The 57,671-nt window shown below is 68.5% G+C and carries 44 protein-coding genes and 1 tRNA gene (1 of these 45 cut by a window edge); 34 read left to right on the top strand and 11 right to left on the bottom strand.

Annotated elements, in window-relative coordinates:
- The 3 genes in view from KRR26_RS22560 to KRR26_RS22550 are tightly spaced (at most 10 nt apart) and all read left to right on the top strand, a layout consistent with a single transcriptional unit that may run on beyond the window.
- Window positions 1-240, top strand: partial view of a VCBS repeat-containing protein gene (locus tag KRR26_RS22560; RefSeq protein ID WP_407931731.1) — the 3' portion only. The gene continues 1,128 nt to the left of window position 1, outside the view; 240 of the gene's 1,368 nt are visible here — the last part of the coding sequence; its start codon lies beyond the left edge, outside the window; it ends in the stop codon at window positions 238-240.
- Window positions 237-1,610 carry an ABC transporter substrate-binding protein gene (locus KRR26_RS22555; RefSeq protein ID WP_217080778.1) on the top strand — a complete coding sequence of 458 codons (1,374 nt, stop codon included), beginning with the start codon at window positions 237-239 and terminating at the stop codon, window positions 1,608-1,610. The genes KRR26_RS22560 and KRR26_RS22555 overlap by 4 nt, the downstream gene beginning before the upstream one ends.
- Window positions 1,611-1,620: 10 nt before the next feature.
- Window positions 1,621-3,273, top strand: a complete 1,653-nt coding sequence (locus KRR26_RS22550) for an ATP-binding protein (protein ID WP_120210731.1) — start codon at window positions 1,621-1,623, stop codon at window positions 3,271-3,273.
- A 48-nt stretch (window positions 3,274-3,321) separates the two neighbouring features.
- On the opposite strand, the gene KRR26_RS22545 is transcribed toward KRR26_RS22550, so the two are convergent.
- Both KRR26_RS22545 and hpf read right to left on the bottom strand, forming a co-directional pair.
- Window positions 3,322-5,373: an MXAN_5187 family protein gene (locus KRR26_RS22545; protein WP_217080777.1), complete on the bottom strand. Its 2,052-nt coding sequence runs from the start codon at window positions 5,371-5,373 to the stop codon at window positions 3,322-3,324.
- Window positions 5,374-5,506: 133 nt separating this feature from the next.
- The gene (gene hpf, locus KRR26_RS22540) at window positions 5,507-5,866 is read right to left on the bottom strand and encodes a ribosome hibernation-promoting factor, HPF/YfiA family (protein WP_120210704.1); all 360 of its coding nucleotides are present in this window, start codon (window positions 5,864-5,866) and stop codon (window positions 5,507-5,509) included.
- A gap of 159 nt (window positions 5,867-6,025) precedes the next feature.
- Between hpf and KRR26_RS22535 the strand changes: the two genes are divergently transcribed.
- Together KRR26_RS22535 and KRR26_RS22530 are read left to right on the top strand one after the other, a co-directional pair.
- Entirely contained in the window at window positions 6,026-6,388 is a 363-nt protein-coding gene (locus KRR26_RS22535) for a response regulator (protein ID WP_120210705.1), read from the top strand.
- Window positions 6,389-6,459: 71 nt separating this feature from the next.
- A complete protein-coding gene (locus KRR26_RS22530) occupies window positions 6,460-6,915 on the top strand; it encodes a hypothetical protein (RefSeq protein WP_120210706.1) in 456 nt (151 codons plus the stop codon).
- A 1-nt stretch (window position 6,916) separates the two neighbouring features.
- Here KRR26_RS22530 and KRR26_RS22525 read toward each other — a convergent pair whose 3' ends face one another.
- Both KRR26_RS22525 and KRR26_RS22520 read right to left on the bottom strand, forming a co-directional pair.
- Window positions 6,917-7,780 (bottom strand): N-acetylmuramoyl-L-alanine amidase-like domain-containing protein, encoded by an 864-nt coding sequence (locus tag KRR26_RS22525; protein ID WP_120210707.1) that lies wholly within the window; start codon window positions 7,778-7,780, stop codon window positions 6,917-6,919.
- Complete coding sequence (locus KRR26_RS22520) at window positions 7,777-8,763, bottom strand: HEAT repeat domain-containing protein (protein ID WP_217080776.1); 987 nt, start codon at window positions 8,761-8,763, stop codon at window positions 7,777-7,779. Before KRR26_RS22520 ends, KRR26_RS22525 begins: the two co-directional genes overlap by 4 nt.
- A 148-nt stretch (window positions 8,764-8,911) precedes the next feature.
- Here KRR26_RS22520 and KRR26_RS22515 point away from each other — a divergent pair, with 148 nt between their 5' ends.
- Together KRR26_RS22515 and KRR26_RS22510 are read left to right on the top strand one after the other, a co-directional pair.
- On the top strand, window positions 8,912-9,226 hold the full coding sequence (locus tag KRR26_RS22515; RefSeq protein WP_120210709.1) for a DUF4398 domain-containing protein: 315 nt from the start codon (window positions 8,912-8,914) through the stop codon (window positions 9,224-9,226).
- 17 nt (window positions 9,227-9,243) lie between these two features.
- Window positions 9,244-10,677: an OmpA family protein gene (locus tag KRR26_RS22510; RefSeq protein ID WP_120210710.1), complete on the top strand. Its 1,434-nt coding sequence runs from the start codon at window positions 9,244-9,246 to the stop codon at window positions 10,675-10,677.
- A 153-nt stretch (window positions 10,678-10,830) separates the two neighbouring features.
- Here KRR26_RS22510 and truD read toward each other — a convergent pair whose 3' ends face one another.
- From truD to KRR26_RS22495, 3 genes are read right to left on the bottom strand one after another with little or no spacing between them, the layout of a single operon-like run.
- A complete protein-coding gene (truD, locus tag KRR26_RS22505) occupies window positions 10,831-11,853 on the bottom strand; it encodes a tRNA pseudouridine(13) synthase TruD (RefSeq protein ID WP_217080775.1) in 1,023 nt (340 codons plus the stop codon).
- Window positions 11,850-13,181 (bottom strand): DUF4388 domain-containing protein, encoded by a 1,332-nt coding sequence (locus KRR26_RS22500; RefSeq protein WP_233577527.1) that lies wholly within the window; start codon window positions 13,179-13,181, stop codon window positions 11,850-11,852. The genes truD and KRR26_RS22500 overlap by 4 nt, the downstream gene beginning before the upstream one ends.
- A 7-nt stretch (window positions 13,182-13,188) precedes the next feature.
- The gene (locus KRR26_RS22495) at window positions 13,189-14,232 is read right to left on the bottom strand and encodes a DsbA family protein (protein WP_236069016.1); all 1,044 of its coding nucleotides are present in this window, start codon (window positions 14,230-14,232) and stop codon (window positions 13,189-13,191) included.
- A gap of 54 nt (window positions 14,233-14,286) precedes the next feature.
- Between KRR26_RS22495 and KRR26_RS22490 the strand changes: the two genes are divergently transcribed.
- The gene (locus tag KRR26_RS22490; protein WP_120210714.1) at window positions 14,287-15,348 is read left to right on the top strand and encodes an asparaginase; all 1,062 of its coding nucleotides are present in this window, start codon (window positions 14,287-14,289) and stop codon (window positions 15,346-15,348) included.
- 72 nt (window positions 15,349-15,420) lie between these two features.
- Window positions 15,421-16,332: a GGDEF domain-containing protein gene (locus tag KRR26_RS22485; protein ID WP_120210715.1), complete on the top strand. Its 912-nt coding sequence runs from the start codon at window positions 15,421-15,423 to the stop codon at window positions 16,330-16,332.
- 12 nt (window positions 16,333-16,344) lie between these two features.
- On the opposite strand, the gene KRR26_RS22480 is transcribed toward KRR26_RS22485, so the two are convergent.
- Window positions 16,345-17,925 (bottom strand): HEAT repeat domain-containing protein, encoded by a 1,581-nt coding sequence (locus tag KRR26_RS22480; protein WP_328707189.1) that lies wholly within the window; start codon window positions 17,923-17,925, stop codon window positions 16,345-16,347.
- Between the two features lie 132 nt (window positions 17,926-18,057).
- Here KRR26_RS22480 and rpsU point away from each other — a divergent pair, with 132 nt between their 5' ends.
- From rpsU to KRR26_RS22450, 6 genes are all read left to right on the top strand, one after another.
- Window positions 18,058-18,252 carry a 30S ribosomal protein S21 gene (gene rpsU / locus KRR26_RS22475; RefSeq protein WP_014395136.1) on the top strand — a complete coding sequence of 65 codons (195 nt, stop codon included), beginning with the start codon at window positions 18,058-18,060 and terminating at the stop codon, window positions 18,250-18,252.
- A gap of 105 nt (window positions 18,253-18,357) precedes the next feature.
- Complete coding sequence (locus KRR26_RS22470) at window positions 18,358-18,816, top strand: GatB/YqeY domain-containing protein (RefSeq protein WP_120210716.1); 459 nt, start codon at window positions 18,358-18,360, stop codon at window positions 18,814-18,816.
- A gap of 330 nt (window positions 18,817-19,146) precedes the next feature.
- Window positions 19,147-20,964 (top strand): DNA primase, encoded by a 1,818-nt coding sequence (gene dnaG, locus KRR26_RS22465; protein WP_217080774.1) that lies wholly within the window; start codon window positions 19,147-19,149, stop codon window positions 20,962-20,964.
- A 93-nt stretch (window positions 20,965-21,057) separates the two neighbouring features.
- Window positions 21,058-23,196: an RNA polymerase sigma factor RpoD gene (gene rpoD / locus KRR26_RS22460; RefSeq protein ID WP_120210718.1), complete on the top strand. Its 2,139-nt coding sequence runs from the start codon at window positions 21,058-21,060 to the stop codon at window positions 23,194-23,196.
- Window positions 23,197-23,277: 81 nt separating this feature from the next.
- Complete coding sequence (locus tag KRR26_RS22455) at window positions 23,278-23,634, top strand: MGMT family protein (RefSeq protein ID WP_217080773.1); 357 nt, start codon at window positions 23,278-23,280, stop codon at window positions 23,632-23,634.
- Window positions 23,635-23,689: 55 nt separating this feature from the next.
- Window positions 23,690-23,762, top strand: a tRNA-Ile gene (locus KRR26_RS22450).
- Between the two features lie 105 nt (window positions 23,763-23,867).
- Here KRR26_RS22450 and KRR26_RS22445 read toward each other — a convergent pair.
- The 3 genes from KRR26_RS22445 to KRR26_RS22435 form a co-directional block, all read right to left on the bottom strand.
- The gene (locus KRR26_RS22445; protein ID WP_217080772.1) at window positions 23,868-25,733 is read right to left on the bottom strand and encodes a hypothetical protein; all 1,866 of its coding nucleotides are present in this window, start codon (window positions 25,731-25,733) and stop codon (window positions 23,868-23,870) included.
- Between the two features lie 133 nt (window positions 25,734-25,866).
- Window positions 25,867-26,280, bottom strand: a complete 414-nt coding sequence (locus KRR26_RS22440; protein ID WP_120210721.1) for a nuclear transport factor 2 family protein — start codon at window positions 26,278-26,280, stop codon at window positions 25,867-25,869.
- Window positions 26,281-26,576: 296 nt separating this feature from the next.
- Entirely contained in the window at window positions 26,577-27,485 is a 909-nt protein-coding gene (locus KRR26_RS22435; protein WP_120210722.1) for a LysR family transcriptional regulator, read from the bottom strand.
- A gap of 67 nt (window positions 27,486-27,552) precedes the next feature.
- Here KRR26_RS22435 and KRR26_RS22430 point away from each other — a divergent pair, with 67 nt between their 5' ends.
- From KRR26_RS22430 to KRR26_RS22350, 19 genes are all read left to right on the top strand, one after another.
- On the top strand, window positions 27,553-28,497 hold the full coding sequence (locus KRR26_RS22430; protein WP_120210723.1) for a haloalkane dehalogenase: 945 nt from the start codon (window positions 27,553-27,555) through the stop codon (window positions 28,495-28,497).
- A gap of 1,266 nt (window positions 28,498-29,763) precedes the next feature.
- Complete coding sequence (locus tag KRR26_RS22425; RefSeq protein ID WP_217080771.1) at window positions 29,764-30,813, top strand: cytochrome-c peroxidase; 1,050 nt, start codon at window positions 29,764-29,766, stop codon at window positions 30,811-30,813.
- 27 nt (window positions 30,814-30,840) lie between these two features.
- Complete coding sequence (locus KRR26_RS22420) at window positions 30,841-35,175, top strand: beta strand repeat-containing protein (protein ID WP_217080770.1); 4,335 nt, start codon at window positions 30,841-30,843, stop codon at window positions 35,173-35,175.
- A gap of 35 nt (window positions 35,176-35,210) precedes the next feature.
- Window positions 35,211-40,643 (top strand): RHS repeat-associated core domain-containing protein, encoded by a 5,433-nt coding sequence (locus tag KRR26_RS22415; RefSeq protein ID WP_217080769.1) that lies wholly within the window; start codon window positions 35,211-35,213, stop codon window positions 40,641-40,643.
- 120 nt (window positions 40,644-40,763) lie between these two features.
- Entirely contained in the window at window positions 40,764-41,075 is a 312-nt protein-coding gene (locus KRR26_RS36960) for a hypothetical protein (protein ID WP_236069014.1), read from the top strand.
- Between the two features lie 5 nt (window positions 41,076-41,080).
- Entirely contained in the window at window positions 41,081-41,227 is a 147-nt protein-coding gene (locus KRR26_RS36955) for a hypothetical protein (RefSeq protein WP_236069012.1), read from the top strand.
- Window positions 41,228-41,503 carry a lysoplasmalogenase family protein gene (locus tag KRR26_RS36950; RefSeq protein WP_328707191.1) on the top strand — a complete coding sequence of 92 codons (276 nt, stop codon included), beginning with the start codon at window positions 41,228-41,230 and terminating at the stop codon, window positions 41,501-41,503.
- Window positions 41,504-42,937: 1,434 nt separating this feature from the next.
- Window positions 42,938-45,067, top strand: a complete 2,130-nt coding sequence (locus KRR26_RS22405; protein ID WP_217080768.1) for a tellurite resistance TerB family protein — start codon at window positions 42,938-42,940, stop codon at window positions 45,065-45,067.
- Window positions 45,064-46,404, top strand: coding sequence for an ATP-binding protein (locus KRR26_RS22400; RefSeq protein ID WP_217080767.1), 1,341 nt, complete (start codon window positions 45,064-45,066; stop codon window positions 46,402-46,404). Before KRR26_RS22405 ends, KRR26_RS22400 begins: the two co-directional genes overlap by 4 nt.
- Window positions 46,405-46,438: 34 nt before the next feature.
- Entirely contained in the window at window positions 46,439-48,637 is a 2,199-nt protein-coding gene (locus tag KRR26_RS22395; protein ID WP_217080766.1) for a DEAD/DEAH box helicase, read from the top strand.
- 28 nt (window positions 48,638-48,665) lie between these two features.
- Complete coding sequence (locus KRR26_RS22390) at window positions 48,666-50,900, top strand: hypothetical protein (RefSeq protein ID WP_217080765.1); 2,235 nt, start codon at window positions 48,666-48,668, stop codon at window positions 50,898-50,900.
- On the top strand, window positions 50,897-51,496 hold the full coding sequence (locus KRR26_RS22385) for a hypothetical protein (RefSeq protein WP_217080764.1): 600 nt from the start codon (window positions 50,897-50,899) through the stop codon (window positions 51,494-51,496). Before KRR26_RS22390 ends, KRR26_RS22385 begins: the two co-directional genes overlap by 4 nt.
- A gap of 11 nt (window positions 51,497-51,507) precedes the next feature.
- Window positions 51,508-51,858, top strand: a complete 351-nt coding sequence (gene hxsD / locus KRR26_RS22380; protein ID WP_233577530.1) for a His-Xaa-Ser system protein HxsD — start codon at window positions 51,508-51,510, stop codon at window positions 51,856-51,858.
- 14 nt (window positions 51,859-51,872) lie between these two features.
- Window positions 51,873-53,315 (top strand): His-Xaa-Ser system radical SAM maturase HxsB, encoded by a 1,443-nt coding sequence (hxsB, locus tag KRR26_RS22375; RefSeq protein WP_120210743.1) that lies wholly within the window; start codon window positions 51,873-51,875, stop codon window positions 53,313-53,315.
- Window positions 53,316-53,497: 182 nt separating this feature from the next.
- Window positions 53,498-54,481, top strand: a complete 984-nt coding sequence (gene hxsC / locus KRR26_RS22370; protein WP_236069008.1) for a His-Xaa-Ser system radical SAM maturase HxsC — start codon at window positions 53,498-53,500, stop codon at window positions 54,479-54,481.
- Between the two features lie 76 nt (window positions 54,482-54,557).
- The gene (locus KRR26_RS22365) at window positions 54,558-55,208 is read left to right on the top strand and encodes an alpha/beta fold hydrolase (RefSeq protein ID WP_328707188.1); all 651 of its coding nucleotides are present in this window, start codon (window positions 54,558-54,560) and stop codon (window positions 55,206-55,208) included.
- Between the two features lie 284 nt (window positions 55,209-55,492).
- The gene (locus KRR26_RS22360; RefSeq protein WP_217080762.1) at window positions 55,493-56,650 is read left to right on the top strand and encodes a cytochrome P450 family protein; all 1,158 of its coding nucleotides are present in this window, start codon (window positions 55,493-55,495) and stop codon (window positions 56,648-56,650) included.
- A gap of 41 nt (window positions 56,651-56,691) precedes the next feature.
- Complete coding sequence (locus tag KRR26_RS22355; protein WP_217080761.1) at window positions 56,692-57,066, top strand: antibiotic biosynthesis monooxygenase family protein; 375 nt, start codon at window positions 56,692-56,694, stop codon at window positions 57,064-57,066.
- Between the two features lie 205 nt (window positions 57,067-57,271).
- Complete coding sequence (locus KRR26_RS22350; protein ID WP_217080760.1) at window positions 57,272-57,637, top strand: HPF/RaiA family ribosome-associated protein; 366 nt, start codon at window positions 57,272-57,274, stop codon at window positions 57,635-57,637.
- Window positions 57,638-57,671 lie beyond the last annotated feature (34 nt).

Here is a 57,671-nt window from a genome sequence, read left to right as displayed (position 1 = left end):
GAGCTGATCACCACCTCGCCGCTGGTCCAACCCACTCCGGATGTGCTGCGCGTGGTGTCGCTGGCCCATGACGCGCCCCTCGGCCATGAGCCGCTCTGGCAGGGGGCCTTGCCCGCCGGGCGCGCGCTTCAGGTGGTGACGGCGGACCTGGACGGTGACAAGCGCCGGGCGGTCGTCGTCGGGCTCTGGAAGTCCGACGGCACCAGCGACCTGTTCCTCCTGCGCCAGGGGGCGCCATGAAGTCCCGCACGGCCCTCGTCTGCCTTGCCCTCCTCGCCCCCACGACCGCGTCGCTCGCGGCCAGTCGCCCGCGCTATGGCGGCGAGCTGCGCATGGCCCACGCGGGCCCAGCCGAGGTCGCGGAGCCCGCGCTCGCGGACACCCCCATCGAGGCGACACTGCTGGGACTCCTGTCCCGGCCGGTGTGCCATGTGACGCCCGACGGCGACGCGCGCCCCGCCCTCGCTCGGGCGCTGTCTCGGCCCGTGCCCCAGGCCGTCCGCGTGGAGCTGGCGACGCCCGCCACCGCCACGGCGCTCGCTCGCGCCTGGACGCGGCTGACGGGCGCGGACGCGCCCTCGCCCTACCGCGCCCTCCTCTATCCCCTGCGAGCCGAGGGCCGGCAGGTGACCGCGTCGGGCCACACCCTGGAGCTGGCGCTCGCGTTCCCCTGGCCGGACCTGGAGCGCGCGTTGTGCCATCCCGCGCTGGCACCGCTCTTGGGCACCGCGGCCAGTGGCCCCTTCACCGCCTCGGGCAAGGGCGCCCTGGCCGCGCAGCTCGCGTGGCCCGAGGGACGGCCCTACCTGGACAAGCTGGCGCTCACCGCCACGGACGAGCGCGGCCTCACGCGCATGTGGACCGCGAAGCAGGTGCAGGTGGAGCTGGGCGCGCCCGCCGAGAGCAACACCCAGGTCGGCCCGGCGCTGTACGCCACGTACCTGGCGTTCTCGCCGCGCAAGCTGCCGGTGGACTTCCGCCAGGCGTTCGAGAGCGCCATCGACCGTGACGACCTGACGCGCCTGTTCGTGCGGGGCCCCGCCGTTCCCATGCCGCACCTGCTGCCGCCAGCGCTGCTCGTCCAGCCCGCGAGGGTCCGGCCTACCGCGCCCGCACCCACGGCGGCGCGCACGGTGACGCTCGTCTATGACGCCGCGCTGGAGGACCAACGTGCGGTGGCCGAGCGCATCCAAGTGAAGCTGCACGACCGGGGCTACACCGTGGCGTTGGAGCCCCAGCCGCGCGCGGCGCTCCGCTCCCGCTGGGCCCGAGGTGACTTCGAGCTGATGCTGCACGCCGTGCTGTTGCCACCGGTGCCCGGCCCCGCGCTCGCGATCGTCCTCGACACGGCGGGCCGCAAGGACTTGCTCGGCGTGGAGTTGCCCGCGTTGGGCGCGCTGCCGGACGCCAGTGCGCGCGATGCCCGCGCACGAGAGCGAGCCTTGGCGCTGGCATCCTCCGTGCCGTTGTTGCCGTTGTACGCGCAAGGGCTCGCGGCGCGCGTGGCGCCCGAAGTCATGGGCCTCACGATGGACCCGCAGGGCCTGCCCTCGCTGGACGGCGCCTGGGTCCTGCCCGCCGATGGCACCGGCGCGTCGGGAAGGCCATGAGGAGCGCGGCATGCGGCTGAGGACCCGTCTGGCGTTGGCCTTCGCGCTGCTCGCCCTGGTGCCGCTCGCCGTGGTGGTGCCGCTCACGGTGTCGCGCCTGCGGGACACGCTGTCGCGCGAGCAGACGGCGCGCATGGGCGCGGCCACGACGTCCGCGCAGGAGTCCCTGGAGCGCTCGGCCACCACCGTGCGTCGCGCGGTCGAGGAGCTGGTGGAGAGCCCGGCCATGGAGGACCTGGCCCGCGAGGCCCGCGAGCACCCCATGCTCGCCATCCAGGCCGGTACCGCCGAGGCCCTGATGAAGAGCCGAGGCCTCACGGTGCTCACGCTCTTCGACCGGAGCGGCACGGTGCTCTCCTCGGGACACCTCCCCGCTCGGCGCGGAGACCCGGACCCCGCGCTCTTCACCGTGACGCGCGCCGCACCGGAGCGGCCTGTTCCAGTGCGCGTGGAGGTGCGCACCACGGCGGGACTGCGGCAGGCCCTGGCACTCGTCTCGGCGAGGCCGGTGGACTACGGCGATGCGCGCCTGTGGGCCGTGGGTGGAGTGCTGTTGGATGACGGGCTCGCACAGCACCTGTCGCGCCTCACGCAGGCGGAAGTGACGCTGCTCGCGGGGGACACCGCGCTGGCCCACGCAGGCAGCGCCGAGGCCCCCACGCTGGAGCGCGTGCTGCCGCTGGGCGACGCGGCCTCGGTGCGCCTCACCTTCAGCCGGGCGGCGGCGCGCGAGGCCGTACAAGGCGTCATGCGAGCATTCCTCCTCCTCGCGGCGCTGGGCATGGCCTTCGCCGCGCTGCTGGGTCTGCTCGTATCGCGGTGGATGACTCGCCCCGTGGAGGCGCTCACGTCGGGAGCGCGCCGGGTCGCGGAGGGCGCGCTGGACGTGCAGGTGACGACAGAGGCCACGGGCGAGTTGGGAGAGCTGGTCCGCGCGTTCAATCACATGACCTCCGAACTCCAGGCCACCACCGAGCGACTGATGGCGAGCGAACGCATCGCCGCATGGCAGGAGGTGGCGAGGCGGCTGGCGCATGAAATCAAGAACCCGCTCACGCCCATCCGCATGTCGCTGGAGACGCTGTTGGCCGCCCAGGCCTCGGCGCACCCCAGCTTCCCCACGCTCTTCAAGGAGAGCGCCGGCGTGGTGCTGGAAGAGGTGGATCGCCTGCGCCGCATCGTGGATGAGTTCAGCCACTTCGCGCGGCTGCCCAAGCCGCAGCTCACGCGAGTGGACCTGGGAGAACTGACCCAAAGCGTGCTGGCGCTGTACGCCTCGCCGCCCGAGGGCATTCAGTTGCTGCCCACGGTGCAGGAGGGCGTGGTGGCGAGAGCCGACCGCGATCAACTCACCCAGGTGCTGGTGAACCTGGTGAAGAACGCCGAGGAGGCCATGGCGCACAAAGGCGGCGCCCTGCGCGTGCGAGTGAAGGGCACGGACTCGGACGCGGTCATCGAGGTGGAAGACAGCGGCCCAGGAATCCCACCCGAACACCGCGCGCGCATCTTCGAGCCGTACTTCACCACCAAGGATGGCGGCACCGGCCTGGGGCTCGCCATCGCAGCGCGAATCCTCCAGGAGCACGGCGGGAAGCTGGAGGTCAGCGGAGAGCCCGGCCAGGGCGCACGCTTCACCGTGGTGCTGCCCCGCGCGAACAGCTGACACACAGCGAGGCTCGCGCACGCAGTCGGCGCGAGCCTCCGCTTCGCGTCAGTCCTTGACGGGCGTCGCCTTGAGCGCCGCCTTGCCTTCCTTCACGTAGACCTGGAACCGCACCGTCTTGCACGCGTACTTCTGGACGAGCTGTTCCTTGTTCTTGCGAAGCTTCTGCTGGAACTTGTCGTAGGTCAGACCGTCCGCCGGCTCACCGCAGCGCTCGCGCGTGGTGACGAACTCGCGGAACACTTCCTGGAAGTGCTGCTCCTCGGAGAGCGCGACCGCGGCCGCGCTGCCCGAAGGCGACATGCCCGGCAGCGGGATGGCGGCGCCGCGCGGCGGAGGCATCGGAATGGCCTCGGACGTCTGCGGCCGGACGCTCGCCTGGAGCAGCTCGCGCGGAATCGCGGCGACGCGAGTCGTCTCGGCGTTGCCCAGGGGCTCGGCCGACTGCGCCGCGGCCAGGGCGAACGGATCCGCCGCCTGCTGGAGGGAGTACGCCGCGGTGGGCTGGTCCTCGAAGGCGAACGCGCCCCGACGCGGAGCGGCCGTGGCAATCGCCTCGGCAGGCGGCAGCGCCATGGGGTCCGGCTCGAAGGGCATCGCGGGCTGCGCATGCTGCGGCTGCGCGTAGGCCGGCGACGGAGGCGCGGGGAACGGGAACGCATCCGCGCCCGCGAACGGATCCGCCACGGGCGGAGGCGCCGAGAACGGATCCCTCCCAGGAGGAGGCGCCGAGAACGGATCCATCGCCGGGGGCGGCGAGAACGGATCCGCCACGGGCGGAGGCGCCGAGAATGGATCATGCGCGGGCGGCGCGAACGCGCTCGGCGCCGGGGGCATGGCCGCGAACGGATCCGCCACGGGCGGAGGCGCCGGGAACGGGAACGGCTCGGCCGCGGCGAACGGCTGCGGCGCATGGGCAGGCGGCGGAGCCGAGAACGGGTCATGCGCGGGCGGCGCGAACGCGCTCGGCGGCGCGGCCACCGGAGCCGGCTCCATCGGAGGCGCGGACGCGGCCATGGGCTGTGCGGCCATCGCGGCGGACAAGCCCAGCGTGTCCCCCGAGCCCTGCGCATCATCCTGCTGCGCCGCGCGAGCGCTCCCCATCAGCAAGGTCCACACGAGAGCCAGGCCCAGGAGGCCGGCGAGGCCCGTCACCGCGCTCTGCTGATACGACGCCAGCGCGCCCAGGATGGTCTGCGTGCTGGCCACGGCGACGACCTCCAGGGTCGTCCCCTCCAGCGCACGCCGGGCCCCCACGAGCAGCGGCGCCTTGCCGCCCATCGCGTCGCCGCTGGTGAACGCGGGCAGCATCACCGGGCCCAACGCCTGGAGGTGCCCCGTGCTCAGCACGACATCCCGCGAGCCCACCGGCAGCTTCGCGAGCGAACCCTCCGCCGAGGCCTTCTCCTTGCCCACGCCGCCCAGGACCTTGTCGCCCTGCACGAGCGCCAGCGCAGCGACGCCCGTCACATCCGCCGCGCCCTGCAGCAGGGTGTCCGCCACCAGCGGCGCCCCGACCACGAGCGTCACGGCCGGAGCATTGCCCGACTCACCGCCCCACCGCAGCGGCACCGAGGCGAAGGCATGCGCGGCACCGAAGGCGTCCACCACCGTCGTGCCCGCCTTGGCGAGCGCGGCCACGTCCAGCGCCGCGGCATCCGTGGAGGCCTCGCCACCGGCGCGCGCGTGGAAGCGCGCGTCACCGGCCACCAGCGCGATGACCACGCCCGAGAGCTCCTTGGGGACCGCGGCCTCGGCGGCGGTGCGCACCGCCGCGAAGCGCTCGGCCGTCAGCGGCAGCAGCGCGGGCTCGGCGTCCTGGGTCTTGTTGCGGTCGCGGGGATTGTGGACCACCGGCGCGGGCGTCAGCGCCTGCACCGCGGCGGCGACGTCGGGGCTCGCGGCCAGCTTCAGCGCCAGGGACTGCACCTCCGCGCGGCGTGCCTCCACTCGGCGGGACACCTCCGCGGCGCCCGAGGCGGCCTGAGCCGCGGCGCCCTCGACCGCACGTGCGCGCAGTGGCTCCGACAAGAGCGGAAGATGTGCCAGTCCCAGTCCGAGGACCAGGAGCGCGAAGACGAGGAACTTGAGGCGGACCATCGCCGTCCTTTAGCCCGGGGTTGAAGGGTTCCGCTTATAGCGTCCACCGTTCCGCCCCAGCAAGGTTCCGGCCACTCGGGCCGTGAGGCCGGACGCCCGGGAGGCGTCCGGGATTTCACGGCCTAATCCCCCATCAGTACGTGGGGACGTTCGCCGCCAGGTCCTGGGGCAGCCCCTCGGACGGCGTGTCGCGGCGCCGGTCCACCGTGCGCTGGAGCGCTCGCTCCAACCGGTCACGCGTCGCGTCGATGGCCTGGAACAGCGTCTCACCCGCCTCCGTGACGTGCACGATGGGGAGGTTGGGCAGGCTCACCGTCGCCCGGCACTCTTTGTCCACGCCACCCTTGGGCCCATTGACGTCCACCAGCGAGATGTCGATCTCCGCCGCCTCGTCCTCCGCGAACCGCTCGAGATGGCTCACCAGATGCTCGTCGACATAGGCGCGAATCGAATCGGTCAGCTTCAGGTGCACTCCTCGCAGCAACACCTTCATGGCGTCACCTCCGGGGGCAAACATGGACAGCGCCCCCGGCGTCGGTGAGGGAGTCGCCCGCGCTCCCGTGCTCGCGGGGCGAGGGAACAACAAGGCCCTTGGCGTGTTGGCCCCGCGGCGCCGGACGTTTCCCCGCGACGCCGTGGGTTTTCAGAGCGCATGGGCTCCGAGCGAATCAAGGTGCTGGTGGTGGAGGACGACGGCGACAGCCGCGAACTGCTCGCGGAGTTGCTGGAGACCGACTTCGAGGTCCGCACCGCGGGCGACGGACTGGAGGGCCTGCGCGTCTTCGAGGCCGAGCCCGCCGACGTGGTGGTGACCGACGAGTCCTTGCCGGGCATGTGCGGCACCGAGCTGGCGCAGAAGGTGAAGGCGCACGCGCCGCGCGCCCGCGTCATCCTCGTGTCGGGCTACGCCGAGGTGAATGGCGCCGAGTTCTGTGACGTGGTGCTGCGCAAGCCCATCGACGTGGAGCGCCTGAGCGCCGAGGTGGGCAGCCTGGGAGACGCGGCTCGGCAGTGAGCACGCCGCCCCATCTCCCTTCTGGCGGCGCGCGGCCCCACATTCCAGGCATCCATCGGCCAGGAGGGCACATGAAGTACTGCGCCAGGTGCGGCTCGGAGTACGAGGACAGTGTCAGCCACTGCACGGACTGCCCCAACCACCCCGCCCTCGTCTCGGCCGAGGAGATGGAGCGGCGCGGCCTGCCCCTGCCCCATGACTTGGATCAACGCCGCTTCGTGCGCGCGGCCATCGCGGAGAACCCGCTTACCGCCGAGTCCTTCGTGGAGATGATGCACGAGCGCAACATCCCCGTGCTCGTGCGCCCGGGACGCTCGGGCGTGGTGGACGAGCTGACCACCGGCGCGCTGCTGCCCTGGTGGGAGATTCGCGTGCCCGCCGAGGAGCAGGCGCGCGCCGCGACGCTGATGGAACAGGAGCGCCGGCTGGAGGTCGACAGCCAGGACGAAGCCGCGGCCGCGGCGGAGGCCGAGGAGCGCGAGAGCGAAGAGCCGCCTCCCCCACCGCCGGCCCTGCCCGCGCACTGACTCAGCGGGCGCCCATCCCCACGCCCGCGGCGTCCGAGGGCGGGCGGCGCGGCTCGTAGAAGCTGACGCCCGTCACCTTCCACTTGTCGTACCGGGCGTTGCGCGCGAGGAACGTCTCCAGGTCCTCATCCACCACGCGGTTGTAGCCCCCGCGCGAGGCGTGGCGCAGGTACGTGCGGTGCCGCTTCTGCACCACGAAGCCCAGGTGGGAGATGCGCGTGGCCTTGAACGGCAGGTCCTCGCGCAGCACCACGAGCAACGTGCCCGAGGGCACATCCCGCGCATGCGCCAGCACCCGCGTAAGCGGCAGCATGTCGAGCGCGAACGTGCCCACCGGCTGGCGCTCTCGGGGCAGCAGCAGCTCACGCGACGACTTCGACTGCCACGTCTGCTTCGTGAGCGTCTTGGCGACGGACACCACATCCGAGCCGCCGTAGCGCCGCGTCACGTCCGTCAGGAAGCCTTTGTGGACGTTGTTGGGCAGCCACTGCGCCTCCATGAGGTGATTGCGGTCCTCGTAGGTCGGCACGGACGCGTAGCGGATCCGCTCGAGCAGCGACGCCACCTGGGCGTCGTCGCGCGCCAGGCTCATCGCCAGCGTCTCCTCGACGAAGGTGAGGCAATCCACCGCGTCCAGCCGGAACATCGGGTCGGGATCCACGCCCTGCCCCTCGCCCAGCGGCGAGTGGACGTAGGGCGTGTCGAGGAAGCGCTCACTCATGGACAACAGGCGCTCGGACAGCGGCGCATCGGCGCGCGCGGCGATGAGCGCGGCGCGCTGCGCGAGGGTAAGCCCCTCCCAACCGTTCTGCCGGGCGGGCGCCTGGGACAACAGCGCCGCGACCACCACGACCGCCGACATCATTTCGCCACACCCGCCTTGCGCAGGATGGCCTTGCGCTGGTCGTCCGCGAGTTGGAGCGTCTCCAGTTCCTTCTCGTAGTCGAGCTTGTCCGTCCCCTTCGCGTTCCACGAGGCCAGCACCAACCACTCGAGCATGGAGGCATCCCCACCCTGGTACAGGATGCGCGCGGCGGCCGCGGCCAGCGTGCGCTCCTTGTCCTCCAGCAGTGGCTGCAACGCGCGCGCGGACTTCTTCGCGGACACGCCCTCGTAGAGCTCCAGGCCCTGGCGCCGCACGAACTTGTCACTCGAGGCGAGCAGCCTGCCCGCGAAGGCCACGCCCTCGGGCGCATCCAGCCGGCACAGGCCCCGAGCCGCCGCGAAGCGCGTGCCCTCCGAGCCGCTGTCCAGGTACGCCTTCAGCGCGGGGATCTGCTTCTTGTCGCCCGTCTCACCCACGGAGGCCAGCATGGCGGCGCGGACCTCCAGGTCCGTCTCGTCCTTCGCCGCGGCCACCAGCACCCGCCCCATCTTCACGTTGCCGGACGCGCCGAGCGCCCGGGCCGCCTCGCGGCGCACGCCGCTGCTCTTGTCCTGCAGCAGCGGCAGCACCGGCTCCACCACCCGGCTGCGCACCCGCGCCAGGCCCTGCGCCGCGGACATCCGCACCGAGCCATCCGCGTCCGCCAGGAGCTGCACGAGCGCCCGCTCTCCCACCCGAGACCCCAGGCCCGAGAGCAGGGCCGCGAGGTTCCGGCGCGCGCGCTCGTCGACCACCCGGCGCATCTGCTCGGAGATCTCCGCGGCCGCGTAGTCCTCCTCGCGCAGGTAGTGGAGCCGGGACAGCGCCGCGGCCACCGTCCCACCTCGGATGACCTGGGCCACCACCTCGTCGGCCTCCATGCGGTGCTCGGCCTTCTTCACCGCGGTGGACGTGGCGCCCAAGGTGGGAGAGGCCCCCAGCAGCGCGAGCAGGACGAGGATGGAACGGGCGGAGGGGCGCACGGGACGGGGACGATGGCAAGCATGGGGGCATCCGTCAAAGAGTCGGACTCCGCCGAGCCTTCCCGCCTGCTCGGGTCTGCCCGATTCTTGACCCCCCGGGGGGCGATTGATACGACCGACCCTGACTCCTTCTGCGAGGCCCCACCCTATGAAGAGGCTGTCGGTCCTGTTGACGGTAGCGGGTGCGCTGGCCGCATGCGGCCCGGTGAAGACCACCGCGAACCTCCTCGACGCCGAGGTGCAGATTCAAGCCGCGCGCACGGCCGGCGCGGAGAAGGAGGCGCCCTACGAGTGGACCGCCGCCAATCTCTACCTGCAGAAGGCGCGCGAAGAGGTGGGCTACTCGGACTACCAGGCCGGCGTGGACTTCGCGGTGAAGGCCGCCCGCTTCGCCAACGAGGCGCGCGAAAAGTCCATGGCCGCGGCCGGCACCGACGCACCCGCCCGTCCCCAGAACCCGTGACGCCCGAGCGCCCCCCGATGAAGCGTCTGTCCCTTGCAGCGCTGCTCCTCTTGCTGTCCTCCGCGTGTGTCAGCGGAAACAAGATTCGCGCGGACACCCAGGTGCTCCAGGCGGACGTCGAGCGCGCCCGGCGCAGCGGCGCCCTGCGATGCGCCCCCACGGAGCTGGCCACCGCCGAGGCGAACCTCGACTTCGCCCGTGGCGAGCTGAGCCAGGGGGACAGCACCCGCGCCGCCCAGCACGTTCGCACCGCGGACGTGTCCATCAAGCGCGCGCTGGAGCTGTCCAAGAACTGCGGCCCGCGCCAGGTGCTGGTGCGAGACCGCCCCGAGCCGCAGCCCACGCCGCAGGCCCAGCCTCAGCAGCCGCAGGCCCAGCCTCAGCCCCAGCAGCCCTCGCAGGTCGTCGTCATCGAGGAGACGGACCGCGACGGCGACGGCGTGCTGGACAAGGACGACCCCTGCCCCGATCAGCCCGAGGACAAGGACGGCTTCCAGGACGAGGACGGCTGCCCCGAGCTGGACAACGACAACGACGGCATCCCGGACACGGAAGACAAGTGCCCGCTCAACCCCGGCGTCGCCGAGAACCACGGCTGCCCGATGGAAGCCCCGAAGGACCGCGACGGCGACGGCATCTTCGACAACGTCGACAAGTGCCCCGACCAGGCCGAGGACAAGGACGGCTTCCAGGATGAGGACGGCTGCCCGGACCTGGACAACGACGGCGACGGCATCGTCGACAGCTCGGACAAGTGCCCCAACGAGGCCGGTCCGCTCCAGAACCTGGGCTGCCCCATCGTCGACAAGGACGGCGACGGCATCAACGACGACAAGGACAAGTGCCCGGACGAGCCCGAGGACAAGGACGGCTTCCAGGACGAGGACGGCTGTCCGGATCTCGACAATGACAGCGACGGGCTGCCGGACGGCCAGGACAAGTGCCCGAACCAGGCGGGCCCCGCGGAGAATGGCGGCTGCCCGGACACGGACAAGGACAACGACGGCGTGGTGGACCGGCTGGATGCCTGCCCGGATCAGCCCGGCGTGAAGGAGGAGCGCGGCTGCGCCAAGCAGTACAAGCTCGTCGTCGTCACGCGGGACCGCATCGAGATCAAGAAGCAGATCCTCTTCGGCTCCGGGTCCGCGAAGATCATCGGCAAGCAGAGCCTCGCCATCCTGGACGACGTGGCCGCGGCGCTGCGTGACGCGCCCTACATCAAGAAGGTGCGCATCGAGGGCCACACCGACTCCATGGGCAACGACACGGCCAACCTGAAGCTGTCGCAGAAGCGCGCGGACGCGGTCATGGCGCAGCTGCTGCGCCGAGGCATCGACCCGGGTCGCGCGGAGGCCGTGGGCTTCGGCGAGACGAAGCCGATCGCCCCCAACAACACCAAGGCCGGCCGCGCGCAGAACCGCCGCACCGAGTTCAACATCGTCGACCAGTAGCCAGAGTCCGCCCCACGGCGGACCGTCTCACCCGCGCCTCCCGAGAGCCCTCTCTCGCGGAGGCGCTGTCACATCGACAGGTCAGCTGGCCTTCGCAGGCTGAAGAGGGTTCTCGAGGGCGCACGAGCCGCGGGGCGGCTCGAGCGTCGGCCTTCAGCCGTCCTTCAGCAACTCGTGAAGGACCTCGGTGGCGTAGGAGCCGCGGGGCAGCTCGAACGTCAGCCACATGTCTGCGCCCTCGGGCGTGAGCACGGGCGAGCCCAGGCGCACGCGGTAGGGCCGCCGGCTGCCCTCCGTCTCACCACCGCCACGCTGGAAGTCGCTCGCGGTGACGCCCTCCTCCGCGAGCAGGCGCGCCTCCCATTCGGCGACCTCGCCCTGCGCGGCCGTCATCTTCGGACCGAACAGCGGGCCGGCGGGGCTCACCTCGAACGAGGCCACGCGAGGGCCATCCACCTCCGGGGCCTCGCAGACAAACAGACCGCCCGTCTCCTCCTTGCGCAGCACGTCTCCGCGCAGGGCGGTGGCGAACGTCCCAGCCAGCAGGCGCAACACCAGCGCGCGGTTGAAGAGGCGAGACTGGAAGGCGGACAGGAAGAGCTTGCGCTGGAAACGGTCCGGCCGCTTGGGCAGACGCTGTCCCAGGATGAGCAGCTTGCCCTGGTCCGCGTTGTCGCCAGCCCGGCCGAAGCGCTGCTCCCCGAAGTAGTTGGGCACGCCCTGCGAGGACAGCCGCGCGAACGTCTCGCGCGCCGCGTCCAGGTCCTTCACGTCACGCACGCGCAGGCGGAAGCGGTTGCCACGCAGGTGCCCCGTCCTGAGCTTGTTGCCGTGCCGCCGCGCCTCCAACACGCGCACGCCCTCCAGCGAGAACTCGCCCAGCCGTGGCTCGGCGATGGCGGGCACGGACAGCCACTGGCGCGTGACGGCCTGGCGGTCCTTCATTCCCGCCACGCCCACGTCGTCCTCGCGAACGCCGAGCGCCTGGGACAACCCGCGCACCACCTCGCGCGTGTCGCGCCCGCGCTTCTCCACCCAGAGGTACAGGTGCGTGCCCTCTCCGGAGGGGAGGTAGGCGGGAAGCTCCTCCACCTCGAAGTCCTCAGGCGCCAGTTTGAAACCACCACCACAACCGGGAACGTCCGCGGTCAACCGCGGAAGACTGCTGTCCGTCACGATGCCTCAAGGGTCGCGAGAAGCTCTTTCACGCGCCGGGCGAGATCCTCATCCGCGCGGGACTCCAACAGCTCGCCGGCTTGGAAGAGGAGGAAGAACATCACGTCACTGAGGGCCTGCTTGAAGGACGCCAGCGGCTCACTGCCAAGCGCCGCGCGGTGGCGCTCAAACGCCTCCAGGAGCTGGGCCTCGGGCAGGCTGCCGTCCGCGGCGAAGGCCAGGCCTTGCAACACGGGCGAGGACGACAGCGCCTGGCCCGAGAGCGCCGCGTTGGCCGCGGCGATGAACTCGCGGTCCATGCCCTGCCGCGACACCTCGTCGCGAATCTCGCGGAAGATGAAGTTGAAGACCCGCGCCACGGGGCGCGCATCCACCGGAGCGGGCCGAGGCGTGGGCACCGGCCGCGCCGCCGGCACGGGCGCAACGGGGCGCTTCTCCACGGGCGCGGCCGTGGGTGGCGCCCCCGTAGGCTTGTCCGACAGCGCCGCGAAGCCACCTTCCAACAGACGGAAGACGACCTTGGTCGCGTCGAACTCGGACAGCTTCGCGGCGTGGCCCAGCTCCAGGATGGTGCGCCGCCCGTCCAGCAGGGCCAGCACCCGGTCCTCGTCCTCCTCCAGCTTGCCGTCCGAGGGGCGCTTGCGCGTGACGTACAGGCGCCCGTGGGGGATGCGCTTCCGGAAGTGCGCCATCTCGTCAATCTTCCGGATGCTGTCCATCAGCAGGCTCTGCGTGGAGAGCTGGATGGTGTGCCCTGTCTTCTCGTCCATCGGCTGATCGATGAGGAAGAAGGCGCCCTCGCGGCACAGCACGATGGCGTGGAAGATCTCGCTGACCTGATGCGTGACGCACTTGAACAGGTCATGCGCCTGCAGCACGCCCCGCTCCACCAGCGCGCGCCCCACCTTCGAGGGTGGCTGCTCGCGCAGCACCTGCTCGACGACGGCCCGCTCCACGTAGCCCAGGCGCACGAGCACCTCGCCCAGCCGGTCCGCCGGATCATCCGAGCTGGCGCCGCGAACCTCGCCCTCGCGAAACAGGACCGTTCGCTCGCCACCCGGCGTATGCACCCGGATGACGCCGCTCCAGCGCGACTGGCTCAGGAACGCGATGAGGTCCGACAGCGGGAAGCCCCCCGCGTCCCCCGCCAGCACCACGCGCGGCGTGGGGATGGAGCCCCCCTGCGGCGGCGTCCGGGAGAAGACGAGCAGGTCCGGCGTGGTGGGCAACAGCGCATAGGCCCCCGAGCGCCCCGACAACGGCGCCGGCCCCATGCGGTCCTCGGGAACCAGCTGCGAGGCCCCTTCGATGCGGAAGCGTTGCGTCATCCCCGCGTCAGTCAGCGGACCAGGCGTTGTTGTTGGTGCGCCACTCCAGCTCGTCCTCCAGGCTGTGGGCGAGCATCTCCGCCTCGTAGCCCAGGTCATAGAAGCGCCCGTTGAAGAACACGGACGGCGTGCCCGTGATCGCGGCCGAGCGCCCCTGGGCGCGGAACCCCTCCAGCTCCTGCTTGTACTGGTCCGTCTTCAGCACCGCGGCCAGCTTGGCGCCATCCAGGCCCAGCGACTTGGCCAGCGCGGGGAGCGACTCGGGCTTGAGGTTCTCCTGGTGCTCGAAGAGGGCGTCGTGCATCTCCCAGAACTTGCCCTGGTCGCGCGCCCACAGCGCCGCCTGCCCCGCGGGGATGGCGTTGGCGTGCATGGACAAGGGGAACGGCAGGTAGCAGAAGCGCACCTGCCCCGCGTTCTTCTTCGCGAAGCCCTCCAGAATGGGCCGGGCCTTGCCGCAGAACGGGCACTCGAAGTCGGAGAACTCGGCCACCGTCACCGGGGCCTTGGGGTCGCCCTGGCACATGCGCGGATCCACCTTCAGCTGGGCGCGCGGCTCGCGGAACGAGGCGTAGTACTTGGACAACGTGACGATGACCTCGGTGGCCGGACCGCCATCCGCCACCATGCGCGCGGCCAGCCGGGCCATGCGCTTGGCGTGCTTGCAGTTCGTGTGGCCCTTGAGGCAGGCGCCCAGGGTGTGGGGGCAGCCGCAGTAGCAGAACTCGTCGCTCATCACCGTGGCCAGCTCGCGCCTGGCGGCCGGCGACAGCGCCGAGAAGTCCATCCCCGGGATGCCGGTGAGCACCGCAGCGGGATCCGACGACGGAGTGGCCGCGGCGGGCGTGCCCGAAGTGGGCGTGGCGGTGCCGGTCGGAGACGTCGGCAGCGGCACCGAGGTGGCCAGGGACTCGCTCGGGGCGGGAGCGGGCGGCGGCGCGGCGGCGGACGGGGGGTTCTGGGTGCAGGCGGGGCCCGTCAGGACCATGGCGGCCAGCAGAGGAATGACACGCTTCCAGCAGGGGAGGAGCACGCCGCGGGTCTTAGCCATGCGCGCAAAGCTTGTAAAGGAAGGCAGGCTTTGGCAGGGGAGGGTCCCTTGCCCATGCCCAGAGTCCTGCTCCTTCACACCGGTGGAACCTTGGGGATGGCCGGAGGACGCCCGTCTGCCCTGCGTCCCGCGGCCTTCTTCAAGACGCTCCGCAAGCGCGCCCCAGAGCTGTTCCAGCTCGCCGACATCGAGCTGGAGCTGTTCTGCAACGTCGACAGCTCGGAGATGCAGCCCGAGCTGTGGAGCCGCATGGCCGCGCACCTCCACCAGCGCCTGTCCCACTTCGACGGGGCGGTGGTGACCCATGGCACGGACACGCTCGCGCACACGGCCAGCGCGCTGTCGTTCATGCTGCGCAACCCGCCCTGCCCCGTGGTGCTGACGGGCTCGCAGCGACCGCTGGGGGAGATCCGCTCGGACGCGCGGCTCAACCTCATCGACGCGGTCCTCTCCGCGCTCCAGGGTCCGCGCGAGGTGACCATCTGCTTCGACTCGCACCTCTACCGGGGCAACCGCACGCGCAAGGTGAAGGTGGCCGAGTACGACGCCTTCGAGAGCCCCAACTTCCCGGTGCTGGGCACGCTGGGCGTGGACGCCACCTTCGAACCGGGGCTCAAGGCCCGAGGCCCCTTCCGCCTCTTCGAGCGGCTCGACTCGCGCGTCTTCCTCCTCAAGGTGTACCCGGGGCTGGATCCGGCGCTGCCGCTGCAGCTCCTGCCGCACGTGAAGGGGTTCGTGGTGGAGGCGTATGGGGCGGGGAACTTCCCCATCGATCCGGAGCTCGGCCGTTCGCTGCGCCCGCTGTTCACCCAGGCCCGGGAGCGCGGGGTGCCGGTGCTGGTGGTGAGTCAGGCGCACCGCAACGGGGTGGACCTGTCGCTCTACGAGTCCGGCGCGGCGGCGCTGGCCGAGGGCGCGGTGGGGGCCGCGGACATGACCCCCTCGGCGGCCCTGGTGAAGCTGATGCAGGGGCTGGCCTACCACCCGAACTCGCCCGAGGCCCTCACCCGCTTCCTCCAGACGCCGGTGGCGGGCGAACTGACCGTCGGGCGCCTGACAGTTCCCCCACCCTCCCCGGCGCGGCGCCGGAACGCGCGGTCCGCGCGAGCGAAGTGACACGCCGGGTGGCGATCCATGAGGCGGCGAGCTTGCCGCCGCGAAATGGCGGCCCCTAAGATGGGAGACGCGATGTCCGAGGAGAAAACTTCCGTCCATTCCATTTCGGACCTGCTGGGCAGCGCCCAGCAGCAGAGCGCGTATCTGATCGTCATCAGCGCCAAGTCCGCGGCGGGCATTGGACGGATGTTCAAGCTGGATCGCTCGGAAGTGGTGCTTGGCCGCTCGGCCGAGGCCCAGTTCCAGGTCGAAGACGACGGAATCTCGCGCAAGCACGCCAAGGTGGTGGCCATCGGGGATGGCCGCTTCCAGTTGGTGGACCTGGGCAGCACCAACGGCACCTATCTCAACGGGCTGAAGGTCAGCGCGGCGCCGCTCTATGACGGGGACAAGATCCAGATCGGCTCGAACACCGTCCTGAAGTTCTCCATCCAGGACGCGCTGGAGGAGCAGTACCAGCGCAGCATCTACGAGTCCGCCACCCGCGACGGCCTCACCCGCCTCTACAACAAGAAGTACTTCATGGAGACGCTGCGCAAGGAGTTCGCGTACTGCCTGCGCCACCAGGTGCCGCTGTCGCTGGTGCTCTTCGACGTGGACCACTTCAAGCGCATCAACGACGTCTACGGCCACCCCGCCGGCGACTTCGTGCTGACGCGCATCGCGCAGCGGGTCAGCGACACGGTGCGCACCGAGGACCTCCTGGCCCGCTACGGCGGCGAGGAGTTCGCCCTCATGCTGCGCGAGTCCGCCGAGGACGCCGCGCTCGCGTGCGCCGAGCGCTGCCGCGTGGCGGTGGACCGCAGCGACTTCATGTTCAGCGGCACGCCCATCAAGGTGTCCATCAGCCTGGGCGTGGCCACGCTGCTCGACTCGGACTTCTCCCAGCCGGAGGACATCATCGGCGCCGCGGACAAGTACCTGTACCGGGCCAAGCACGCGGGCCGTAACCGCGTGGACGGCCGCAGCATCAGCGGCCCCTGAAGCCTCCACGCGCTACCGCGTGAACCCCAACCGGCGCAGCCCTTCGCGAGAGACGTGCTGGACGTGAGTGTCCGCGTCGTGGCTGACCGCCGCGGACAGCGCGGCGACCGCGAGCGGCCCCCCGATGTTGGCCAGCGCCTGCGCCGCGGCCACGCGCACTGCCACCACGGGGTCCTCGCGCAGGCACTCCGCCAGCGCCTTCACGTGAGGAGGGCGGCCAATGCGCTCCAGCGCCCGGGCGGCGGCGGCGCGAACCACCGGATGCTCCGAGCCCAGCAACTCCGCGGCATCATCCCCGTGCGTTGACTGACGAGGATCCGCCACCGCGTCCAGCGCCGCCGCCACCACTTCAGGCGCGGGGTCCTCCAGCGCGTGCGTCGCGGCCTGCGCCCCCTCGGCACTGCGCGGCATGGACGCCAGCGCGCGCACGGCCCCCGCCCGAACCTCGGAGGAGGGATCCGACAGGTAGCTCCCCAGCTTGCGGCTGTCGCGCGCGCTCTCGGGACAATCGCCCAGCAGGGCCACGGCCTCGCCGCGCACCGCCGGCGGCCGGGCCTTGTCCGAGGCCACCCCGTGCAGCAACGCCGCGCAGCCCTTGTCCCGCGCCAGGACCTCCAACCACGGGCGCGCGCTCTCTCCGGTCGTCGCGCCCTGGAGCTGCCTGGCCAGGTAGACCCGTCCCCCACTCCCATCAGACAGCGCGCGCGCCGCCAGCTCACGCGCGCGGCGGTCGTCATCCCCCAGCGCGGCCTCGAGTTCCTTGCGCGCCAGCGGCCCATAGATTCGCAGCGAGGCGAGCGCCCCACGCCGCACGCTCGCGTCCGCCGAGGTGAGCTGCGGCCGGAGCGCATCCAGTTCCTGCGAGTACACCGCGAACAGGCGATTGACGCGGGCCTCGTCCGCGGGCCGCGCCTCGCTCAAGAGCAACTGCCCCACGGAGGTCTGTCGCCGGGTGGCCACGGCCTTGAGGGACGCGGCCACGGTGGCATCCCCCGCCGCGGGCCGCCCCGCCATCGCCTCCAGCACCACTCGCGCGGGCGAGCGACTCAAGAAGACCCCCAGGTGCGCGAGCGCGGCCGGGCGCACGGACTCGTCCGTGGCGTACAACTCCAGCTCCAGCGCCTCGCGGATGGCGTCGCGGCGCGCCCACACCCGCGCGGCGGCGGCCGGCCCTCGCGAGCCCGCCTCTTTGAGGAAGTCCGCGGTGGACTGTCCCTGCTCGGCCGCGGCGCGCGCGGCGGTGAGGCACGCGTCGAGATCCGCTCCCGGAGAGGTGTCCACCACCCAGTCCGCCAACACGCGGCGCTCGGTGACGCCTCGGCTGCGCGCCTCCGCCTTCACCGCGCCCCAGCGCACGCGCCAGTCCGGATCCGTGCGCGCCGACGCCAGCACCCGGCGGTCCTCGCCCTGTGAACCGATGACGGACAGCCACGAGTCCACGCGCCCGCCCGTCATGCAGCGCGCATACGCCTGCGCCCGCAGCGCGCGGTCTGTCACGTGTCGCTGACAGGACACCCAGCAGGCCGCGGCACCCGTGCTGCCACGCTGCTGGCCGGCCGCCAGCAGCACCATCAGGAGGAGGGCGGGACTCACGAAGTGGACAGTGTAGCCCAGTGAACGCAGGGTTTTGGTCGTGCGTCCTTGCGTTTTGCGGGCCGCTGGGTAATACCCCCTGCCCTTTTCAGGAAGTCCTACATTCCAGCATCGGCGGAAGGAGGTGACAGTATGCCCGGTATTCGAGTCAAGGAAGGTGAGTCCATCGAGAGCGCCCTGAAGCGCTTCAAGAAGGCCACCGAGAAGGCCGGAATCCTCTCCGAGATCCGCAAGCGCGAGCACTACGAGAAGCCTTCCGTGAAGCGCAAGAAGAAGGCGCTCGCCGCCAAGAAGCGCGCCGTCAAGAAGGCCCGCAAGTCGTACTAAGCGCGCCTCGCGCCGAGGAGCCGGGGTTTCGTCAGTCGGAACCCTGGCTCCCGTCGCTCGCAGTTCCCGCCGTACCCTTTCCCGCCACCTCCGGGAGTCCCGAACATGGCCACCCTGAAAGAGCGCATCGACGCGGACCTGAAGGACGCGATGCGGTCCAAGAACGAACTGACCACCAGCGTCCTGCGGATGCTGAAGAGCTCCGTGAAGTACAAGGAAGTGGAGCCGGGTGCCTCGGCGCTCGACGACGCGGGCGTGCTCCAGGTCATCGCGGGCCTCATCAAGCAGCGCCGGGACTCCGTCGAGCAGTTCCGCGCCGGTGGCCGCCCCGAGTTGGCTGACAAGGAAGAGGCGGAGATTTCCGTTCTCCAGGGCTACCTGCCCCAGCAGCTCTCCCCCGACGAGCTGATCGCCGCCATCCAGGCCGCCATCGCTGAGGTGGGTGCGAAGGGCCCCAAGGACATGGGCGCCGTCATGAAGAACGTGAACCCCAAGGTCCAGGGTCGCGCCGAGGGCCGGGCCATCTCCGAGGCCGTCAAGGCGCAGCTCGCGAAGCTGTCCTGAGCGGACGCTTCTGTCCCGGGCACTGTGCGGAAACTCACGGTGCCCTCCCACCCGGTGGGGAGCGCCGAGCGGTTTTTTTGATCCGCCGCCCGTGCCCCATTAAGGGCTACCCGCGGGAGCATCGTCCGCCGCCCACCCAGGGGCCGGCGTGGCGGCTCCGCAGGAGTCCGTGAACGTGCCCATCCCCTCCTCCGCGTCCGCCCACCACGGGCCGCCCACCGCCCGAGCGGGGAGCGCCTGTGCGGGTGGAGGCTCTCCGGGGGACGTCAGGCCGGGCTGGAAGGATGCCTCCCAGGCGCCCTGGCCAGCGCGAGCCGCGGGGGGGAAGGCGTGATTCCCGAACACAAGATTCAAGAAGTCCTCGAGCGCGTCGACATCGTCACGCTCATCTCCCGGCACGTGGAGCTGAAGAAGGCCGGCCGCGAGTTCAAGGGCCGCTGCCCCTTCCACCAGGAGAAGACGCCGTCCTTCTACGTGGTGCCGGAGAAGCGGTTCTATTTCTGCCACGGCTGCCGGGCGAGCGGCGACGCGGTCTCCTTCGTCCAGCGCTACCTGGGCAAGACGTTCCTGGACGCGGTGCGCGACCTGGCCCGCGAGGTAGGCATTGACCTCGAGGCGGCGCAGGACCCCGGGATGCGCGAGCGCCAGGAGCTCAAGTCCGCCACGGACATGGCCGCCGAGCACTTCCGCGCGCTGCTCTGGCAGGAGGACGAGGGCCGCGCCGCCCGCGCCTACCTGCACAGCCGCGGCGTCTCCGACGAGGTGGCCCACGCGTTTGGTCTCGGCTGGGCGCCCCACGCCTGGAGTCTTCTGGCGGACCGCTTCCAGAAGCACGGCATGCTCGAGTGGGGCATGAAGGCGGGCCTCGTCCTCAAGCGCAACTCCGGCGACGGCTGCTTCGACTTCTTCCGCAGCCGCCTCATGGTGCCCATCCGCGCGCCAGAGGGCCGCCCCATCGCCTTTGGTGGCCGCGTGGTGGGCGTGGAGGACGGCGGGCCCAAGTACCTCAACTCGCGCGAGTCCCGGCTGTACAACAAGAGCGAGACGCTCTTCGGGATGGACCAGGCGCGTGACGAGCTGCGCAAGCGCAAGGCCGCGGTGCTCGTCGAGGGCTACTTCGACTGCATCGGGCTGCACCAGGTGGGCGTGAAGCACGCGCTGGCCCTGTGCTCCACCAACCTGACCGCGGGCCACCTCCAGGTGCTGCGCCGCGCCGAGGCACGCGACCTCGTGCTGCTCCTGGACGGAGACGCGGCGGGGCTCGCGGCCGTCGAGCGGCTGGCCGGCCCGCTGCTCGCCGCCGGCGCGCCCACCCGCGTCGCCTTGCTGCCCCAGGGAGACGACCCGGACACCTTCGCCCGCCGGGAGGGCGCCGAGGGCGTGGAGCGCCTCCTGGAGGCCGCCCAGCCCCTCACCACCTACCTCTTCGCCACCCTGCTGCCGCAAGGCCGCGCGGCCACCTTCGAGGAGAAGATGGCCGCGCTGGAGCGGCTCAAGCCCGTGGCCGTCCAGGTTCCCCCGGGGCTGGTGCGCTCCGCGCTGTTTGGCTCGCTGGCGGACCACTTCGGCTGGCAGCCGGCCCAGATTGAAACGTCGTTGCGCGCCAAGACACCTCCGCCCGCGCCCCCGGCCCCACCCGCCCACGAGGCCACGGCCCGCCCCGCGCCCCGCCCGGTCGCCGAGCGCCCTCCTCCCGAGAGCGAAGCGCTCTACGTGGCCGCCATCCTGCGCGAGCCTCGCCTGCTCGCCCGCGACACGTTCCGCGTGTGTGACGAACTTTCCCACATGGGGCTGCGCGTGGTGCTGGCTCACGCCACCTCGGGACGCGGGACGAGCGACGCGTTGTTCGAGACCAGTGAGCTGGTGAAGAAGGCCATCGACGCGGCATGGCGGCGGCTCTCCGAGGGAGGACTCGCCCTGGAGAGCGAGTTCATCCTTGTCTGCCGAGACATCATGCTGCGGCGGATCGCCGAGCGGCTCGTTTATATAAAGCGTGCGACAGAGCAGACGCCGGGGGCGTTTGATTTGACGGAGGAGACTCGCCAGCTCCTGGCCGAGCGCATCGAGCTGCTGGCTCTCAAGAAGCGCATCGAGGACGAGTTGCGCCCATCCGGAGCGGGAACAAAGGCCCCAATGCAACCGGTTTGAGTTCGCGTTTGTAAGAAACCTCGACTTTGCGGTAGATCGGCCGGCTCGCCCCAGGCCTCAAGCATCTGATTTTCCTCAAGGAGAAGTACCCGAATGCCGACGCAGAAGCCCTCCAAGGGGTCCGTGAAGCCCACCAAGAAGAAGGTGGATCCGGTGATCCGCAAGAAGAAGGCTCCGGACGCTCCGGCGGCGGCGGTGGCGAAGGGTGCCAAGGCGGGCGCCGAGGAGAAGGAGGCCGTCGCGAAGGAGGCCGCTGCCGCTACCGCTGAGGCCACCGAGAAGACGAAGAAGAAGAAGGGCGTGGCGGCGATCGCCGACGACGTGGACCCCGAGGAGGCCGCCGAGGAGGCCGCCGCCGCCGTCGAGGTGGACCCGGACGCCGTCGAGGACGACGTCGAGGAGGACCCCGTCGCCGAGCGCAAGGAAGTGAAGGACCTCTTGGCCGCTGGGCGCGAGAAGGGGTTCCTCACCTACGACGAGGTCAATGACGCCCTGCCTGCGGACATCGTGTCGTCGGATCAGATCGACGACGTGATGAGCATGTTCGGCGACAACGACATCGAGATTGTCGACGCGCAGAAGGCCGCGCAGTCCAACGAGATCAAGCCCACCGTCGCCGTCGAGGAAGAGAAGGAAGAGGCCGACGAGGACGAGAAGGACGAGGACGACGAGCCGGGTGGCAAGTCCAACGACCCCGTCCGCCTGTACCTGCGCAAGATGGGCAGCGTCAGCCTGCTCACGCGCGAGGGCGAAGTGGAGATCGCCAAGCGCATCGAGGAGGGCGAGAAGGAAGTCCTCCGCGCGCTGCTCGCCTGCCGCGTCGCCGTGGCGGACATCCTCGACATTGGCAACCGGCTGAAGACGGGCAAGCTGCGCGTGCGCGACGTCATCAAGGACGCGCCCGAGGAGACCAACGCCGAGGGTGGCGAGGAGCCGACCGAGGAGGGCGTGGACGGTGAGGGCGCTCCGGCGCAGCTCGCGCAGAGCGAACTGAACAAGATCGAGCAGATCTGCAAGCAGATCGAGCGCTTCCGCAAGTTCGCCAAGGACTGCGAGGTGCTGGAGGAAGAGCTCGCCTCGAAGAAGAAGCTCACCGAGGTGCGCAAGAAGGAGCTGAAGCAGGAGGTGAAGGACCTTCGGACCAAGATGATGGAGGTCCTGGAGGAGATGCGGCTCAACAAGAAGCAGGTGGACCGCATCGTCATCAACCTGAAGGCGCTCATCGAGCGCGTCGACAAGGCCGAGGACGAGATCCGTGACCTGGAGCGCCGCTACGGCGTGTCCGTCAAGGAGCTGCGTCCCCAGCTCAAGGAGTCGCGCGAGAACCCCACCATCGCCAAGAAGCTCCAGAAGCAGCTCAACTTCACCCCTGAGCAGTTGGAGATGCTCGACCGCGACGTGCGCACCGCGGTGCGGAAGATCAAGCGCGTGGAGGAGGAGGCCAACCTTCCCCACGAGGCGCTGCGCCGCAACTACGACGCCATCCGCCTGGGCGAGAAGCGCGCCGAGCGCGCCAAGAGCGAGCTGGTGGAGGCGAACCTGCGCCTCGTGGTGTCCATCGCGAAGAAGTACACGAACCGTGGCCTCCAGTTCCTGGACCTCATCCAGGAGGGCAACATCGGCCTCATGAAGGCCGTGGACAAGTTCGAGTACAAGCGCGGCTACAAGTTCTCGACGTACGCCACCTGGTGGATTCGTCAGGCCATCACCCGCGCCATCGCGGATCAGGCCCGCACCATCCGCATCCCGGTGCACATGATCGAGACCATCAACAAGCTCATCCGCACCAGCCGCTACCTCGTGCAGGAGATTGGCCGCGAGCCGACGCCCGAGGAGATCGCGGAGAAGATGGAGCTGCCGCTCGACAAGGTCCGCAAGGTCCTGAAGATCGCCAAGGAGCCCATCTCCCTCGAGACGCCGATTGGCGAGGAAGAGGACAGCCACCTGGGCGACTTCATCGAGGACAAGAGCCTCGTGTCGCCGGCGGACGCGGTCATCAACATGAACCTGGCGGAGCAGACCCGCAAGGTGCTGGCCACGCTGACGCCGCGCGAGGAGAAGGTCCTGCGCATGCGCTTTGGCATCGGCGAGAAGAGCGACCACACGCTGGAAGAGGTGGGTCAGGACTTCGAAGTGACGCGCGAGCGCATCCGTCAGATTGAGGCCAAGGCGCTGCGCAAGCTGCGCCACCCGAGCCGCTCCAAGCGGCTGCGCTCCTTCGTGGAGAGCTGACGCGCGCCTCCCCGCGTGAAAGCACCAGGCCCCCGTTCCCAAGTCGTGGACCGGGGGCCTTCGTGTTTCTAGAGTCCGCGCGTGGCCCAGAAGAAGACGAAGTCAGCCAAGGCTCCCGCGTCCCCTCCCCTGCCCTTCTCCGAGGCCGTGAGGCGCGCGGTGCGCGCGATTCCGCGTGGACAGGTGCGGACATACGCACAGGTGGCGCTGTACTCGGGCAAGCCCGGCGCGGCGAGGGCGGTGGGGAGGGAGATGCGCATGCTGCCCCCGGAGCTCGCGAAGAAGGACGTGCCCTGGTGGCGGGTGGTCCGCGCGGACGGGACGCTCGCGTCGCCCGTGGGAGACCGGCAGGCGAGCCTGCTGCGCGCCGAGGGGCTCCAGGTGGACGCGCGCGACGGTGGCTATCGCGTGAAGGTGCCGCCGCAGGCCTTGGACTGAAGGGCCCTCTTGCCAGCCCCGCGCGCGGAGCGATACTCAGCCTCGCGCGTGATGAGGGCCCTTAGCTCAGCGGTTAGAGCTGTCGGCTCATAACCGATTGGTCCCTGGTTCGAATCCAGGAGGGCCCATTCCCTCAAAGCCTCGCAGCGCTTCGGCCGGTGGTGGTGGGCGTGTCCATGGGCTCTCTGAGCCCCCCGCGTTGCGCCGAGGCTCGCGGCGCTGACTCGCGGCGCTCAGGCCAGGAAGGCCCTCGGGAAGAACCTCTTGAGGTAGTCGCCGAAGCCGCTCTGGATGTTGAGCAGCGTGTTGTAGGCGAGGTCGATCTCCGACTCGGTGAGCGTTCCCCGGAGCAGGGCGTCCGGGCAGTCGCTCGCGGGCTGATCCTCCTCGAACTTCCCGCGCAACCACGTCCGCACCTTGAACACGTCCCCGCGCGAGGGCGCGCCGTAGAGTCCCACCACGTTCTTCGTGGTCAGCCGGAAGAAGAACGGCAGGCCTCCCTTGGAGTCCTTCGTCATCGGGGAGTGGTCCGTCACGGCGTGCAGGAAGGTGTTGAGCTGGGTGGCCGTGTGCGCCCCACGGTCAGTGCGCAGTTGCTGGAGGTCCTTGTTGCCGTCCTTGATGGACGTGCGGAGCTGGCGGACCCGCTGCTCCCAGAACGCCTTCCCGTCTCCCGCCAGCAGCTTCGCCTTGGCGCTCTCGAGGTCCTCGCGCAGCTTTCCGGAGACGAGCTTGTCCAGCTTGTTGGCGTCCTGCCACCACGTCTTGGCGTGGGCCGAGGGCTCCGCGTCCTTCGCGTATGCACCGCCGACGGTGACGGGCAGCATGCGCGCGCCCGTCTCCGATACCGCCTCCTCGAGGTAGATGGTGGGGACGCCGAGGTAGGCCGCCTTCTCCATCTCGCCCGAGCGGAGGCCGACCTGCACGAGCGGGATGCCCCGCCGTGCGAGCAGCCGGAACAGGTGCCAGAGCAGGAAGAGCTGCCGGATGCGCCGCTCGGGGCCCTTGAACCACTGAAGCCCCTCCCGGTCCCAGAAGTTGATCAGGTTGTGCTCGGTGGTGCCAATGAAGACCTGGCCCTTGGCTTCATCGCTGGCGGCCAGGTACTCGTCGAAGAGCACCTCGTCCCCGATGGGCACGACCGCGTAGTTCATCATCTCCGCCAGGTAGCGGAGCGTCTCGAAGAGCTGCGGGGTCATCAGGTGCTGCGGGTTGCGCTTCTTCGACAGGGTCCAGAAGAGAGCGTCGATCGGCAGCCCCGCCTCGCGGCGCGTCTTGAGCAACATGCGATCGCCCTTGCCCAGGCCCTCCTTGAGCTCGTTGCGCTCGGCCGCGCTCAGGCTGCGGACCCAGAGCAGCATCACGCCCGCTGGCCGCTGTTTGACGAGTCCGTCCACCATCTGGGTGGCGACATTCTGCGCGAGGTTGTTCGTGTCGATCCGATCCGCGCTCGCGGCCACCGACAGCCAGACCTTCTTGAAGACCTTCTTGAGGTCGGCACGGATGTGCTCGGCGGCGAGTCGCGTGCTAGCGCCCACCTCGGCGACGTGGGCTCGATTCTTGGGGTCGAGGTAGGGCAGGTGCGCCGCGCGGTGGCTGTGCTGAAGGAGGCTCTGGTCCGTCCTGCGGCTGCGGTTCTTGTCCCGATCGAAGAGGCCTGGGTTGACCATCATCTGATAGAGCTGATTCGGCTCGCAGGCGCGGACGAGCTGGCCATCCACGAGCTTGGTACCTACCGCGCAGCCGTAGACGGTGGCGATCCGCTGGAGCGCGGCGAGTGCCTGCGGATCCATGTCGTTATCGAGGTTCTCCGTGCACAGCACGAGCACCCCGAGGCGCTCCTTCTCGATACCGAGCCCCGAGTAATAGGCCAGCTTCTCCATGCAGCCCTTGTCCTCGGGCGAGGTGAGGAACAGCAGTTCGCTGGTGGATTCGACGAGCAGCGCCATGCCCACGCCATACGTGTCTCCCGACTGGTGGGAGTTCTGGGCGATGATCCTCCCCTGCGGTGCCATCCACTGCTTGCACTTGTCGCAGGCCAAGCGGGGCTGCTTCCACACCGTGACGGCCTGGCACTGGACACACTTGAGGACTGGCATGGTTCAATCTCGCGGGGGGAACGCTGCGGGTCATCCCGTCACACGGTATACGATGGGAGGTCCCCGTTGAGGAGGCTGGGAGGGCCCTGGGCCGGATCGTCAGGGCGGTGGGGAAGGAAGTGCTACCCCTGCGTCAATCGGGGTTCGAAGGAGGGGGTGCGGGAAGGCTGTGCGCGAGGACGACCCGCCAGTGACCGTCGCGACGCTGGCACACGTCGGTGAAATGCCCCACGTCGGTGACTTCGGTGCCATCGGGGAGACGCACGCGGGCCCGCTGGGTGCCGGTGAGCACGCCGGTGTCGCCGAAGACATGGGCGCGCACCGTGTCTGCTTCGACGGAGACGATGGTGCCGGGGATGGCGGCGATGTTGGCGAGGAAGGCCGTCAGGTCCGTCTCCACGTCGCCCGCGCCGCGAAAGACGAAGTCCTGGGCCATCAATTCCTGGAGGGCCTGGGTGTCGCGGGCCTGGATGGCGCGGACGATGGACGCCTCGAGGGCGAGGAGGGCACGGACATCCTCTGACTCACGGGGGTGTTGGGGGGCCATGGGCGGTGGGCTCCAGCGGGGAGTTGCGTCGCGAACACAGGCAGTCATCAACATCGCGACGGCGGGGATGACAGCAAGGCGAGTGAGCACGTGTTGCGTTTGAGCATGTCCTGAAAGGTGAAGCCAGACAGCGGCGTCTGCTTCTCTCCTTTGCAGCGTCACGCGGCCTCCTCGGCAGCGCTGCCCAGTCCACAGCTCCTGCCTGGCCCCAGCCTGGGGTGCCACCCGCGCCTCCTCATCGCCGGATGGTGGCGCTGCGCATCGCGACGAGCCACTCGGTGTCATGCCCGCCATCGTCACGGCAGGACGCCTCGCCTCACGAGTTCGCGAAAGTAGCGCGCCGCTGGGTCCACGTGGGTTCGCTCGTGCCAGCACATCGAAATCTTGACGGAGCGCGCGGGATAAGGCGCGTCGACCGGATGCACTGCGAGACGTGCCCCCTGCTCCCGCACGAGTGACTCCGGAAACGTCGCGACCAACTCCGTCGCCGCGACGACCGCCGCCGCCGCGGTGAACGTGGGCACCGTCATGACGACCGCACGTGGAATACCTGCCCGCGCATAGGCGGCCCCCACCGCGTCACCGAAGTTCTTCCCTGGAACCATGTCCACGTGGACATGGTGGAGCTCACCCAACGCCCGCGCCGTCAGCCGCTTGCCCGATGTCGAATGCCCTCGGCCCGCCACAAGCACCGTGCGCTCCGTCAGCAACGGCTCGAAGTGCAGCCCCGCCCCCTGCCCCGCCAGCCCCAGATGCAAGTCCACCTGTCCCGCCCCCAAGTCCCCCAACGAGACGAGTGAATCAATCCCTACCACCTTCAGCCGCGCGTCCGGCAGTTCCTCTCGCATCCGCGCCGCGATGCGTGGCACCCACGTGAGCTGCCCCGCATCCGAGACGGCCAAGGTGAAGGTCTGCTTGCACCGGAGCGGCTCGAATGGGACCTCGTGCAGCGCGAGCTCCATCTCACGCAGACCTCGTCCGATCGCAGGCGCCAGCGCGAGCGCCCTCGGCGTGGGGACGATGCCTCGCCCCTTGCGCGTCACGAGCGGGTCCCCGAGCAGGGCTCGGAGTCGCGCCAGGCTGTTGCTGATGGCCGAGGGCGTGACGTGGAGCCGCTCGGACGCACGGACCACGCTGCGCTCGGCCAGCACGGTGTGGAGGACCAGGAGGAGATTGAGGTCGATGGCCCCGATCTGAATGCTCATGAACCGTGATGTTACTCGTCACGAATCATCACTGCCAGGAATGTCTCGTCGGCCGCATATTGCGTCCATGAACAGACTGCTTGGCTGTCTCGTCATCGGCGCGCTCATCGCGTGCCACTCCGCTCCCACCGTCCTCCCCCAACACACGCCCATGTCCACTCTCCGCCAGATTCCTGTCCTCGACTCCTTCATCTCCTATCGCGAGGAAGGCACCGGCTCGCCCATCGTGTTCCTCCACGGCAACCCCACGTCCTCGTACGTGTGGCGCAACGTGACGCCCCAGCTCGCCGACCGGGGCCGCATCCTCGCGCCCGACCTCATCGGGATGGGCAGCTCCGGCAAGCCCGACATCGCCTATCGCTTCGCAGACCATGCGCGCTACCTCGACGCCTGGTTCGATGCGCTCAAGCTCAACGACGTCGTGCTCGTCGGCTATGACTGGGGCGGCGTGCTCGCCTTGGACTGGGCCGCGCGCCACCCGGACCGCGTGCGCGGCGTCGTGGTCTTCGAGACGTTCCTCCGCCCGATGCACTGGAGCGACTGGCCTGCCCAGGGCGAGCAGATGTTCCGCGCGCTGCGCACGCCCGGCGTCGGCGAGAAAATGGTCCTCGAGCAGAACGAGTTTCTCCCTCGCTCCCTCGGCAATGGCGTCAAGACGGGCCTCACCGAGAGCGCCCGCGAGGCCTACTCCGCCCCCTTCCCGACTCCCGAGTCACGCCGCCCCATGCTCCAGTGGCCGCGTGAGATTCCCATCGACGGCGAGCCCGCGGACGTGGTCGCCGTCGTCGAACACAACGCCGCATGGCTTGCCCAACCCTCCCCCAAGCCGGCCCTCTTCCTGACGTTCGGCAATACCGGCCTCAGCGCACCGGGCATCATCGAGTGGGTGCGCACCACCCTGCCAGGCCTCGAAATCGTCCCGCTCAGCCCGGCGGGACACCACGCCCCAGAGGACGTGCCCGACGACATCGCCCGCACCCTCCGAAGCTGGCTCGACCGCCACGGTTGGTGAGTACAGCACACGCTGAATCCATCATGCCCGCCCGTGCCATCACGGGCGGGCATGCACACGTGCAGTCCAGGCAACAGCAAGCAGCATCGGCGCCGTTCTGCGTGGGCGTCTCCGGCGCGACATGGGCCGGCGCGACGAATACCCTCGAGACACCGAAGGATGCCCAAGGCCACGAACAGCAAGCGCCGGCGGCGATTCGCTACGCGCTGGCGCGGCCGTGTGCGCGGCACCTGCGGGCTTTCCTCCAGAGTGGATGAGCCGTGTCTCGAAGCCGCCGGTCACCGTCTCGTTGGAGATGAAGCGCAACAAGGGATCGCGCTCTTGTTGCCCCACGGCGCTTGAACGTCACTTCGCGTCACGCACCGAGTGCGTCATCGACTCCCGTCGATCCTCGCGCGACGCGAGCAAGTGACTGCCCGCAAGCCAGGTGCGCCTCAACCCTGTACACAGTCGTCCTCCGGCGAAGACGACCCGCGACCCGTTCACATCGGAGACGCTGTCCCCTGCCAGGGCGCGACCCGGGACCTGTCCCAATGACAGCGCCCAGGTCATGCATCCCTCGCCGCGAGTGAGCAGCCCGACCTGTCCGAGTTGACGGGGGCACCTCCAACATCCCCGCCCCCACTCCTCACGCAGCAGATTCCACCGCGGCATCGGTGTGCCTGTCCCGCTCAACTGGAACCTCTCAAGCTCCGGCCATTCGGCAAAAGCGCGCATCGGGTCAAGGACAATCTCCTGACTGGTAGAAATAGCCAGACTTCCCCACTGGCGGCGTATAGGCGGGAAGCAGTCATGTCGCGGGGGGGGAGAACTGGAGCGAAGGAATCGACAAGGGGCGCGGACGGGGCAACCCAAACAGTGCGCTCGGCCTGTGCCGACGCAGCACGCGCGGGGCTCCGCCCAAGCGACTCTCAGTAGAAACCTGGCTCAATTCTCCCGGGCGACCTGAATCTCCACACCTCGCAGCCTGGAGGGACTCCTCGCATCGTATCCGTGAGCCAGCCCCACCGTCTGTCTCTACACACACTCATGCGAACACGTCGAAGTCGAACATCGTCGTCCGCGCTCCTCCGCAGGACATATGCACGGTTCTCGCCCTCGCTTGCTCCGCCTCGGCGTCTGTCTGGAGTATCCCCCTCGCCTCCTGGGTTGCCCTGGGCCACAGCCTTGTTCATTCCTCATCCACTGCACGTCGAGCGACAGATAGGCGCAGCGCCTGGGAGCAGCGGGCCGCAGGCGCCCCAGTGTCTTGGGCGGGTATTGCCCATGATCCGAGCGCTGTGCGGGAGCGCCATCTGGGCGGGAATCCTCCTCGTCACACCCGTCTTGGCTTTCGCCGAGGGGCAGCCGGCCCCCACCAGCTCCCGAGCCGCCGCGGCGCTGGGCGAGGCCCTCTTCTTCGACACCGCCTTGAGCGCCGATGGCACGGTGGCTTGCGCGACCTGTCATCGGCCTGATGCCGCGTTCGCCGACAGTCAATCCGTGACGGCTGGCGTGCTTGGTCGTCGGGGGACTCGCAACGCTCCGGGGTTGATGGGCGCGGGGCGGCTTCGCGAGCTGTTCTGGGATGGGCGCCGCGCATCGCTGGAAGAACTGGTCATCGACCCGCTCACCACGCCCGAGGAACATGGCTTCGCAGACATGAACGCCGCTGTCGCGATAGTGCGTGCACGTCATGCGGCCGGCTTTGCGCGTGTCTTTCCCGGCGGAGAAGTGACGCCGGAGCGGGTGGCTCAAGCGCTTGCAAGCTATGTCCGCGGGCTGGTCCCTGCGCCCTCCGCCTTCGACCGTTACCTGGCAGGTGACATCGAGGCCCTCCGTCCCGCTCAACGCCGCGGACTGGCCCTGTTCTCCGGACGTGCCGGCTGTGCTCGCTGCCACCGATTGGAAGAAGGTGCCCTGACGGACGGCGCATACCATGCCGGCGAGGTGCTCCCCGCGCTCGTGCCTCGGCTGGCGGCTGCCGCGCGAGACGCCGCGCGCATGCCCTCCGAGGCTCGACGTGCCGCGGTGCCAGCGCGCGTGGAGGTCGCGGCACTGGGGCGCTACGTGGCCACCCTGCGGACGGCGGACATTGGCCGATTCCGCACGCCCTCTCTGCGCAACGTCGCCGTGACGGCCCCCTACATGCACGACGGCAGCGTCCCCACGCTGGCCCAGGCAGTCGAGCGAGAGCTGTACTACCGCGTCAACGAGGGCCTGCGGGTGGGGGACCTGACCCCTGCCGAGCGTATGGACCTCGTCGAGTTCCTTCAGGCGCTGACGAGTCCCGGAACGCCTCCGGGCAGAACGGCCGCGGCGCCTACCGTTCGTTAACCCGCGTAGACAGAAAAGGAGTTTCCCGTGAAGCGTTCCACCATGGAGCGCCGCCTGGGCATTCGTGTGCTCTGGTGTGCCCTCCTGCTCGCCGCATGCGGCGGCGAGAATCTCTCTCCCCCCTCACCTCAACCCGATCGGGTGGCGCAATCCCTCGGCTCCACGGACGCGGGGCCTCCCATTCAGTATGCCTATGACGAGGCCCGGCGACTGGTGGCTGTCTATGACAGCCAGGGAGCCAGCGCCCAGTATGTCTATGACGAGGGCGGCAACATCCTCGAGATCAAACGCCTTGCAGCCACCGACCTGGGCATCTTCGAGTTCACGCCCAACGTGGGCCCGCCGGGCTCCGTGGTGACCATGACTGGAACGGGCTTCGACCCCACTCCCGCCAACAACACGGTGCGCCTCAACGGCGTGAATGCGACGGTCAACGCGGCGAGCGCACAGAAGCTCGTGGTCACGGTGCCCACGGGAGCCACGACTGGCAAGCTGAGCGTGGAGGCCCATGGAAAGACGGCCACCAGCGACAGCGACTTCGTGGTGATGGCCCCCGCCCCGGCCCCTGTCATCACAGGCTTCACCCCCGTGGGCGGAGCGACGGGAACCAAGGTCACGATCGCAGGGACGGACTTCAATCCTGACCTCATCAACAACCGGGTCTTCATCGGCAACGTGCAAGCGTACGTCGTGTCCGCCACCTCCACGCAGTTGGAGGCGACGGTGTCGAGGCTGGGAGCGACAGGGCGAGTGCGAGTCTCGACCCCCTACGGCAGCGCGACCAGCACGGAGGACTTCATGGTGCTTCCGACGACTGAGCTGCCGAGCGGCTCGGATACGCGGATGCAGCCGGCGGTGGATGGGGCTCCGGTGGACATCACGCTGGCGGATGCGACACGCAAAGCGCTGCTGACCTTCCCGGTGGCGCGTGGGGAACAGGTGAGCCTCGTGGTGACCGCGGTGACCCTTGGAGGCACGGCCTCCGGGAGCCTGCGCATCTATGACTCCACCGGCGCACTCGTCACCAATTTCAGCGTTGCCGCCGCGGGCGGGGTCTTCGATCTCCCGGCGGCGCTCCAGGATGGTGTCTGGACCGCCGTGTTGCGACCTGGAAACCCGACGACGGGCTTCAGCGCGTCGCTCTCGCTGGTTCGCGCCGCGACGGGCACGATGGAGAAGGACGGCGCCCCCACGAGCTTTTCGGGACGGGCGGGACAGAACGCGCGCTACACCTTCTCCGGGATCGCGGGAGAGCGGCTGGGACTGGGCGTCTCGAGCGTCAGCACGGTACCCGCCAGTCAGTACGTCGCCGCCACCGTCCTGAAGCCAGACGGCAGCACGCTCGTGAACTGCGGAAGCTACAACGCGCCGGGCAACTGCAACCTGCCGGTGCTGCCGGTGACGGGCACGTACATCGTCGTGATTGATCCACCGGGGACGGCCACGGCTTCTGCGGGCTTGCTGCTGTCTCACACGCTGGAAGACACCGTGCAGGTAGACGGGGACGCCGTCACCTTCACCACCACGCGAATTGGACAGGACGGCAACTACAGCTTCACGGCGGGGGCCGGTGCCAACCTGACGCTCGTGCTGTCAGGCGGCACGTTCGCCAATAACGCCACCGTGCGCGTCTTCAAACCGGATGGCAACCAACTGACGAACACAACCGCCTATCCCAATCAGAGCTACACGCTGGACTTCACCGCTGCCACCGCGGGCACCTACGCCATCACCATTGACCCGTATAGCGCCAACACGGGTCAACTCAGCCTCCGCTTGGTTCAGGAGGCCAGCGGCAGCGCGGGCACGATTGACGGTGACGCCACGACCGTGAGCCTCGGAGCGGGGCAGAACGGGCGCTACACCTTCACGGGCACCGCCGGAGATCGGCTGGGCCTGGGCATGTCGAGCCTCAGCACGGTGCCCGCCAGCCAGTACATCTCCATCAGCGTCCTGAGGCCCGATGGCAGCTCGCTCGTGAGCTGCGGGAGCTTCAACGCACCCGGCAACTGCAACCTGCCGGTATTGCCCGTGACGGGCACGTACTCCATCACGGTGGACCCGTCCGGAACGGCCACTGCTTCAGTGGGGCTGCTGCTGTCTCGCACGCTGGAGGACACGGTGTTGGTGGACGGAGCCGCCGTCACCTTCAACACCTCACGCATTGGCCAGGACGGCCGCTACAGCTTCACGGCGGCGGTCGGCGCCAATCTGACGCTGGTGGTGTCGAGCAGCACGTTCGCCAACTACGCCAGCGTCCGCGTCCTCAAGCCAGATGGCAACCTGCTGACGAACACCAGCGTCTATCCCAACCAGAGCTACACGCTGGACTTCACCGCCGCCACCGCGGGCACGTACACCATCACCGTTGACCCGAATGCCGCCAACATTGGCCAACTCAGCCTCCGGTTGGTTCAGGAGGCCAGCGGCAGCGCGGGCACGATTGACGCTGACGTCACGACGGTGAGCCTCGGGGCGGGACAGAACGGGCGCTACACCTTCACGGGCACCGCGGGAGATCGGCTGGGCCTCGGCGTGTCGAGCGTCACCACGGTGCCCGCCAGCCAGTACGTCTCCATCAACGTCCTGAAGCCGGACGGCAGCTCGCTGATGAGCTGCGGAGGCTACAACGCGCCGGGCAACTGCAACCTTCCGGTGCTGCCCGTGACGGGCACGTACTCCATCACCATGGACCCGCCCGGAACGGCCACTGCTTCAGTGGGGCTGTTGCTGTCTCGCACGCTGGAGGACACGGTGTTGGTGGATGGAGCCGCCGTCACCTTCAACACCTCGCGCATTGGCCAGGACGGCCGCTACAGCTTCACGGCGGCGGTCGGCGCCAATCTGACGCTGGTGGTGTCGAGCAGCACGTTCGCCAACTACGCCAGCGTCCGCGTCCTCAAGCCGGATGGCACCCAACTGACGAACACCAGCGTCTATCCCAACCAGGGCTACACGCTGGACTTCACCACCGCCACCGCGGGCACGTACACCATCACCGTTGACCCGAATGCCGCCAACATTGGCCAACTCAGCCTCCGATTGGTTCAGGAGGCCAGCGGCAGCGCGGGCACGATTGACGCTGACGTCACGACGGTGAGCCTCGGGGCGGGACAGAACGGGCGCTACACCTTCACGGGCACCGCCGGAGATCGGCTGGGCCTGGGCGTGTCGAGCGTCACCACGGTGCCCGCCAGCCAGTACGTCTCCATCAACGTCCTGAAGCCGGACGGCAGCTCGCTGATGAGCTGCGGAGGCTACAACGCGCCGGGCAACTGCAACCTTCCGGTGCTCCCGGTGACAGGCACGTATGCCATCACCATGGACCCGCCCGGAACGGCCACTGCGTCAGTGGGGCTGTTGCTGTCTCGCACGCTGGAGGACACGGTGTTGGTGGATGGAGCCGCCGTCACCTTCAACACCTCACGCATTGGCCAGGACGGCCGCTACAGCTTCACGGCGGCGGTCGGCGCCAACCTGACGCTGGTGGTGTCGAGCAGCACGTTCGCCAACTACGCCAGCGTCCGCGTCCTCAAGCCAGATGGCAACCTGCTGACGAACACCAGCGTCTATCCCAACCAGGGCTACACGCTGGACTTCACCGCCGCCACCGCGGGCACGTACACCATCACCGTTGACCCGAATGCCGCCAACATTGGCCAACTCAGCCTCCGGTTGGTTCAAGAGGCCAGCGGCAGCGCGGGCACGATTGACGCTGACGTCACGACGGTGAGCCTCGGGGCGGGACAGAACGGGCGCTACACCTTCACGGGTACCGCGGGAGATCGGCTGGGCCTCGGCGTGTCGAGCCTCAACACGGTACCCGCCAGCCAGTACATCTCCATCAGCGTCCTGAAGCCGGACGGCAGCTCGCTCGTGGGCTGCGGGGGCTACAACGCGCCGGGCAACTGCAACCTTCCGGTGCTGCCCGTGACGGGCACGTACTCCATCACCATGGACCCGCCCGGAACGGCCACTGCGTCAGTGGGGCTGTTGCTGTCTCGCACGCTGGAGGACACGGTGTTGGTGGACGGAGCCGCCGTCACCTTCAACACCTCGCGCATTGGCCAGGACGGCCGCTACAGCTTCACAGCGGGAGCGAATGCCAACCTATCGCTGGTGGTGTCGGGCGGAACTTTCGCCAACTACGCCAGCGTCCGCGTCCTCAAGCCGGATGGCACCCAACTGACGAGCGCCACCGCCTATCCCAACCAGACGTCCACGGTGAATTTCACCACGACCACGGCGGGCAGCTACGTCCTCACCGTCGACCCGTACGGAACCAACACTGGTCAATTCTCGATGCGGGTGAATACCCGGACCACGGCACTCGCGCCGGCTCGAGCGGAGGTGAAGCGGTGAGCCCGGTTTCTTCCAAATTCCCCATGGGGAGAGTCATGTCTCGAGTGAAACGTTTCTCAATCACAACATGCAGCCTGGTCCTGGCGGCCATGGTGGGCTGCGCGGACGAGGTGCCCTTCGCAGAAGTCCCCAGCGACGCGGTCCAGGCGCTCATCGCGGGCACACCCGCAACCCTCGGTGGGCAAAGCGCGACGCGACTGTCCGACGGTCGGTGGCTGCTGCTCGGTGGGGGCGACGCGAAGAAGGCCTCGACCTGGGCGGCGCTCCAGCGGGATGGCGCCGCATCCGAACCGCTCGTGCAAGGCCTTGCGCGTGCGCGCTTCGGCCAGACGGCGACGGTGATGCCGGGAGGCCGCGTCCTGGTAGCGGGCGGCCGTGGCGCGGACGGACGACTCGTCACGAACGCGGAATGGTTCGCGCCCGAGGCCCCGGCCTTCACCACCGCCATGGAGGTGCACCTGTCGCCTCGCGCTCGACATACAGCCACCCTGCTGACCGATGGCCGCGTGCTGCTCGCGGGCGGAGAGACCGACGGGGGCGCCGCCAGCGACACGGCGGAGGTCCTCGACTCCCGCACGCTGCAAGTAACGCGGCTGTCGTCCCGCATGCAGACAGCTCGCGCGGGGCACTCGGCCGTGCTGCTGCCGGATGGGCGGGTCCTGCTGACAGGCGGAGACGCGCCGGGCTCGACCCCCACCGCGGAGCTGTTCGACCCGAGCACGCAGCGCTTTGTGCGGCTGGATGCCACCGAGCGCGAGCGTCTGCTGCAAGTGGACCGCGCGCTGACCGTGGCGGGCTCCATCCCGGGCGACAGCGCCCACGCGGTGCCCGTGCAGAGCCTGCTGAGCGTGCGACTGAGCCACCCCGTGCTACCGGGGGACGCGGAGGCGGTCATCCTCTCCGGGCCGCTGGGCGCGGTGGAGGCGAACGTCACCTATGCCGAGAGCGGCCGACTCATCTTCATCCGCCCCGAGCAGGCGCTGCTGCCGGCCACGGCCTACACCCTCTATGTGCAAGGACTGAAGGATGAAGCCGACGCGGCGCTGCCGCTCACCACGGTGGGCTTCACCACGGCCTCGCTGGCCGCTGGGATGGGCGCCCATGATGTCCGGCTGCCCAGGCCAGAGATGGGGCGCGCCGCGGCGAAGGCTCAACCCGTCGCCTCGCTGCGCCCCACGGAGAAGAAGGGAGCGAACGGTCGCTACGACTGGCGCGCACCGGAGCGGCCGCTCTTCGACGATGGGGAGACGTGGCTGCCGGGCCCGGAGAACTTCACTGGCAGCTGGCGCTCGCACGAGCCGAAGGTGACGCCGGTCGAACCGCTGCAGGCGCCGGCGGGAGTCACCGCGCTCTCCGGCCGCGTGCTGCGCCTCAACGGCAAGCCGCTGGCGGGCGTGCGCGTGGTGGTGCGAGGCGTGGCCACCGAGACGGACTCCGAGGGCCGATTCCTCGTGGCGGGCCTCAAGCCCGGCAGTCAGACGCTGGAGGTCAATGGCCAGACCGCCAACCACGGCAACGTCCGCTACGGCCTCTTCTTCATGCATGTAGACGTGGAGGAGGGACACACCAACCCGCTGGGCCACACGGTGTGGATGCCCCGATTGGATCCTCAGGGCACCGTGTCAATGCCCAGCCCCACCACCGAGGAGGTGGCGTTGACCACTCCGGCCATCCCCGGCCTGGAGCTGCGACTGCCGCCGGGCACGGTGGTGCGTGACCGGGCCGGCAACATCCTGACGGAGATCAACATCACCCCCATCCCCATCAACCAGGCGCCCTTCCCGCTGCCAAACCTGGAGATGCCGCTGTACTTCACACTCCAGCCAGGAGACGCGCGCTTCGAAGGCCTGACGCCGGGCTTCAGCGGCGCCAGATTGTACTACGCCAACTATCGCGGCGAGTTGCCCGGAGCGAAGGCCAACTTCTGGAACTACGACGCCAACGGCAGCGGATGGATTGCGTATGGACTGGGCAGCATCAGCGCCGATGCCCGCCAGGTCATTCCCGATGACGGCGTGGCCCTGTATGGCTTCGTCGGCGCCGGCTTCAGCAACCCTGACGCGCCGCCTCCCCCCGTGGGCGGCGGCTGCAACACGGAATGCTGTGGCGGTGGCGGCGGAGGAGGAGGTGGTGGTGGCGGCGGGTGCAACGGCGGATCCGCGGGGGCCCCGGGAAGTCTGACGGGCGGAGACCCTGTCATGCTTTCCTCCGGCCAATTCCTCACTACGGACGTAGACTTGGTCGTTCAGGACATCGTCCCCATCCGGATGGAGCGCACCTATCGCTCCCTGGACCTCACGCGGCGGCAGTTTGGCGTCGGCATGACGTCCAACTACGAGGTGTTCCTCTGGAGGCCCACGAGCGACTTCACGCAGTACGAACTGGTCAATCCCGACGGCACGCGCATTCGCTATGAGCGCATCTCGCCCGGCACGAACTACCCGGACGCGGTGTTCGAGACGACGTACCCGGGCCCCTGGTCTGGCTCGCGCATCACCTACAACTCGCGACTGATGGGTTGGGACCTGACCTTCCGCAATGGCCAGCGCTTGAGCTTCAACCACGCACATCGCCTGGCTGAGGTGGCGGATCCCCATGGCAACGTGGTGCTCATCACACGCCAGAATGGCACCTCGGGCCCCATCACCCGCATCGACGGGCCGTCCGGTCGCTGGGTGGAGTTCACCATCGACACCAACTCGCTGACCACCCAGGCGAAGGACAGCGGCGGCCGTGTCGTGGCCTATGCCTACGACACCCAGGGGCGCCTGCTGCAGGTAACGGACGCCGCGGGCGGCACGCGGAAGTACACCTACAACGCGTCCAACTTCATGGCGACCGTCGTCGACGAGGAGAACCGGCTCGTCATCCAGAACGAGTACGGGAGCCGGGGACGCGTTTCGAAGCAGACGCTCGTGGATGGCAGCACGTTCGAGTTCACCTACACGCCGAACCTCGTCGTGCAGTGCTACCCCAACGGCCCCTGCGATGTCCGCGACGGTGAGCAGGTGATCCGCACGGAAGTGAAGGACCGCGCGGGCCTCGTGCGGCGCGTGGACTTCAACTCGGGCTACATCGTCCGGGATGCGTACCCTGCCGGCAGGCCCGAGGAGCGGGTGACGACGTTCGATGTCGCGCCCACCAATGGGCGGCGCGTGGCCACGACCGACTTCGCGGGGCGCCGGACCGAGTATGTGCATGACGCGCGGGGCAACGTGACCCAGGCGACGCATCTGGCAGGCACGCCCAACGCGGTCACGATGCAGTACACCTATACGGCGGACAACAAGCTCACGAGCGTCCGGGACGAGCTCGGCCACCTGACAGTGTATCGGTATGACGAGGCGGGCAACCTCGCGCGGGTCGAGGACCCAACGGGGCGCGTCTCGGAGTACACGCACGACTCTCAGGGGCGTTTGACTTCCGTGAGGATCGGCACGGACGGGGCCATCACCTATGGCTATGAAGGGGCGGACCTCGTCGCGCTGACAGACGCAGGAGGGCGGACGACGGAGTTCATCCGTGACGCGCTCGGGCGCATGGTGGCCCGCCGCAGCCCCGGCGGACAGGTGGACCGATACCAGTACGATGCCCGGGACCGGCTCACCCGGCACACCAACCCGCTCGGCCACGCCACAGCCTTTACCTATGACAAGACTGGCAAGTTCACGCGGGTGAAGGACCCGCGGGGCAAGGAGACGCTCTACAGCTACAACGCGCTGGGCCAGTTGACGGAGCGGATGGATCCGCTCGGGCGCACGGAGGCGTTCGGCTATGACCTGGCGGGCCGCCTGACGTCCTTCCGAGACCGGAAGGGGCAAGTGAGCGGCTGGAACTACAACGCCGCGGGCCGGCTGACGTCACGCGGGTTCGGTGCCACGGCCACCAGCCCCCAGGCGTTCACCAACTCGCTCAGCTACGCGTACGACAGCGTTCAGCGCCTCAACCGCGTCGAGGACAGCCTGGGGCCGGTCGTCACCTTCACCTACGATCCTCTCGACCGGCTCGTGGAGAACGTGACGCCCAACGGAGCGGTGGGCTACACCTACGACGCCGCCAACCGGTTGACGGGGGTGTCGGCGCCGGGGCAAGCCCTGGGGGTCTATGCCTATGACGACGCGGGCCGGTTGACCACCATCACGCAGGGAAGCCGCACGGTCGCCTTCACATATGACGCCTCTGGCCGCCGCGCCTCCACCACCCTGCCGGGCGGCGTGACCCAACGCTACACCTACGACGCCAGCGGCACGCTCACGCGCATCGAGTACAGCCGGGGCACCACGGTCCTGGGCGACCTGTCCTACGGCTTCGACGCGAACGGTGACCGCGTCTCGACTGGAGGGACCTTCGCGCGAACCGGCCTGCCCCAATCGGTCGCCGGAGCGGTGTACGACGCGGCGAGCCAGTTGACGACCTGGAAGGGCCGCACGCTCACCTACGATGCCAATGGCAACCTCGTCTCCGATGGACTCAAGAACTACACCTGGGACGTGCGCGGCCACCTCGAGCGGGTCAGCGACAGTCTGGCCACGCTCGCGGAGTTCGCCTACGAGCCCATGGGCCGGCGCTCGCGCAAGACGGTGGCGGGCGTCTCCACGGACTACCTCTACAGCGGCGCCAACACCATCGAGGAGCGGAGCAACGGTGTCTCCACCCAGTTGCTCACCGGGCTCGGCATGGACGAGGCGTACAGCCGGCAGAGCCCCTCGGGCACGCATGACTTCCTCACTGACGTGCTCGGCTCGACGGTGGCCCTGTCCGACGACGCAGGGGCGCTGAGCGCCGAGTACAGCTACGAGCCCTACGGTGCGTCCACGCACACGGGGAGCGCCGCTGGCAACACGCGCACGTTCACGGGACGCGAGGAGGACGGCACCGGCCTCCACTACTTCCGGAACCGCTACTACGACGCGGAGACGGGCCGGTTCCTGCAGCCCGAGCCGCTCCTGCGCTCCCCCACGTACGTGGCCCAGATGGCACTACAGGGACGAGCGGTCCCCGCGTATGGCTATGCCCAGAACAACCCCCTGGGGTTCGTGGATCCCGATGGTCTGGCCTCGCGCTGCCCGGGCGGATTCTGGATAGGGGCGCCCATCGCCCTGGGCGAGGTGACCATCGGCGGATTCGGCGGGCTCGGATTCGGAGGCATCTACAACTGCACGTCCGCGCCCTTCACCGTCGCGGTCACGAGTGTCTGTGGATTCGCCGCCGTTCCGCCGGGAGACTGGAAGAAGCCTCACCTGGGATGCGGCGTGGGTTTCGGATGGGTCACGGATACCCATACCCTGGCCGACTTCGAAGGCTGGAGTGCGGGCGGCTTCATCTCCGCGGGAGCAGGCGTGGGCGTCACGGGGTTCGTCGAGGGACACGACATTCTGCACCCTGATACGTACGGCGCCGTGATTGGCCCCGGGGCGGGCTTCAGCATGGGGCCGCTCGGTTGCAAGACGTGGGCGTGGGAGTTGTAACGAATCACTCCGGCTCGACACCGCGTGTCGGGCCTCAACCCCGGGGTGGCGAAATGGATTCGCCGCCCCGGGGTGCTGTGTTTCCATGAGCATGGGCCACGGAGTCAACGGGTTGTCGCCATGAAATCGACGCGCGTCTCCATCTCGATGTTCCCCTCCACCTGGAAGGAGTGGGGGCTGCTGGTGCTGTCCATGCTCGCGATCGTGGCGGTGTTCGCGGTCGTCGCATGCGGCGACGCATTCCGCGGGGTGGTGCTCTTCTGGTACGCGTGGCCGGCGTTCGCGCTGTCGGCCGTTCTCCATCTGGCCCATCGCGCCGTCCTCCTGTGGAGACACAGGTCGGTCGCGGAGTCGTGGGTGGACAGGATCCTGCCCATCGCCTATCAGGTGTCGGGCCTCACGTCGTTCGCGCTGCTCTTCCTGAAACTCTGAGGCCCATGCACGGTGCATCCAGCGGCGTGACGAAGCTCCTCGCGGTGGTGGGCCTCACGGGCGTGGTGGGGTTCCTGCTCCCGCTGGGCCTGCCTCCGCCGGGCCTCCGGATGATGGCCAAGGCACTGCCGATGCTCTGCCTCCTCCTGTGAATTTGGCCGCCTCGGACGCGCTACGCCCGTTGGATTGGGGCCGGCCTGAGCCTGGCACTGCTGGGTGACCTGTTGCTGGAGGCGGGGCCCGAGTTCTTCCTGCCAGGGCTGGGTGCATTCCTGCTCGCTCATCTGGGCTACACCGCGGGATACCTCCACGTGAGCCGCACGCCACGCCTCATGGCGTTGTATTGGGCGGCCCAGGTGAGCATCGCCGTTTCGGCGCGCGAGCCCCCGCGACCCCCAGCCCATCCGCCACGCCCCACCGTGGCGTGAGCCGCGAACCCAGAGACGGTCAAACGAGACTCACCACCGATTATCGGTCCTACGGTGTTCAGCCGTATAATCCTGGATTCATCCCCGAATCATCAGGAGGTTCACCATGTGGCGGACGCTTTGTATCGTGGCGATGTGCACGCTTGGCCTCACGGCCTGCGGGTCCGAGCCCCTGCAAACTGGCGACTCACTCGGGAGTGTCGAACAGGGACTCGCGTGTGAATACCCGTCGGGCGCCTGCCCGGGTTCAACGGTGTGTGCCTGGGCCGTGGATCGCTGTCGGCCCGCGTGCGTCAACGGCACGTGCGGCAACGGCGAAATCTGCTGCTCGCAGCCTACCGGCGAGCCGTATTGCAACACGTACTGCTACTGAGGCTCCTCACCGCGCCTCCGGCGTGGTCCAGGATTCGAGCCCTGGACCACGCTGCGTTCGCACAGCAGCTGCTGCTCCCAGACAGACGCTCAGACACATCTGGGAGGAATCACCCCAGCATGACAACAGGCATCGCATGAAGAAACGCCATAGAAGCCTCGCGCTGAGTCCATCTCGGCCAGGACTCCTGCAAACCAAAGTGCCCCGATGACTGCCCATCCGCTGGCAAGACTTCCCCTGCGATTGCATTGGCATTCCCCGCGCCCTCAACATTGACCCGAGCCGGCCTCGTATCCCTCATCCAGGTGTCACGGCCTCCCTGCGAGACCGTTCAGACCCATGCTGGGTCATGACCACACCGATGGGAATACCACTCCGGAGTGAGGCGCCGCGAATGTCTTTCCCTCACACCCTTGCCTGTATCTCTGTACCCTGCGCCGCGCAGGTAGGGTCAGCCATGAGCGGTAGCCGTCCTTCGGCACCAGGCGGGGAGCGACACAATGGGGGTATGGATACGGGCGCTGCCGACCCTGGTGGCCGCAGCTCAATCAGACGGAGTCGGCGGGACGCTGTGTTGTCTGGTCGTCGTTGGGCTTGGGGCGTGGGGAGGCATTGTCTGGCTCAACAAGCTCAATGCCCGATGGAAGGCCGCGCAGCAGGCCCGTGCCGGCGGTGCCCGCCTTATCGGCTCCGCGTCCTCGGCGCCGGACTCCTCCCCCATCGCCCTGCGATTCGAGACGGCAAGCGCACCGACGATCGCCCCGGGCCTCAGGGCCCACATCCCAGATGATCCCCCACCGGAGTTCAGACGCGCCACGCACGCCTTCACAGGGAGTGCCTCCACACCGACCACGCCCCGTGAGGGACCTGCGAGCCCAATGCGTGCGGCCAGTGTCCCAGCGCCGTCCGCCCCCATCGAGATGCGAGGGGAGTCCGCACCGCCACAGAAGACCGACGGGCGTGTACAGCGCGTCAACGCAGGCCCAACCGCCGTATCCACGCCCATCAAGGAGCCCGCGTCCAGCAGCGCTCCTGCGCGCCCCAGTGAATCCGTCGCGCCCGTGCCAGCCGCCTCTGCGCCCACGGTGTCGCCCACCGCGCCGCAGCCGACGCGCTGGATTCCGCCAGGACAGTCCATCGAGATTGCCGGGTACGCGCTCAAAGGCGGAATGCTCTATGTGGGACCACAGCTGCGCGCCGTGAATGCGCCGGGCACCGAGCCCGCCCTCATCCAGCCCAAACTTCAGGTCGCCTCGCGACCGAATCGCGACGGAGAGGGCATGGGGTACTGGCCCTCGTACTCGGAGGTCTCGCCCGCCTCGCGGGCGGGATACCTCGAATGGCTCGCAGGCGGACGTCGCCAACCCGGTGCCTATGTCGGCTTTGTCTTCCTGTTCTTCTATGGACTGGAACGGCGCGTGATTCACGACCTCGGCACGGACCCCGACGCCCTCGCCGAGGCCCGACTCATCGAAGACGAGGTCCAAGGTCTCCTCGACGTCTACAGGGCGAGCAACTCGTTCCGGAGCTACGCCTCAGCCCTCCTCGACGTCCTCCGCGTGCGTCGCACCGGCGAGAGCGGTCTGTTGAAGGAGGTCCCCCAGTTCACACTGAGGCACGCCGGCGCAGCTTCGTTCGATGTGCGCATGGCCGTGGGCGCCGCCGCCACTCAGGGGCTCGCACTCCCAGCGGACTGGGCCCTGGCATGGGCCGTGGAGGCCAGTGACACCCCACTGCGAACACCCGCCACCCGCTGCCCCGAGGAGTTCCAGGCCCTCTTCCGCGCGCGCTATCAGCGAGACCTCGGCGCGGGCACCGTCCCGCGAGCCAGGAAGGCGAAGGTGGAGGCCCGCTACAGCCCCGCGAGCGCCTCTTTCGGAGGCCCCGTGCGACTGGCATCGACGTCCGTCAACGAGGCCTCGGAGACGTCTCTCAAACCCGTCCGCGCACTCATCGAGGACTGCTGCAATTCGCTTGAGTCCTACAGTCGCTGGGTGGGGAAGAACCCCGACGCGCGCAACAGCATGAGCGCCCTGGCGCTGCTCCCTCCCGAGTTGGCGACCTCCATGGAGGGTGGGTCGGATGTACAGGCGCTCCGCGCGGTCCTACGACAAGCCTTGGGAAGCGGCGGCTCAGCGCCAGTCGCCGCCTCCGAGTTGCTGAAGCACTGGCCCACCGCAACCGCCAACAAACTCTCCAAGTCCGAGGCCGTGGGCCTCGCGCAGGCGCTCGAGAAGCTGGGCTACGGCATGGAGCCTGACCCTCGCATGGGCGGCGCGGTGCTCTCGGCCGACGAGTCCGCCCGCATCTTCGCGCTCCCTCCCGACTCACCGAGCGCGCCTTCCCCGAGCTACCTGTCGACGCTCGCCATGCTCCACCTCGCCGGCGCCGTGGCGACCGCCGATGGAACGGTCTCCCCAGAAGAAGTCACGCGCATGGAAGCGTGGGTGGACATGGCACCAGGGCTGCTCGCCGCGGAGACAGTCCGGCTCCGGGCCCATATCGCGTGGCTGCTCGCGAGGCCTGCCTCCAGCACAGGCCACAAGAAGCGCGTGGAAGCCCTGACACCCGAGGCCCGGACATCACTCGGAAACCTCCTGGTCGACGTCGCCATGGCGGACGGCAACGTATCCCCCCAGGAGATCAAGACCCTGTCGAAGCTCTACGCCATGCTGGGACTGGACGAGAACAGCGTCTACTCGAAGATCCACGCTGCCTCGGCGGCCCGTCCCCCGCCGGCGACCGGGCCCGTCTCCATGCGACTGGCTGGCACGCCGGAACAAGGCTTTACCCTCCCGGCACAGCCTCCCGAGAAAAGCGACCGGCTGGCGCTCGACATGCGGAGTGTCCAGGCCAAGCTGGTGGAGACCGCTGCGGTCTCCAGTCTCCTGGGCAGCATCTTCGCGGATGAGGACACCTCACCTCACGAGGCTCCGGTGAGCCCATCCGCAACCGCGTCAGGGGTCGCGGGTCTGGATGCCCTGCACACCTCCCTCCTGCGCGCGCTCGTCGCGAAGCCGGAGTGGCCGCGCTCGGAGGTGGAGAGGCTCGCCAGCGGACTCGGCCTGCTTCCCGACGGCGCGCTGGACGTCATCAACGATGCGGCGTTCGAGGTATGCGGCGAGCCCATCCTCGAGGGCGACGAAACACTTCAGCTCAATGAGTTGGCGGTCAAGGAGATGATGTCATGACAGACGCGACACCGCAGGGACGCATCAGGCCCAAGGATCGGGACGCCATCGTCCAGTCGCTGCGCGCGGGTGTGGTGCCTCGCGTGGGTCAACAACACATCCAGGTCGGTCGAGTGGAGGAAGTCCGGGCCCTGGTCCGCGACGTCGAGCGAATCGCCGAGGGAGGAAGTGCCATCCGCTTCGTCATCGGCGAGTACGGCTCTGGCAAGACGTTCTTCCTCAATCTCATCCGCTCCATCGCCTTGGAGAAGCGGCTCGTCACCCTGCACGCGGACCTCAATCCCGACCGGCGCATCCACGCAACGGACGGCAAGGCTCGCGGACTCTACGCGGAGCTGATGCGCAATCTGGCCACCCGAGCCCGCCCTGAGGGCGGCGCGCTCGCCAGCGTCGTGGAGCGCTTCGTCTCCAGCGCCCTCACGGACGCGAAGAGCCGCAACCAGAATGCCGAGGTGGTCATCCGGGAGAAGCTCGCCGCACTGTCAGAACTGGTGGGCGGGTACGACTTCGCGGAGGTCATCGCCGCCTACTGGCGCGGCCACGACAGCGGCAACGAGGTGCTCAAGGCGGACGCCGTGAAGTGGCTGCGCGGCGAGTTCTCGACGCGCACCGATGCGCGCAAGGCACTCGGAGTCCGCACCATCATCGACGACGCGGATGTCTACGATCAACTGAAGCTCCTGGCCCGATTCGTCCGTCTGTCTGGCTATGACGGGCTCTTGGTGTGCCTGGATGAGCTGGTCAACCTCTACAAGCTGGCCAATACCAAAGCACGCGCATCCAACTACGAGCAGATCCTCCGCATCCTCAATGATTGTCTCCAGGGGAGCGCCGAAGGTCTGGGCTTCATCCTGGGAGGGACACCGGAGTTCCTCATGGACACACGCCGTGGCCTCTACAGCTACGAGGCGCTCCAGTCCCGACTGGCCCAGAACACTTTCGCGGTGGGCAGCATGGTTGACTACAGCTCCCCGGTCCTCCGGCTGGCCAACCTCACCCCCGAGGACCTGTACGTCCTGCTCACCAAACTGAGGCATGTCTACTCCGCCGGAGACACGTCTGCACAGCGCCTGCCCGACGAGGGACTCCAGGGCTTCATGACCCACTGCTCCGAACGGATCGGCGAGGCCTACTTCCGCACGCCCCGGAGCACCGTCACCGCCTTCATCAATCTCCTGGCCGTGCTCGAACAGAACCCGAGCGCGAACTGGAAGGAGTTGCTCGGCGGCGTGGAATTCGCCGCGGACGTCAATCCCGACCTGGCGCCCCTGACCGAGACCGAGGCGGGGAGCCCTGTGTCCGGAGCAGATGATGAGCTCGCATCCTTCAAGCTCTGACCCGAGCGGCGCCACCTCGAGCGCCTTCCAACGCTTGCACGCCCAGGTGCAGCGCTGGGTATGGACGCAGGGGTGGAAGGAGCTGAGAGGCATTCAAGAGGCAGCCATCGCTCCCATCCTCGAGGGGACGCACGACGTCATCCTCTCGGCATCGACGGCCAGCGGGAAGACGGAGGCCGCCTTCCTGCCCATTTGCAGCCGGCTGGCCGATGCGGCCGGCGGGAGCGTGCGCGCCATCTACGTTGGCCCGCTCAAGGCGCTCATCAATGACCAGTTCGAGCGGCTGGACGGGCTCTGCACGGGGCTTGGCATCCCCGTGCATCGCTGGCACGGTGATGTCTCCCAGGGACACAAGGCGCAGCTGCTCAAGTCGCCCGCGGGCATTCTCCTCATCACGCCGGAGTCGCTCGAGGCACTCTTCATCCGCCAGGGCTCCTCGCTCGTGGGACTGTTCTCGGGACTGGAGGTCATTGTCATCGATGAACTGCATGCCTTCATTGGCACCGAGCGCGGCTGCCAGCTCCAATCGCTCCTGCATCGACTCGAACTGACGCTGCGTCGCACCGTGCCGCGAGTGGGCCTCAGCGCCACGCTGGGCGATATGTCACTGGCCGCGGAATTCATCCGGCCCGGCGGTGGCGCGAAGGTCCAGTTGTGCAACTCCACCGCGGGCGGTGGAGAGCTGCTCCTTCAGCTCAGGGGCTATCGCAGGCGCGCGCCCGATGCGCGGCAGCTCGCCTCCAGCGAAGACGATTCGAATAGGGGGCCAGGTGGCCCTGAGCCCGCTGACGGCAGGCCCGAGGACGAGCACGACGTGGGGGCCCACCTTTTCAAGACGCTGAGGGGGACACACAACCTCGTGTTCGCCAACAGCAGGGCGAACGTCGAACTCTACGCGGACTTGTTGCGCCGCATGTGTGAAGAGGCGCGGCTGCCCAACGAGTTCTTCCCGCACCACGGCAACCTCTCCAAGGAGCTGCGCGAAGAAGCGGAGAGCGCGCTCAAGGCCAAGCAGCGCCCCGTCAGCCTCGTGTGCACCACCACGCTGGAGATGGGCATCGATGTGGGCGCGGTGCAGAGCATCGCGCAGGTGGGAGTCCCTCCCTCAGTGGCCAGCCTCCGTCAGCGCCTGGGGCGAAGTGGCCGGAAGGGCGGACCCGCCGTGCTCCGGATGTATCTGCAGGAAGCCGAGCTGACGAGCACCAGCCCACTGCCGGACCAACTCCGCGTGCGACTGGTCCAATCCGTGGCCATGCTCGACCTGCTCTTGACGAACTGGTTCGAGCCCCCCGCGTCGGGGGCCTACCACTTCTCAACGCTGGTGCAGCAACTGCTCTCGCTCATCGCCCAGCATGGCGGCGTCAAGGCAGGCGAGGCATTCCTGGCGCTGTGTCACCAAGGTCCCTTCGCGAGGGTGGCGCGCCATGACTTCGCGAGCTTCCTGCGGGGTTTGGGACAACGGGAGCTGATCTCGCAGTCCTCGGATGGGACCCTGCTGTTGGGGCGAGTCGGTGAGCGGCTCGTCAACCACTACAGCTTCTATGCGGCCTTCGCCTCGGTGGAGGAGTTCCGGCTGGTGAGCGGAGGACGCACGTTGGGCACGATGCCCATCGACCAGCCGCTCTTCGTCGGCACGTACCTCATCTTCGGCGGACGGCGGTGGCGAGTGCTTGCCGTGCAGGGAGACGAGAAGGTCGTGGAGTTGGAGCCCGCGCCCGCGGGGCGAGTCCCCATGTTCGAGTCGACCGGCGTGGGCGGTGTGCATGACCGGGTCCGGGAACAGATGCGCTCGGTCTATGCCAGCGACACCCTGCCCCGCTACCTGGATGCGCGCGCACAGGAGCTGCTGACGGAAGCTCGCGCGACCTTCCGGCGCTGGAGGCTCAGCGAGCGAGCCATCGTGGCCTCCGGTCGGCAGGTCCATGTCTTCCCGTGGGCTGGCGACGCGGTGGTGCACACGCTGGCGCTCGCGCTCCGGGCGCATGGGTTGGCGGTGGAGACCTTGGGGCCAGTGCTCAGCGTGGAAGGGCAACAATCCGACGTGGAAAGCGCCCTGCGCGCGCTCGTAGCAGCGGGCGAACCTCGAGCTGAGTCCCTCACCCGCTACGTGGCCAACATGGCCCTCGAGAAGCACGACGGCTTCGTGCCGGAGGAGCTGCTCGCTCGCGACTATGCCGCGCGGTACCTGGATGTCCAGGGAGCGCTGCGGGCTGCCCAGCAGGTGTTGCAGTGACGATTCCCCTGATGAGGCCCTGTCTCCCATGAGCCATCCATCTCACGAATCCCAGGCAGTCGACCCGATGCCTCTCGAGGGCGAGGAGGCCATCCAGCACGCCGCCGTCCAGGCCTTCTCGAACTGGACGCGCCGATTGCCCGTCCCCCCGGCGAATCCGACCGACTTCATCCGCACGGTGGAGCCGCAGGTGCGCAGGGCCTGTCGCCTCTACTCCATCATCACCGAGCGGCAAGTGGTGTGGAAGGAAAGCACGGCCCAGGGCTCGCCGCGTGTCACGGGCGTGAGGCGAAGCGCGGACAGCGTGGACCCTTGGGAGGAGACACAAGCGAGCCTCCGCGAGAGCAGCCTCTCCGTCCTCGCGTGCACTCCGTGCGATGGACGAGGCGATGTCGCCTGCGCCGATTGCGGAGGCAGAGCAGAGCTTCGTTGTTCCCACTGCGGAGGCTCCCGGAAGGCCTATGGCCGGGCCTCGAACGGCTCCCGCCGGCTCATGAACTGCAAGGCGTGCGGTGCGACAGGGATGGTGCCTTGTCGTCGCTGTTTTGGAGGCCGGCTGTCTTGCTCGACGTGCAGCGGGTCCGGCCGGGAACAGCGCTGGCTCGAGTTCGTCGAGGCAGTCCGCTTCGACTTCCTGGTGATGACGGAAGACGAGGAACTGCGCCGACTGGAGTGGACGACTGGAGACATGGAGAAGGACGCGAAGCTCGTGGGCCAGATCACCGCGAACGGCGTACTGACCCGGGAGAAGGTCGCACCCCATTTTTCCGCCGATTGGCTCCAGGCGCATTGGGGAAAGACCCAGGTCGGACTCAAGTCGCGAGAGCGCATCACTCGCCAGAGCTTCCAGGTCTTCGACGTCCCCACCGCGCGCGTCTCATACGCCATCACGGACGCGCCCCCGACAGCGATTGGGTTCGAGGGCCAGCGGATGCTCCCGCCCCCCGTCGCCGCAGACCGGCAGTTCGCCGCACGAGCCCGGAAGGTCTTCGCGGCGCGAGCCGCCCTCGTCGCGGTGGCCATCGGGGTGCCACTGCTCTACACCCTGCGTGGCGTCTACTTCTGGAACGGCCTGTTGTTGGCGCTCAGCACCGTCCTCGGTGCATCCGCGATTCTGGCCGAGCGCTTCGTCCAGCACTCGACCCTGGGACGGAAGGAACGGGCGCGACGATGGGGAATCGGCGCAGCGGTCTCCGCGCTCCTGGTCGGCGTCCTCGCGGTGGCATCGGAACCCAGGCTCGACGAGGCCCAACGACACATCTCCGAGGGCCGCCTCGACGACGCCAACCTGGAGCTGATCGCACTGGGCGGCCCTGAGGAGCCTGGGCTCCAACCGGCCTGGACAGCGCTCCATCTCGCCCATGCGCTCCAGGAATTTCATGTGGACGCGGTCGCCAAGGATGCACTCCTGCTGAAGCCCGGCTCATCGGAGCGGTCGAAGGTCGAACAGCATCTCCAGACCCTCGCGCGGAAGCAGGTTCTCGCAGCGCTCGAGCGCAAGGATGTGAACGTCGCATCGGAAGTGCTCGCCTCAGCCCGCCCCGTGCTCGAGCAAGGATTCGCGAAGGACTTTGGTGAGCTGACGGCGCGTCTCCACGACACGGAGTACGCAGGATGCGGGACGGATCTCTGCCGATGGAAGGCCCTGTCCGCCGCGCTTCGCGCCGAGCCCACACCGAGCCGCGAGCAGCAACTCGGACAGGTACGCACGGCACTCGTGGAGCAATTGACCCCTGCGCCTCGCCCCAAGGTCGCCACCCTGGAGTGGGTCGTGCGCCTCGACAAGACAAGCGCGCTCAGCACCGAGCTGGGGGAAAACCCATCCGATGCGAAGCTGGGAGAGCTTGCGCACCAAGCCTCGGTGTGGGCTCGAGAGGAGCGAGCGCGGATCGCGCTCATCGGCGCCGACGGAGCCATGGCCATCGCGCTGATGGACCTGACGGCGGGGAGCACGCCCAACATCCTGACGAAGACCACCTCAGAAGTTACGCTCTTCTGCGCACTCAAGAACGGGCGCTGCGTGGGCGCATATCTGGTGGGCGCGAACAAGGGCTCGCGAGCCCTCAATGGCAGCGGTTCCGAAACCACGAAGGCACTCCTCGCGCGTGTCCTGGGACACTCGGTCGAACTGCCCTCACCTCCGAAGGCACTCTCCGGCAAGGCTCCCACACAGTCCTCCTGGAGGGATGGCGCGGTGCCTCTCGTGGCGAGATGGAGTGGAACATCCCTGATGGAGCTGCGGATTGGAGACGTGTCGCCATGAACTCGAAACCTCCCCGTCTGCTCTCCGTCAGCGCGGCGCTCATGGGCCTGCTGGGTGGCGCGGCGCCCTCGGGGCTACTCGTCCCCGGCATCACGCTCCAGGTCGCCCAGCCCACCTGGAGGCGTCGCGATGAAGAGGACTCGCGGGGTGAGCTGCTCCTCGTCGTGCCTCCCACGCAGGGCCAGATCCTGCTGGCGGGTCATCGCTCCCATTCTTCTCATCGCAGCCACTACTCTGGGAGCGGCAGCAGGAGTCGAAGCTACAGCGGTGACGACTATGTTGCCCCAGTTGCACCGAAGGCCCCACCACCGCCCGAACCCACCACGTATCCCTCATCCGAGCCGAAGGTGCATCCCGCGTCCGAGCCGAGGACACATCCCGCCCCTCCGCCCAAGGCGGCGTCGGTGTCCTTCATCGCGTACCCCGGAGGCCGAATCTTCGTCGATGAGAAGCCGGCGGGCGTGGACGTGACGGGAGTCATGCGGCTGTCTGCGGGCAAGCACAGGGTCCGTGTCGAGAATCCATTCCTGGGCTCCACCACGGTCGAGGTGGAGCTCGTCGCGGGGCAAACGGGCCAGGTCTCGATTGAATGGTGAGGAGCGATCAGGTGACGAAGACGGACACCGAGACACAATCCCCCTTCATCTTCCGAGACGGGGTGATTCAAACCCTCCTCGATCTGCGCGTCTATCGACTCGCGGCGATTCAGAAGTCCGCCTACCGCTTCGCGGAGCAATTCACTGCGGTGTTCGACTCACCCAAGGAGGAGCGCCTCCCCATTCGCTGCATCTTCGCCCCCACCGTCACTGAGCAAGACGCGCTGGAGACCCTGCGGCTGTTCTTCCAGGAGCTGCTGGACCAGGAGCTCCGGGAACAGGTAGGCGACGAGACGCGAGCCCTGCGTGCCCTGATTGTCGCCCAGGCCTTCTCGCGTACGGACCTGATTCGCCAGGACTGAATTCGACGCACGCCATGTTCCATGACCGCGCCCGGTATCAATCCACGCAGGGCTATCAGCTCGCGCCCGTTCGCTTCAGCCGACTGGACGCCGCCCGGTATGTCGTCACGAACGACGCCGGCGAATACGTCGTGCTCTCCCGGCAGGAGTTGGTCGACTTCATTGGCCATTCGCTGCCACCGGACCGTCCGACATATCAAGCACTCAAGTCGCGCCACTTCCTGTTCGACGCACACTCACGCGTGGCGCTCGAACTGCTTGCCCTGAAGTATCGGACCCGCGCGGAGCAGTTGGCGAACTTCACCGGGCTGCACATCTTCGTGGTCACCCTGCGCTGCGACCACTCGTGCGCCTACTGCCAGGTGTCCCGGCAGGCGGAAGGCCGCCTCGAGTTCGACATGTCGCAGGAACATGCCGACCGGGCGCTCGACTTCATGTTCCGCAGTCCATCTCCCGCCCTCAAGATCGAGTTCCAGGGTGGGGAGCCGCTGCTCCACTTCGAACGCATCCGGTACATCATCGAGCGGGCCAAGGCCATGAACGCCGTGCATGGCCGGGCTCTCCAGTTCGTGATTGCGAGCAACCTCTCCCGACTCACGGACGAGGTGCTGGACTTCTGTCGAGTTCACGGAGTGCTGCTCTCGACCTCTCTGGACGGGCCCGAGGATCTCCACAATGCCCAGCGTCCTGTCCGAGGAGGGGACAGCCATCGACGCACACTCGACGCAATTCAGCGGGCGAGGCAGGCACTCGGGCCAGACGGCGTCTCCGCGCTGATGACGACGACCCACGCGAGCATGGAGCGTGTCGAGGACATCATCGATGAGTACGTGCGGCAGGGCTTCCGCAGCATCTTCCTGAGGAACCTCAGCCCATATGGGTTCGCCGTGCGCCAGCGTGCTTCACGCCAGTACGGCGTCGAGGCATGGGTGGAGTTCTACAAGCGAGGGCTCGCCCATATCCTGCGCATCAACGCGCAGGGCTACCCGCTCCAGGAAGAGTTCGCCGCCATCCTGCTACAGAAGATCTTCTCCCCGAGGGGCTCGACGTATGTCGACCTCCAGTCGCCCGCGGGCATTGGAATCGGCGCGCTGGTCTACAACTACGACGGCGCGGTGTATGCCTCCGACGAGGGTCGGATGCTCGCGGAGATGGGCGATTTCTCCTTCCGACTCGGGCATCTCTCTCGAGACTCCTACGAGTCCATCATGACATCCGAGACGCTGCTGGCCCATCTCAGCGACACGATGCCGGAAGGCGCGCCCATGTGCAGCGACTGCGCCTTTCTCCCCTACTGTGGCGCGGATCCGGTCTTCCACCAGGCGACGAAGAAGGATGCCGTGGGACACAAGGCTTTCAGCGCCTTCTGCAAGAAGCAGATGGGCGTGCTGCGACACCTCATTGGCTTGCTCGAGGACGATGCCCAGGCACGAGACATCCTCATGGGGTGGCGCTGACAGTGCCCGCCCTCGACCTCTCCGCGGCCGGGTTGAAACCCCTGGCGCCGCGCTCTTCTGAGCCGTTCATCGGAGTCCTCCGCGGACTGACGGAGGATTCAGCGACCGCACGCGACAAGGAGATTCTCCTTGTCCGACGCCCCCTCGCGCGCCTCCCTCCGGGCTTCCGTGGATACCTCCTGATGGAAGAGGGGTGGGTGGACCCAAGCCTGAAGGACGTCTACGTCCTGCCTTCCAACCTGGGATACCTCGCGGAAGGGGACGTGGTGCGCATCCATCCCACGCGTGGAGCCCTGACGACGCTGTACCGCCGTACCTCGCCGTCAAACACGTTCTTGGTGACGGAGCGCTGCGACAACAACTGCTTGATGTGCTCCCAGCCCCCCCGCAAGCAGGATGACTCCTGGCTCGTGGACGAATTGATGGAGACACTCCCTCTCATCTCCCCGGAGACCCGCGAGCTTGGAATCACGGGAGGCGAGCCCAGTCTGCTCAAAGGCCGCCTCATCGAGCTGCTGGAGCGGATGAAGCACCATCTGCCTCGGACCTCGGTCCACCTCCTGACCAATGGCCGCGGCTTCGCGAACCCCGAGTTGGCACGCGCCTTGGCGAAGGTCCAACACCCCGACCTCATGCTGGGCGTTCCGCTCTACTCGGACCTGCCCGAGGCGCATGACTACGTCGTGCAGGCCCTCGGCGCGTTCGACGAAACCGTCCGGGGCATCCTTCAGCTCAAGCGCGCCCGGGTCCGCGTGGAATTGCGCTGCGTCATCCATGCACAGACATACTCGCGACTGCCTCAGCTCGCGGACTTCATCACGCGCAACCTGCTCTTCGTCGACCATGTGGCGCTGATGGGACTGGAGCAGATGGGTTTTGCCCGGGCGAACCTTGGCCTGCTCTGGATCGACCCGCTCGACTACCAGGCCCAACTCATCGCCGCGGTCCGAACACTCAGTCGGGCAGGGCTGGACACGTCCATCTACAACCACTCACTCTGCACCCTGCCCACCGAGCTGCATTCGTTCGCGCGCAAGAGCATCTCCGACTGGAAGAACCTCTACGTCGAGGAATGCGAGCGGTGCACTCGCCGGGCGGACTGCGGCGGATTCTTCGCCTCGGGACTCGCGAAGAGAAGCCGGGGCATCCAGCCGTTCCAGGACTGAGCCCAGATGGAGCATCTGCGCGACGGGCGCGGTCCGCCCGATGAACAGGCAGGTTGCCCAGCGTTCGCGGCGCCAAGTGGCCCAGTTCGAAGCAGCACCGGGCTCCTCCTGGAGCCACTCCAGCCTCGTGCTGGTCGCACCGCTGCACGTGATGCATTTGCCTCGCGCGGAATATCCCAGACGCAGTGCGTCTGCGAATGACGCAATCGCATCGGGCAACTACCGCTTTTCGCAAGCAGGAACACTTCTACTCCGCGCCCCGATGGCCGAGGATTCCCTGGCCATCCTTGACTCGCTCGGCGTCGCTCGCGCCCACGGCGTGGGCCTGTCGCTGGGTAGCCTCGATGAGCAGGTGGAGTGGCGAGTCGAGAACTGGCGCAGACTCAACGGCCGCGTGATTCCGTTTGATGCTGACGAGTTCCGTGCACTCGAACGGCGCGTCATCGCGCATGCCGGGCGCCACGACACTTCGACAGCCCATGCCCGCGCCGACCCTTCCGGACTGGCCCGAGGCGCGGGGCTCCCACTGGTGACCATCCCGACGCGCGTCATCGCCGCCCCCGAGGACCCGACCCATCCCGCGTCCTACGCTCGGGTCCTCGCGGAGACCTTGCCACGCTCCACCCTGGTGACCCTTGACGGGACGGGGAACGCACTCCCTCGTGCGGTCGTGCCAGCGCTCTCCACGGCCCGCTTGGGGCACTTCGAAACCATGAGCCCTGGTTGAGGCGCGCATCGATGCCGCGCTGAGCCCGACGAGTCATCCCGGAGCCCACCTCCCGCGCGCAGCCAAGGCGTGGGCGGTGGAGGGCTGCGCCCACGTGCGCGCAAAGGAGAGAAAGGCAGCGACGACGGTGATGGGCGCCGTGCGTCACAGGCGGCTGCGTCGTTCAACGTTTCATTTCGCGCCGAAACATCGGGTGCGGCGACGGCGTCACTCTGCGCGCATCGCTCAGGCGTCACCTGAGGAGTCCCATCGACCTCCGAGCCCGCGCTGAGGCAGACCCCGCCATGTTCCCCGCCGATCCCATCACTGCTGTCACGCATCCGGATCCATACCCGTACTACCGCCACCTCGCCGCGACGCGTGCGTTCCACTGGGACACCACGCTCGGACTTTGGGTGGCGGCCGGGCCGGACGCGGTGGCCGAAGTGCTGCGACATCCCGCCTGCCGTGTGCGCCCACCGGGTCAGCCCGTCCCACCTGGGTTGCTCAACACCGCTGCCGGAGCGCTGTTCGGCCGGCTCGTGCGGATGAATGACGGGCCGGCTCATGCGCACCTCAAGGGCTTGCTGGCCGCCTGGCTTGACGCAGTCGACCTGTTCGCCGCCAGACGTCACGCGCTGGCGCTAACCTCGCGACTGCCCTACGACGCCCCATGGGCAGGCGATTCAGTAGACGCTTGGATGCGCACCGTCCCCGTGCTCACGGTGGGTAAGTTGCTGGGGCTACCAGTGGACACCTCACTGGATGATGACAGCATCGCGGCCCAGGTGGCGACCTATGCGGCGGCCCAGTCGCCACTGGCGAGCGGTGAAGCCACGGCGCGTGGAGCCCACGCCGCACAAGCGCTGATGAACTGGGCCGAACTTCCCGTGCCCGATGACAGGCCGCTCTCCGCACTGCGCCAGGCAGCCGCGACCTTCGGAATCGCGCCAGAAGCGGTCACGGCCAACGCAGTCGGATTGCTCGTGCAAACCTGCGAGGCCACGGCAGGGCTGGCCGGGAACACGCTGCTGCGATTGGCCCGCGAAGACGGGGCCGCATCGGACATTGGCGTCAGTGAAGACGAGCCGCTGGACCACGTGTCCGACAAAGCCCTGGACCGAATCCAAGCCTGGGTCGCCCGCGTGGCCCGTGAAGACCCTTCGTTGCAGAACACGCGGCGCTTCATCGCGCAGGATACGACGTTGTGTGGCGCGCAGGTTGCCGCGGGCGACGGCGTGCTGGTGCTGCTGGCAGCCGCTGGCACGATGCGTCCCGATGTCGAGGGCCGCCCGTGGACTTTCGGCGCCGGTGTGCACGCATGTCCGGGCCACGGACTGGCGCAGGCCCTGGCTTCCGCCACGGTGACCTCGCTGCTGGCGCGCGGGGTGCGCCCGGCCGCACTGGCGCGGCGCTTCGCCTATCGGCCTTCAGTCAATGCGCGCATGCCTCGCTTCGGGTGAAAGCCACCGTCCCCCCCTGATTCACTCAGCCAGGAGCCACCATGATCGCCGTGATCTTCGAAGTCGAACCAGCACCGGGACAGAAGAACTCCTACCTCGACTACCTCGACCTGGGCGCGCAGCTGCTGCCCACGCTGCGGCAGATCGACGGCTTCGTGTCGGTCGAGCGATTCCAGAGCCTGACGAACCCCGACAAGCTTCTGTCGTTGTCGTTCTTTCGCGATGAGGCCGCGGTGCTCGCCTGGCGAAACACGATGGCGCACCGCGAGGCACAGGCCCTCGGTCGTGCCGGCGTGTTCGCCGGCTACCGGCTGCGCGTGGCGCACGTGCTGCGCGACTACGGAATGCACGAGCGCGCCGAAGCGCCGAACGACAGCCGCACCTTCCACGGAGGCAGCGGAGCGCGCTCGACGTGAGGCCCTGAAGCTCGCGCGCCGGCCCGCGTCCGCCTGTCTCTCGGACCTGATTTCTGGCGGGCCGCAAACATCTCGACGCCGCCCCCATTCCCTCCCGAGACCTTCGTTTTTTCGAAGCATCTCCGGTGGTTTTCCTATTGGCGCCAGAAGTCGTCAGCCGACAGAAGAGAGGGGCGGCCCAATGGTGGGCCAAGAGGAGCCGAGGATGCGAATCGAAATCCGAGCCCGACACTTCACCCTCACCGAGACCCTTCGCACCCACGTCGAGCGCCGCGCGCGCTTCGCCATGGGACGACTGTCCGACCGGGTCCGTGAGGTGACGGTGCGCTTGGAAGACATCAACGGCCCACGCGGAGGCGTGGACAAGGTGGCGAAGGTGACCGTGCGCCTGGAGCACGGGGGCCAGCTCGCCTCGGAGGCGATGGACGCCAGCTACGCCTCGGCGGTGGACCGAGCCCTGGAGCGCGCCGGACACGCCGTGAACAAGACCCTGGGGCGCACGCACCGCCAGGACAGCGCGAGCGTGAGAACGGGCCCGTGGGCCGCCGAGGAGCTGCCCCACCCCATCTGACGCCGACTTCCTCCGAGAGCATTCCCCCGGGGTG

Source organism: Citreicoccus inhibens (assembly GCF_019039035.1).
Taxonomy (GTDB): domain Bacteria; phylum Myxococcota; class Myxococcia; order Myxococcales; family Myxococcaceae; genus Citreicoccus; species Citreicoccus inhibens.
This window is presented reverse-complemented; position numbering and strand designations above follow the sequence as displayed.

Excerpts from the sequence above, each read along its gene's own strand:
- KRR26_RS22440 (WP_120210721.1), bottom strand. The coding sequence starts at position 26,280 with ATGGCCCCCCAACACCCCCGTGAGTCAGAGGATGTCCGTGCCCTCCTC.
- KRR26_RS36960 (WP_236069014.1), top strand. The coding sequence starts at position 40,764 with ATGAAATCGACGCGCGTCTCCATCTCGATGTTCCCCTCCACCTGGAAG.
- KRR26_RS22425 (WP_217080771.1), top strand. The coding sequence starts at position 29,764 with ATGATCCGAGCGCTGTGCGGGAGCGCCATCTGGGCGGGAATCCTCCTC.
- KRR26_RS22400 (WP_217080767.1), top strand. The coding sequence starts at position 45,064 with ATGACAGACGCGACACCGCAGGGACGCATCAGGCCCAAGGATCGGGAC.
- KRR26_RS22555 (WP_217080778.1), top strand. The coding sequence starts at position 237 with ATGAAGTCCCGCACGGCCCTCGTCTGCCTTGCCCTCCTCGCCCCCACG.
- KRR26_RS22360 (WP_217080762.1), top strand. The coding sequence starts at position 55,493 with ATGTTCCCCGCCGATCCCATCACTGCTGTCACGCATCCGGATCCATAC.
- KRR26_RS22515 (WP_120210709.1), top strand. The coding sequence starts at position 8,912 with ATGAAGAGGCTGTCGGTCCTGTTGACGGTAGCGGGTGCGCTGGCCGCA.
- KRR26_RS22510 (WP_120210710.1), top strand. The coding sequence starts at position 9,244 with ATGAAGCGTCTGTCCCTTGCAGCGCTGCTCCTCTTGCTGTCCTCCGCG.
- KRR26_RS22390 (WP_217080765.1), top strand. The coding sequence starts at position 48,666 with ATGAGCCATCCATCTCACGAATCCCAGGCAGTCGACCCGATGCCTCTC.
- KRR26_RS22535 (WP_120210705.1), top strand. The coding sequence starts at position 6,026 with ATGGGCTCCGAGCGAATCAAGGTGCTGGTGGTGGAGGACGACGGCGAC.
- KRR26_RS22550 (WP_120210731.1), top strand. The coding sequence starts at position 1,621 with ATGCGGCTGAGGACCCGTCTGGCGTTGGCCTTCGCGCTGCTCGCCCTG.
- KRR26_RS22545 (WP_217080777.1), bottom strand. The coding sequence starts at position 5,373 with ATGGTCCGCCTCAAGTTCCTCGTCTTCGCGCTCCTGGTCCTCGGACTG.
- KRR26_RS22490 (WP_120210714.1), top strand. The coding sequence starts at position 14,287 with ATGCCCAGAGTCCTGCTCCTTCACACCGGTGGAACCTTGGGGATGGCC.
- hxsB (WP_120210743.1), top strand. The coding sequence starts at position 51,873 with ATGTTCCATGACCGCGCCCGGTATCAATCCACGCAGGGCTATCAGCTC.
- rpsU (WP_014395136.1), top strand. The coding sequence starts at position 18,058 with ATGCCCGGTATTCGAGTCAAGGAAGGTGAGTCCATCGAGAGCGCCCTG.
- rpoD (WP_120210718.1), top strand. The coding sequence starts at position 21,058 with ATGCCGACGCAGAAGCCCTCCAAGGGGTCCGTGAAGCCCACCAAGAAG.
- KRR26_RS22415 (WP_217080769.1), top strand. The coding sequence starts at position 35,211 with ATGTCTCGAGTGAAACGTTTCTCAATCACAACATGCAGCCTGGTCCTG.
- KRR26_RS22470 (WP_120210716.1), top strand. The coding sequence starts at position 18,358 with ATGGCCACCCTGAAAGAGCGCATCGACGCGGACCTGAAGGACGCGATG.
- KRR26_RS22435 (WP_120210722.1), bottom strand. The coding sequence starts at position 27,485 with ATGAGCATTCAGATCGGGGCCATCGACCTCAATCTCCTCCTGGTCCTC.
- KRR26_RS22445 (WP_217080772.1), bottom strand. The coding sequence starts at position 25,733 with ATGCCAGTCCTCAAGTGTGTCCAGTGCCAGGCCGTCACGGTGTGGAAG.
- KRR26_RS22495 (WP_236069016.1), bottom strand. The coding sequence starts at position 14,232 with ATGGCTAAGACCCGCGGCGTGCTCCTCCCCTGCTGGAAGCGTGTCATT.
- KRR26_RS22350 (WP_217080760.1), top strand. The coding sequence starts at position 57,272 with ATGCGAATCGAAATCCGAGCCCGACACTTCACCCTCACCGAGACCCTT.
- KRR26_RS22485 (WP_120210715.1), top strand. The coding sequence starts at position 15,421 with ATGTCCGAGGAGAAAACTTCCGTCCATTCCATTTCGGACCTGCTGGGC.
- KRR26_RS22355 (WP_217080761.1), top strand. The coding sequence starts at position 56,692 with ATGATCGCCGTGATCTTCGAAGTCGAACCAGCACCGGGACAGAAGAAC.
- KRR26_RS22525 (WP_120210707.1), bottom strand. The coding sequence starts at position 7,780 with ATGATGTCGGCGGTCGTGGTGGTCGCGGCGCTGTTGTCCCAGGCGCCC.
- KRR26_RS36955 (WP_236069012.1), top strand. The coding sequence starts at position 41,081 with ATGCACGGTGCATCCAGCGGCGTGACGAAGCTCCTCGCGGTGGTGGGC.
- KRR26_RS22430 (WP_120210723.1), top strand. The coding sequence starts at position 27,553 with ATGAACAGACTGCTTGGCTGTCTCGTCATCGGCGCGCTCATCGCGTGC.
- KRR26_RS22500 (WP_233577527.1), bottom strand. The coding sequence starts at position 13,181 with ATGACGCAACGCTTCCGCATCGAAGGGGCCTCGCAGCTGGTTCCCGAG.
- hxsC (WP_236069008.1), top strand. The coding sequence starts at position 53,498 with ATGGAAGAGGGGTGGGTGGACCCAAGCCTGAAGGACGTCTACGTCCTG.
- hpf (WP_120210704.1), bottom strand. The coding sequence starts at position 5,866 with ATGAAGGTGTTGCTGCGAGGAGTGCACCTGAAGCTGACCGATTCGATT.
- KRR26_RS22385 (WP_217080764.1), top strand. The coding sequence starts at position 50,897 with ATGAACTCGAAACCTCCCCGTCTGCTCTCCGTCAGCGCGGCGCTCATG.
- KRR26_RS22530 (WP_120210706.1), top strand. The coding sequence starts at position 6,460 with ATGAAGTACTGCGCCAGGTGCGGCTCGGAGTACGAGGACAGTGTCAGC.